Genomic DNA, 43685 nt, shown 5'->3' on the forward strand with positions numbered 1-43685 from the left:
ACCCGTGCGACCTTCGAGCGCTATGTCGCCCTGATGAGCCGCCTGCCGGGTTTCAGCGTGCAGGCGCGGTTGTCGCCAGCCGATGCCAGCAATGGTGCCAGCCGCCTGATCATCGAGGCCACGCGCCGGCCGTTCAGCGGTACCCTGATCGTCACCGATGGCAGCCGCGATGACCCCCAGGCGCTACTCACCGTGAGCAGCAACGCGCAGACAGCGCTCGCCGAACAGTTCAGTGTCACCACCCTGGCGCCACGCGGGGAGGATCACGAAAGCTATTTTCGCCTGGATTACTCCCAGTACCTGGACGACCAGGGCAGCCAGCTGCACTTGTCGGCGTCGCGTTACGACAGCAACCCCAGTGCCCAGGTGCTGCTCGGCGATGGCACCCAACTCAAGGCCCATCGCGAGAATGACCGCTTCTCGGCTGGCTTGAGCCAGGTACTGCTCGCCGCGCCCGGCGAATCGCTCAACGTTGCCGCGCGCTTCTACATGGTCAACGACGATGTGCTGTACCGCGCAGTCGGCGCGCCCATGCGCCTGAGCAACCGCACCGATGTGCGCGCCCTGGGCTTTGAAGGCGAGTGGCGCAAGGCCGATGCAGACCAACTGCGGATCGTCAGTGGTGGTGCCTACCAGGGCCTTGATTATCTGGGGGCGAAAACCAACAGCGATTTCGACCTGGATTTCTTGCGCCTGCGCCTGTCCGGGTTGCAGAGCGATCGCCTGTTCGGCAACTGGCAGGGCGTGGCGTCGGCGGCCTTGTACTGGAGTGGCGACAGCCTGCCTGACAGTGAGCGGGTGGTATTCGGCGGGCAGAGCTTCGCTCGCGGCTATCCCGCCGATCAGGCTCTGGGCGACAAGGGCTGGGGCCTGGCTTATGAGGTCAACTACAGCTTCAACGGCGATGGCCACTGGCTGAAGCTGCTGCAACCTTATGCCGTGCTGGATACCGCGCGCACCTGGTTCAATGAAGTGGACCTGCGCGATGCGCACCTGTCTTCGGCAGCATTGGGGCTGCGCATCGGTGACGGGCGTTTCTACAACCTTGCGCTGGAGCTGGCCAAGCCGCTGTCGGACGTCGCCCTCGACAGCTTTGACCGCGAGCCGCGGGTCAGCTTGAGTTTCAGTGTGCAGTTATGAACGTGCATCGCCGGAACTGCGACCCTTCGGGCAGGTATACGCAGGTCTATTGTGGGAGCTGGCGTTGCCAGCGATGGGCTGCGCAGCAGACCTGAAAGGTTCACTGCACCAGTTGCATCCGCGGCTTGGGGAACAGATTGTCCAGGGTTTCCAGCAGGCGGTTGTGGTAGATCGGCTTACGGAACAGGTCCAGCACCTGCAGGCGCAGCAAGTCGCTGACGTCGTCCATGTCGGCATGCCCGGAGGTGACGATCACCGGCAGGTGTTGACGCGCGGTGTGCTCGCGCAGACGCCTGATCAGTGAAATGCCGCTTTCCTCGGGCATGCGCAGGTCGGTGATGACCAGGGCCACGTCCGGGTGGCGGGTGAGCTGTTGCAGGGCGAGTTTGACCGAGGTAGCCGTGTGACAGCAAAACCCCTCACCCTCCAGCAATTCGGCAAGCTCCAGCAAGGCGTCCTCTTCGTCATCCACCAGGAGCAATTGTTGACGGGGGGAAGAGGTCGGCATGAGGTAGTCCTATGGCAGCGTGATTGAACAAGAGACCCAAACAGTACAGCAGTGATGCTGGCCTACTCTGAAGGCGTCGTGCCTTGAGCCTTGGTCATCGCCCCCTGAACCTTGGTCATGACCGAAGACACACTACCGGAAATAGGGGTGATGAACGCTGTCAGCACCACCGCCACCATCGCCGCGGCAATCGCATACTCGATGCCGGAGGCACCCTCCTTGCGGTAGAAGAATTCTTTGCAGCTTTTGAGGACACGGGAAAGACGCATGGCATTTCTCCTTGCGCCGCAGGCGCAGGTGGCTGGGGTATTGGATGATTCCCCTTTGCCATCACAGCATTGTCAACGGGTCATACTTCGGCAAATGTAAGAAGGTATTAACACTAAAGTCATAACCCAATGCCGGCGCCAATAAGCTGTTGTTTTATGGTGCTGCCGGTTTTGCGACGGAAAAAAATCTGACGGGTAATGGCATTTTGTCCTAGCTACGCTACCGTCAAATAGCGAAATAGTTGTTTCCGACTGCAGTGCTGTGGGCCATTTCACATAAAGGGCCGAAAGAACGCTGAGGGGAAGGAGGATCGGCATGAGCAGTCGCATTACCATCATCCTCGCAGGCTTCTTTCTGCTCGGTGCGTTGCTGGCCGGTTACTGGGGCCTGGCCCTTAGCCGCCCACCCAGTGAACCGCTTGCCGCATCTGTCGCTGCACCTGTACCGACGCCCGTTGAGCACGTGGCAAAAGACGCCGCTGACGAACTGCGCAAGCCGGTGGTGGTGTTGCGTCGCGATGTTGCCGCGTATGTGCCGCTGACGGCAGACGACCTGGTGGTAGAACGCTTGCAGGTGGCTCCGCCCGGCAGTTTCCAGACCCTTGAGCAAGTGCTCGGGCGCAGCAGTTGGCGCGCGTTGAGTGCTGGAACCTGGCTGGAGCAGGGCAGCTTCGAAGCCGGTGGCCCGCTGGCACGGATGATCCACCCCCATGAGCGCGCGCTGGCGGTAGCGGTGGATGAGGTGGTGGGTGTCGCCGGGCAGTTGAGTCCGGGCGACTATGTCGATGTCTTGCTGTTTCTGCGCGAAGAGACCCGCAACCCGCAAGCGTCGGCTCAGGTGGTACTCCCCGCACTGCGTCTGCTCAGTGTCGGCGAACAGTTGGGCCTGACCAATGACGGCAAGCCCGCGCAGCCGCCAGTGAATGAAAAGAGCCAGCCGCAGCAACCGCCACATGCTGCGCGCACGGTAGTGCTTGCCGTTCCCGAGGCACTGGCCAGCCGCTTGCTGCTTGCCGCCCAGGCCGGCAGTTTGCGCCTGGCCGTACGCAGCGCCGAAGAGAAGCGCCTGGCCCGCTATTGGGCGGACCCCAAAGCCAGCAGCAAGGAAGTCGATAGCGCCAATCGCAAACTCTATCGCTTCAGTCAGCTTGCCCAGGTACCCGCCGCCCAGCCGGTGGCCAGCGTTGCGCCGTCGCGCGGCATAGAAATCATCCGCGGAAATCAAGCCAGACAGCCCACTCCCTGACCAAGCAAGGATGCCCTTCAATGAGCAGTCGTTCCGAGCGGGTAATCAAGCAGATGCTCTGTGCCTTGCCGTGCACTGCGCCGCAGGTGCCCATGGCGCTGGCAGCGCCCAAGGGTTGTGCAATTACGACCCGAGCCGGGGCCGCTTGTTGTTCCTCGAAAACGGCGACTTCGAACGTCGCAGCGGGTTATCCCCATGAGTGAAAGCCTGAGCCAGACCTTCCTCGCCATCACCCGCAACGATGGCGACTTGCAGTGGTTGCAAGGTGCGCTGGCGCCCCTGGGGCAGGTGGTGGGCGCCGGCAGCGGCAGCCTTGACGAGTTGCTGGCGCTGGTCGATGTCACCTTTGCCAGTTTGGTGTTCGTGGGGCTGGATCGTGAGCAGGTGGTCAATCAGTGCGCACTGATCGAGGGAGTGCTGGAAGCCAAGCCGATGCTGGCAATCGTTGCCCTGGGCGATGGCATGGACAACCAGTTGGTGCTCAATGCCATGCGTGCCGGGGCGCGGGACTTTGTCGCCTATGGCTCACGCTCTAGTGAAGTCGCAGGGTTGGTGCGGCGCTTGAGCAAACGCCTGCCGCCAGTCACCAGCAACCCCAGCCTTGGGGGGCTGACGGTACTCTATGGCGCCCAGTGCACCGCTGATGGCGCCTTGCTGACCACCCATATGGCGCGGGTGGTGCAAACCAGCGGTCAGCAAACGTTGCTGCTGGACCTTGGCGTGCCTCGTGGTGACAGCCTGGCGTTGCTCGGCCTGGAAGCCTCGTTTCATTTCGGCGATGCCCTGCGCCACCTGCGTCGGCTCGACAATACCCTGATCGACAGCGCCTTCACGCGTGAAAGCTCGGGCCTGCGCCTGCTGGCCTACGCCGAGACCGACGAACCGCTGGAACGCACCAGCGCGGCGGAGCTGTACATGCTGCTCAGCGCCTTGCGCCAGCATTTCCAGCACATCGTCGTGAACCTGACCGGGCAGGCTGACAGCGAAGCCCTGCGCACCTTCGTCAGCCATTGCGACAAGCTGATCTGGTACACCGACCAGAACGTCCTCGATTGCCGGCGCAACCTGGAGGTACTGACCCAATGGCGCGAGAAGGGCATGAAGCTCGAACACGCCAGCCTGCTGGTCGACCGCTACCTGCGCGGCGTCGCACCGGACTCCGAAGCCCTGGGCAAGCGCTATGGCTTGCCGGTTCTGCGGGTTTTGCCCTACAGCCCAGAGGTGCGCCTGAATGCCAAGAACCAGGGCCTGACCTTGTTCGAACTGGCGCCGCGCGAGCAGCTCACCCAACATTTGAAAGCGCTCGGTGAACGGCTGGCGCGCCGCTCCGAGAGCAACCCTGCGGTCAGCGCCAGCTGGCTCAATCGGTTATGGGGGCATAAATGAGCGGTGACGAACTGTTTGGCGGCCCGCGGCACAACCTGGGGGCCGACCCGCAAGGGCTCAAGCGTGCCTTGCATCGTTACATCATCGACGCCATCGAGGACAGCGGGCGCAACCTGCTCGAAGGCTCGCGCCCGGCCCTGGCGCAATTCGTGGTGGAGCAGGTCGGCGACTATATCGCCCGATTGCACCTGGCCCTGTCGCGCTACGAGATGGAGCGCCTGGCCGAGGAAATCGTCGACGAACTGACCGGCTTCGGTCCGCTTGAAGTGCTGTTGCGCGATGCCAGCGTCACCGAAATCCTGGTCAACGGCCCGCACCGGGTGTTCATCGAGCGGGCCGGCCTGCTGCAGCAGACGGATCTGCGCTTTATCGATGCCCACCATGTCGAGCGGGTCATGCAAAGGATTCTCGCGCCCTTGGGCAGGCGCCTGGATGAATCGTCACCCATGGTCGATGCGCGCATGCCCGACGGCAGCCGGGTCAACGCGATCATTCCGCCGGTGGCGCTGGACGGCCCGTGCCTGTCGATCCGCAAGTTTCGCAAGGACATGCTCAAGAGCGCTGACCTGCTGGCCACCCGGACCATCGACCAGGGCATTCTTGACTTCATCCAGCTGGCGGTGGCGCGGCGCTGCAACATTCTGGTCAGTGGCGGCACCGGCACCGGCAAGACCACCATGCTGAATATCCTCAGCCAGTTGATCACGCCCCATGAGCGCCTGGTGACCATCGAGGACGTGGCTGAGCTGCAGCTCGATCACCCTCACGTGGTGCGCCTGGAAACCCGCCCGCCGAATGCCGAGGGGCATGGCGAGATCAAGGCCAGCGAGTTGATCCGCAACGCCTTGAGGATGCGCCCCGACCGCATTCTGCTCGGCGAGATCCGTGGCGTCGAAGTGCTCGATGTGCTCACCGCGATGAACACCGGTCACGACGGCTCAATGAGTACCGTACATGCCAACACTGCCCAGGACGCCTTGCTGCGTCTGGAAACCCTGGTCGGCCTGACCGGCCGCCAGGTGGCCGAGAAAACCCTGCGGCAGATGATCTGTGCGGCACTGGATGTGGTCATTCAATTGACCCGTCTGGCCGATGGCCGCCGCTGTGTCAGTGAGGTGTTGGAGGTAGTCGGGGTGCGCGATGATGTGTACGTCACCAATACCCTGTTCCGTCTCGATCGGCACAACGGCGAGGGCTTCTTGCGGGAGGCGCCGAACCCTGCCGGCGACAAGCTGCGTCGCGACTATTCGGAACTGCAGCCGTGATTGCCGCGGTACTTGGCTTGATCTGCCTGGCCTTGCTGGGGGTATCGGTGCACTTGTTCTACAGCGGCATGCGCAAGTCGGGTGAGGAGCGGATCCTGCAGCGTCTTGGCCAGGTTCAGGTGACCTCGGCGCTGACGCCCAGTAACCGTGACTGGCTGGACCGCCTGTTGCAGCGTGCCGGTATCGAGCGGCGCAATGACCGGCTGCTGATATGGCTGGTGCTCGGCCTGCTGACAGCGCTGCTGTGTGGCCGGATCCTGGGGTGGGCAGCAGGCGTCGGGCTGGTGCTGCTTGCACCGTTGCTGATCTGGTTGTCCCTGGGCTGGCGCTATCGCCGACGGGTGCAGCGGATGATCGAACAGTTGCCGGTGTTGCTCGATCACAGTGTGCGCAGCCTCAAGGCCGGGCGAACCTTGAACGATGCCGTGCTGGGGGCCATCGATGCGTCGCGTGACCCTTTGCATGGCGCTCTACAGCGGGTGCGGCGCAATGTGCAGATGGGCGTCAGCCTGGACGATGCCATGAGCGACCTGGCCGAACTGTATGAGCAGGATGAGCTGCGCCTGTTCGCGTTGGGCCTGCGTATCAATCATCGCTACGGCGGCAACGCCAGCGAGCTGCTGGAGAACCTGATCAAGCTGATTCGCGAGCGCGAGCAGGGTAGCCGTCAACTGCGCGCCATGACCGGTGAAACCCGCATGACCGCGACTGTCCTGGGCCTGTTGCCGGTGGGGATGGCCGGCTATTTCCTGATCAGCAACCCCAACTATTTGCTGGCTATGTGGCAGGACGGCAACGGTCAGTTCCTGCTGCTCGGCGCCTTTATCCTGCAAGTGGTGGGCTGCCTGGTGTTGTGGCGCATGTTACGGAGTATCTGAAATGGCCTGGTTGCTCTGTGCCCTGATGTTCTTCGCCGCATTTGTCTTGCTGGCAGGCCAGTTGCTGCACCAGCGTCGTCGTCAGCGCCTGGTTGCTCGGCGTCTGCAGGGCCAGCTTGGCAGCGAGAACCGCTTGGGCAACTGGCTGCAACAGATCGGTAGCAGCCGGCTGGGCCAGCGTTCGCTGAATCTGGATAGCGAGACCCGTCTGCTGCTTGACCGCATGGGCTGGCGGCGGAGCCGGCAGCGGGCGCTGTTTGCCGCTTGCCAGGTTGGCGTGCCGTTCCTGGCCCTGGGGTTGGGCGTAGCGCTGCAGGAGACCCTGTATCGCGACAGCCAGGTACCGTGGCTGGTAGTACCGTTTTGCGCCATGGGTGCGGGCTATCTGCTGCCCAAGCGCCTGCTGGCGTGGGCCGCTGTGCGTCGCCAGCAACAGATCGCCGGTGAAGTTTCGACCTTCATACCCTTGCTGAGGATTCTCTTCGAGTCGGGCCTGGCGGTGGAGCAAACCTTGCGTGTGCTGAGTCAGGAGTCGCGACAACTGTTGCCAGTGTTGAGCGAGGAGTTGCGGGCGATTCTGCTGCGGGTCGACTCCGGTTTGGCCTTGGCTGCGGAGCTTGAGAAAACCGCGCAGTTGCTCAGCGTCGACGAGTTCAGCGACACCTGCGTGATTCTCCAGCAATTGCTGAGCCAGGGCGGTGGCGCAATGAAGTCGCTGTTGGCGCTCAAGCAACTGCTCGATGACCGTCGGCTGACACGCATGCAGGAACGGATTTCGAAAATGTCCGGGAAGATGTCGATGGTGATGATGGTGTTTCTGTTTCCGGCCTTGCTGATCGTATTGGCCGGCCCCGGCCTTAGCGCCTTGGGCAGGGCATTGGGTTCATGAGCGGGAGCAAGGCGCGAAGGCAGCGACGACAACCTCCTGGCGCAGGTCAACTTGGTGAGCCGCCTGCGCCTCACACCGGCGCTGCACTCAGTGCGCCGTGACACGTTGATGAAGGGGCGAGGAGCTGGGCGACAGCGCCAGCGCCAGTTGGGTGCGGTTGTGCATGTGGGTCAGGCGCAGCACCTGGGACACGTAGAGCTTGACGGTGTTTTCGGTAATGCCCAGCTCGCAGGCGATCTGGTAGTTGGTCTTGCCCTTGCTGACCAGCCGCGCCACATCCAGCTGGCGCGGTGACAGCTTGTTGAACAGGGTCGGCAGGTTGTCGGGTTCCACTTCGGGGTCGACGTCGGTGGCGCGGCGGTGGGCGCCGAGCCCGCGGGCCTTGTCCAGGTCCTGGTAGAGGTCATCGATCGAGTCGGCCAAAAACTGCAGCTTCTGGTTCAGGTCACCCAGGTGCTGGTAGCTTCTGCGTCGTTCCAGCACGGCAGCCTCCTGGCGTTGCACGCCTTCGAGCAGCTCGCTGAGGTCGACCGGTTTCTGGTAGTAATCGGCAAAGCCTTCGCGTAGCGCCTTGATCACGTCCTGCTTGTTGGCGCGGCCGGTGAGCATGATCGCTTCGAACAGCCGCTGCGGCCCGGCAATGGCCTTGAGCGCACGCATCAGTTCCAGGCCATCGTAGTCGGGCATGTGCAGATCACATACCACCAGCGCGATCTCCTGATCGACACTGAACTGTTCGATAGCCTGGGTACTGGAGTGGCAGGGCACGCATTGGTAACCACTGCTCTGGAGAAATTCGCACAACTCTTCGACGATCAGTGGCAGGTCGTCCACCACCAGCACCTTTAATTCACTGACTGATTTGTTCACATGCAACTCCCTGCTGTTCGCCTTTATGTTCCCTCGACCAGGCTGAGCCTGGATCCATCCGGCACACACTAGAAAGTAGTCGCACTTTTGGGCTATGTACAAGGTGGGTACATCCATTTGCACGCAGCATTCGACTAATGGATCCATACCGCAGCCAGTAAAAAACCGACCAGCAGGAACGGCGCGAAAGGCTGTTTTTTTGACGACTCTTCGCTCAGTTGCTTCAGGCGGTTCTTAACCTTCTGACTTAACAGGGACCACAGCCAGCGACGGCCAAGCAGCCAGGCAACGACGGCTACACCGGCACCGATAAACGTGCCCAGCAGGTGCATGCGATCGGTGGCCAGGGCCAGGGCACCGAGCAATTTCACGTCGCCGGCGCCCAGGCGGCCGAGCATGTAGCCGGGGAGGGTCAGGAGCATGACGATGGCCAGCGCCCAGCCACCTTCACTGGCGTCGGCGCCAATCCAGGTGTGCCCGGTCACGAACAGATAGGCCAGGGCGCAGGCGGCGGCGCCGAGGGTCAGGGTATTGGCGATCTGGCGTTCGCGCAGATCTTGTTCAGAGCACAAGGCAAGCCACAGCAGCAGAACAATGCTTTGCATTGGCGAAAGGTCATCCCTTTGTGGTGAATGATTCTATGCTGTCTTTCAGGTGTCTCTGTCAGGGTAGACGCGATCATGCAAGCAAGCCTGTGCAAGCGGCAAAAAGGCGCGGCAGCCCTCGAGTTTGTCGCGGTATTCGTGATCTTCTTCGCGGTCTTCTACGGGGTGCTCAGCTACGGACTGCCCATGCTGATGCTGCAATCGTTCAACCAGGCCAGCAGCGAAGCGGTGCGCCGCTGCGTGGCACTGGACCCCGCCAGCGCAACCTACAGCGCTGACATCAATGCTCTGGCCAAACGTGTGCTCGGTGAACAACTGGCATGGATGCCGACGTCGTTGGACTTCCAGGTCAACAGCGATGCCAGTGTCACGCTCACCCCCGGCAAGCTGCTGACAGTGAAGATCGATTACGCCAAAGCCAAGCTGACCTCGGTGTTGCCGGTGCTGGACCTGCCGGGTATCGGTGAAGTCCCGCGCTTGCCCGACAGCCTCAAGGCCGAAGCGAGCCTGCAACTGTGAGTGGCGGCCAGGGCTTGTTCGAGCGCTGGCGTGGGCGCGCGGCGCCGGCCGAGGAGCCATTGCCGCAAGCGCCCGAGGTACCAGCGGTAGGCCTGCAACTGTGGCTGGATGCATCGGCCAGGGTATTGCGCCTGGCCGGCCCGCTGCGTTCGGTGCTGGCGCTGCCGACCCAGCCCAGCGCGCGCCTGCACGACTATGTGCAGCCCTACAGCTTGCTGGTGCTTGAAGGTGAGCCGATCGACTGGCAAGGCCAGTCGCTGGAACTGGACTTCAAGGCGGCCGGTGGTCACACCCTGCACACCCGTGGCTGGTTGCTGGCCCAGAGTGGCGGCTGGTTGCTGCAGCTGTTCGATATCGGCGACCTGCTGCAGCATCGTCAGCAAGCGCTGGCTGCCGAGCGCCAGCAACACCTGACGGCGCATCTGGCTTGCGCACTGCGTGCCTGCAGCATCGAACGCCTGCAAGCGGTGGCTGAAGAACAGCTCAACTGGCTGGTGCGGCACTGGCGGGCCCTGGGGGCGAGCGTGCTGGTGCAAACCGATCAGGGCTGGCAGACCTATGCCTGCAGCGGCGATGCACGGCACTGGCCGCGAGATGAACAGATGGCGCCGGTGCTGGATCGCCAGCTGCCCGCCAGCATGATCAGCAGCACCACCGAGCCTGCGTTGCAGGCCTTGTTGCCGGGGCTGTCCACCTACCTGTTGGCTTTTGCGCAAGGCCAGGTCAATCAGGCCTGGCTGGTCTGCGTCGAGCCGCAAGAAGTGCTGCAGGCCCAGGATGCCCTGCTGGTTGCTGCGGCCTTTGTCGAACCGCTGCTCGGTCGCCTGGCTGCCCATCAGTTGCAAGCGCAGAGCGAACGCCTGGACAGCCTGCAACTGCAACTGGGCGCCGGTTGGTGGCAATGGCACCTGGCCGATCCCCAACTGCACCTGGACCCGGCGCTGGCCGAGAGCCTGGGCGTGCCTGCGGCGCTGACGGTCAATCAATGGCTCAGCCGCGTGCATCCTGCAGACCGGGAAGCGACGCAACTGGCCTTTGGCGACCTGCAGCGCGAGGGCTGTGCCTTGCAGTTGAGCCTGCGCCTGCTGGACCACGATACCCAGGCGCAGCCGCGCTGGTATCGCTTGTGCGGCCAGGTGCACGGCAGTGGCAGCAACCGCCGGGTACAAGGCTTCATACTCGACATCAGCGATATCAAGGCCCAGCAGGCGCAGGCCAGCGCAGCCCAGGCGCGCCTGGAAAACCTGATCGCCAGTTCACCGGCGGTGATCTATATCCAGCGCTACGCCGAAGGCGCGTTGCTGACCGAGTTCTGCAGTGCCAGCCTGGCGCCAATGCTCGGCTGGCAGCCCCTGGCCGGCGAGCCCCTGCAACCGGCGCAGTGGCTGCACCCCGAGGACCAGCCGTTGTGGCTGGATCGTACCCGCACGCTGCTGCGCCAAGGCCAGAGCCGCAGCCGCTATCGCCTGCGTGATCATCATGGGGGCTATCACTGGGTACTCGATGAAGCGCGCCTGCTGCGTGATGACCTGGGCCTGCCGGTGGAGGTGGTGGGCATCTGGCTGGACGTCAGCGAGGCGACCGAGGCTGCGGAAAAAGTGCGCCAGAGCGAGGAGCGTTATCGGGTGCTGGTCGAGGATTCGCCAGCGATGATCTGCCGCTACCGGCCGGACCTTAACCTGGTGTTCGGCAACCAGCCGCTGGCCGACTACCTGGAGTGTTCAGCCGCGCAACTGGCCGGCTTGAACCTCGGCCAGTGGATGTCCGCAGCGCAGCGCCAGGCCTTTGTCGAGCGTCTGGCGGGGTTGACCCCGGAGCAGCCGGTCAGCAGCGCTGAAATCTGCCTGCAATTGCCCGGGCGTGAGCATGCCTGGTGGGTGTGGTCTGACCGCGGCTTGTTCGACGAGCACGGCCAACTGCAGGAAGTCCAGGCGGTGGGCCGCGACAACACGCACGTCAGGCGCAGCCAGCAGCAACTGCTGCAAAGCGCGAAAATGGCCACCCTCGGTGAAATGGCCACCGGCCTTGCCCATGAGATCAACCAGCCGCTCAACGTCATGCGCATGGCCGTGGTCAACGCGCTCAAGCGTCTGGAAAACGGTGATGTCCAGGTCGACTACCTGCAAGACAAGCTCAAGCGTATCGATGCCCAGGTGCTGCGTGCCTCGAAGGTGGTCGATCACATGCGCGTGTTCGGCCGGCGTTCGGAGGTCGAGCAGCAACTGTTCGCGCCCTGGCAGGCGGTGGAGGGAGCCTTGTCGCTGCTGGCTGACGGCTTGCGCGGCAAGGGTGTGGAGCTGCGCGTGCAGCCCCCTGAGCACGACGTGCAGGTCAGTGGTCATCAGGATCAGTTGGAGCAGGTGCTGATCAACCTGCTGGTCAACGCCCGCGATGCCCTGCTGGCCCGGCGGGATCAGCAACGCGACCTGCAGCCGTGGATTGCCCTGGGGCTTGAGTGCGATGCGCGGCAGGTGCGGCTATGGGTCGAGGATAACGGCGGCGGCATCGAACCGCGTTTGCTCGAACGCATCTTCGAGCCGTTCTTCACCACCAAGCCGGTGGGGGTCGGCACCGGCCTCGGGCTGTCGGTGAGCTACGGCATCATTGACACCATGGGCGGCTGCCTGAGTGTCGAGAATGGTGAGCTGGGCGCGCGGTTCTGCATCGAGCTGCCACGGGCTCAGATCATCAGTTGAGCGCGACCGCTGTGGCAGCTGAGGTTGGCACCAATCACCACCTGGTTCAGGTCGATGCCCAGCAGCATCAGCAGGTTGTTGATGATTGGATCGAGCAGCGCCCCCAGCAAACCGCCGATCAAGCCTGAAACCGTATTGAGCAACAGGCTGACCAGCGCAACCTTCGGGGTCAGCTCCACGCTCTGCAGGGTATTGCGGACACTGGCCACGATGTTTGTCGAGCTGAGCAGGTGGTTGGCCGAGTCCTGTTCAAGCTCAGGTGGTTTGAGGTAGGTGAAGGTTTCGCTCTGGCTGAAGACCGGTGAGTTTGTGCCCAGCCCGATATTGATGCCCAGCACCCTCAGCAGCACCAGCGGGGCGGCATCGACCGGCTTGACCGATGAGAAAAAGTTGTTGCTGTCGATGGTGCCGATCAACACTTTTACCGCCGCGGCTTCGTTGTGCACGGTCAGGCTTTTGCTGGCAGCCGAGGCGCAGTTGTAGCCGGTGACATGGCTGCTGGCACTGGCAACTTCCAGGCCCAGGTCGAGGCTGGGGTTGGGTAGCACCTGGATGATCCCCAGGTTGATCCCGCCGAGCAGCGGGCCCAGGTCGACCTTGATCAAGATGCGCGTCTGGGCGGTGCGGACATAGATCTGCTCGGGGTCTTTGGGGTTTGTCGTGGCTTTGGCCGGATTGCCCAGGGCGGAAAATTGCGGCGGTTCGATGATCTTGACCCGGGTCGAGATATTGGCCAGGCCCAGCAGGTTGACCGGCAGGCTGACTTCGCCGCCATGGGCGCTGTTGGCCAATTGCACCATGCCCTGAACCAGTTGCAGGGCTTGCAGTTTGGCGTCCAGCCCGGCACTTGAGCCGCCATTGTGGATGTCCAGTAAATCGCCGAGGGCGATCCCCCCGGCATTCTGGGCCTGGACACTGAGCTGGGTCAGGCCGCTGACATCCACCAGCGGGTTGTTCTGTGCAGCCACCGTGGCCATGACCGCCAGCGCCTCACCGACATTAACGGTCTTGCCCAGCAGTTCGGTGTAGTTGCCCGCGCTGACCTGGGCCTTGATCGCCAGGGCATCGAGGTAGTTGAGCAGGTTGACGTCAGCCTGCAACAAGCCCTGCCATTGGACCAGGCTCAAGTTGACCTGGCTGCCAAGCAACGTGCCCATCAGTGCGTTGAGCTGCGCCGAGCGTGATGAGTCGATGTTCAACAAGGTGCTGCGGATGTTCAGGCGGGCCAGCGGCGGACCGGGCTGGGCCGCGGTTGCCTGGGCGCTGAGGCGGGTGCTGGGGTCAAAGGTGGCGGAGGCCACCAGCGAGCGGATACCGGCGGCAATACTGGTCTGCAGGGTAATGCCGGCCGTCACCCGGACTGCATCGGCCTTGCTTGCATCGGCAGTGAAAACCCGCAAGCTGGCGGCGCCGGTCTGCAGGCTGCCGCACTCCACCTGCAGGCTGCGATCGGGTCCTGGGGCATGGTCATTGCGGGTCGCCGCCTGGGTCGCCAGGGCCTGCGCGCTCGGGCCAGTGGGCAGGCACGTGCCCTTGCCATTGACGGCCTCCAGCGCCGCCATGTCGGCAACCCGCTGCAGTTTGCGCTGCTCCAGAAACAACCTGCCGGTGTCGATCACCATGAGCACGAACAGTAGGGCCATGCCCAGGGTCAGGGCTGCGATCAAACCGATAGCGCCACGTTGTCGTGCTGGAAAGCGAGAAGCCACGAGCACTCCTTTGCCGGCCGATGGCCGCGCGGGGCAGCAGTGCAAGGGAGTGTAGCCAAGATAATGGCCAGTCGCCTTTATGGCGACTGGCCTGTGAGACTCAGCGGGGCGGGTAGTTGCCCATCAGTTTGGCGACGGTGTTGTGGATCGCCGTATTGCGTTCTTCCGGGCTTGGCGGGTAGTTGTTCATGATCTGCTCGGCACTGCCGCGCCACACCAGCTTGCCGTCGCGGGCGTCGAACATGTCCACCTGGATGGTTGCCACCTTGTAGTCGACACTGCGGGTTTCGTTGTACATCGGTCCGCCCCAGTAGCCACCCCAGTAGCCGCCCCAACCGCCGCCATAGTGGGTGGTGATCTGTTGCTGGCGGTTCTCGACGATCAGGTAGGCCTGGACCTTGAGGTCGCCACGGCTATTGCCCTGGGCCGGGCGCAGGCCGCGCTGGTCAAGCTGGCCGGCCACCGCCTGGCGGATACGCTGTTCGGTGAGGTCGCTCTTGATCCGCGGATCATCCGGGCGATATTGCAACCCCGGTTCCTGCCAGACCCAGCTGCGGTAGGCGGCAAAATCGCGGCTGGCATCGAAGTCCTGGGTGACGTTGCCGCTTTGGCAGGCACCGAGCAACAACATTAACGAAACTAAAGCGAGACGGCGCAACATGGTGGTTCTCCGATTGCCTTTAACTGGGAGGATAGCTGGCCAGCGCCTTTTGCACTGATTCTCGCAGGGCATCGGCGCGCTTGCCCTGGGAGTCCTGGCTGGCGGTTTCGGCGCTGGCGCTCCACACCGGCTGGCCGTCGCGCGCGTCATACAGGTCAACGCGCACCACCATTACCTCGACTTCGTAGGTACGCACCAGCGGCACGCTGGTGTAGACCCCGTAACCATTGTGATAGCGCCCGTAACTGCCATAGCCGCCATAGGGATAGCGGTCATAGGCGGAATAATCTTCGCGAACCTGACGCAGGCGCCGTTCCAGGCGCAGGTCGGCGCTGACCAGCAGGTCGCCTTCCTGGCCATTGCGGGCCGGGCGCAGGCCGCGCTGGTCGAGGGCATTGCTGACGGCATCGGCCAGCTGGGCGGGATCGGCATAGGTGCTGCCAGCCGGCAGCTGGCCATTGCGCCAGGCCCAACTGCGGTAGCGGGCGTAGTCGCGGGGAGCTGCGGGGTAGGCGCTGGCATCGAAGGTCGTGGCTGCCTGTGCTGGGGCCGGTGGCAGCGGGCGGGAGCTGGCGACATAAGGGTTGCTGCCCTGGCAGGCGGCCAGGGCCAGGCCCAGCAGGGCCAGGGTCAAACGGTACGGCATGTCACCCTCCCGGCGGGCGCGGTTCAGCGCGGTCGACAGATCCAGTGCAGGTAGCGGCCCAACCCGGCGAAGGCCGGATGACGACGATGCGCCAGTTCCATTTCCAGCAGGTCGGACAGTTCGGCCTTGGCCTGGAAATCGCGGGGCATGTAGTCGTGGAAAACCCGCACACCACTTTCACTTTCGACCTGCCACAAGTCTTCAAGTTGCGCCTTGAGCGTACGCGGATCAAGTGGTTTTTGCGGGGTCAGGCTCTGCTTTTCGCCGGCCAGTTCATTGCTGCGCAACTTACGGAAATGCCCCTTGAGCAGGTTGCGGTACACCAGTGCGTCGCGGTTGTAGAACGCCAATGACAGCATGCCGTCTGCGCGGGTCAACTGATGCAGCACCGGCAGGATGGTCTCGGGTTCGGCCAGCCATTCCAGCACCGCGTGGCATAGCACCAGGTCATAGGGTTCGGTCAGCTGGCCGAGCAGGTCCTGCCAGGGCGCCTGGATGAAGGTGGCCTGCTGGCCGGCTTCGGCAAAGCGCTCGCGGGCGCCGTCGAGCATCGGCGCGGCGGGTTCGGCCAGGGTGACCTGATGCCCGCGCTGGGCCAGCCACAGGGCCATATGACCCAGGCCGGCACCGATATCCAGGACGCGCAAGGGGCGCTCGGGCAGGGCTTCGGCGAGGTCGGCCTGAAGCACCGCCAGGCGTATCGCGCCCTTGGCGCCGCCGTAGATTTTCTCGGCAAAACGGGTAGCCAGTTCATCGAAATGACGGTCGTTCATTTGGCAAAACGCCTTTCGCTGTCGGCCAACTTGCTGTTGACCACCTGTTCCATGTCCAGGCCCAGCTCGCTGCACAGCAGCAACAGGTAAAGGACGATGTCGCCGACTTCCTGGCCGGCGTGTTCCAGCTGCTCGGGCGGCAATTGGCGCGACTGGTCTTCAGTCAGCCACTGGAAGATTTCCACCAGTTCGGCCATCTCGACGCTGGCAGCCATGGCCAGGTTTTTCGGGCTGTGAAAGCCGCGCCAGTCGTTGGTGTCGCGAATACGGTGCAGGCGTTGGGTCAGTTCTTGCAGGTTCATCGGCGCTCTCCTCAAGCGGCATAGCTTCAGGCGGGCGCCGCTGCAACGCAAGAGGGCGCTGTCAGCGCAATGACCGCCAGGCCCCGCGCATGTGCACCAGCGCGCCAAGGCCGTCGAGTTGCAACTGGCCTTCGGCCGCCGTCGGGCTGGCGTTGAGGATCACTTCGCTGGGCAGGCGCACCGGTTTGAGAAAACCCACTTCGAGCTCATAGCCGCTGACCGGCAAGTGGCCGCGCAAGGCTGCCAGGGCCATGGCCTTGCTCCACATGCCGTGGGCAATGGCGGTGGGAAAACCGAACAGCCTGGCGCTGGCGGCGCTCAGGTGAATCGGGTTGTAGTCGCCACAGACCTTGGCGTAACGCCGGCCGATATCGCTGTCGGCGTACCAGCGGGTCAGTTCGCTCAGGGCCAGGGCTTCGGGCGCTTCGACAGCTGCCGGTTCGCCGGCGAGTTTCAGGCTACGGCAGAGCATACGGCTGGTTTGCGACCAGAGCAGGCCGAGACCGTCTTCGGCTTCGGTGATCAACTCGAAGGTGGCGCCTTTTTCGTGCGGCTGCAGGTTATCCACCGATACGCTGAAACGCAGGCGACTGATGCCGCCCAGCGGGCGCAGCACACGAATGCTGTTGTGCAGGTGCACCAGCCCCAGCAACGGGAAGGGGAAGTCCGCGGCGGTCAGCAACTGCATCTGCAAGGCGAAGGCCATGACATGGGGAAAGGTAGGCGGCAGGCGCCCGTCGTCGCCGAAGTGACAGAGTTTGCGGTAGGCCTCCAACTGCTGCGGGTCGACGCCAAGGTGGCAGCGCAAGCCGCTGGCCGGCAGGCTGTCGCCGCTGATCTTGCGTTTGCGTGCGGCGCGCAGGTATAGCCCGGAGAGCGCCGCGGTGCTGCTCAGCTCAATCCATTGACGGGTCATCTCAGGCCCCCATCACGGCTTGGCCGCAAACCCGCAACACCTGGCCATTGACCGCGCCACTGCCCGGTTGCGCCAGCCAGGCCACCGCTTCGGCGACATCCTGGGGCAAGCCGCCCTGGCCCAGCGAGCTCATGCGCCGCCCGGCCTCGCGCAGGGCGAAGGGGATGGCTGCGGTCATACGGGTTTCGATAAAGCCGGGGGCCACGGCGTTGATGCTGGCGCCGCGCTTGGCCAGCTTCGCTGCCCAGGCCTGGGCCAGGCCGATCAGCCCGGCTTTGCTGGCAGCGTAGTTGGCTTGGCCACGGTTGCCGGCGATGCCGCTGATCGAGGCCAGCAGCACGATGCGCGCGTTGTCGTGCAGGGCGCCGCTGTCGAACAACGCCTGGGTCAGCAGTTGCGGGGCCTTGAGGTTGACCGCCAGCACCGAGTCCCAGAATTCCGGGGTCATGTTGGCCAGGGTCTTGTCGCGGGTGATGCCTGCGTTGTGCACGACGATGTCGATACCGTCCGGCAAGGCTTCGAGCAACTGCGCCGGGGCATCCGCCGCGCAGATGTCCAGGGCCAGGCTGCGCCCGCCCAAACGTGCGGCGAGGGCTTCGAGGTCGGCCTTGGCGGGCGGCACGTCGAGCAGGATCACCTCGGCGCCATCGCGGGCCAGGGTTTCGGCAATCGCCGCACCGATGCCACGGGCAGCGCCAGTGACCAGCGCCTTGCGCCCGGCCAGTGGCCGGCTCCAGTCCTGCACCACGGCGCCGCAGGCTTCCAGGCGCACTACCTGGCCGGAGATAAACGCGCTTTTCGGTGAAAGGAAGAAACGCAACGCACCTTCGAGCTGGTCTTCGGCCGCTGGGTTGACATACAGCAGTTGCAGGGTGCCGCCCGCGCGCAGCTCCTTGGCCAGCGAGCGGCTGAAACCTTCGAGGGCGCGCTGGGCAACGCGCGCCAGCGGCTCATCGAGCTGTTCCGGGACGCGGCCGAGTATGACGATATGGGCGCTGGGCGCCAGGCTGCGCAGCAACGGCTGGAAGAACTCGCGCAATTGCTTGAGCTGGTCGATATCGCCCAGTTCGCTGGCATCGAATACCACTGCCTTGAGCTTGGGACCCAGCCCGGCCACCCACTCGCTGGCTTCGAGTTCGGGGCTGGCAAAGCTGTACAACTCGTCGGTCAGGCGCTTGGCGAAGGCTTCGACAGTCTTTGCCAACGGCCCGCCGCCGAGCAACAGGGCGCCTTCGATCGGCCGCAGGCGGCCGGCTTCCCAGCGCTCCAGGCGGGCCGGGCTGGGCAGGCCGACAGCTCCTACCAGGCGGCGGCCGAAGTTGGAGTTGGCGAAGTCGATATAGCGGTCGCTCATGTGCGGTTCTCCCTGAAATAGCTTCAAAGTGTGGACCATGATTGGCCATTGGTCGTTCGAATGCGCAAAAAACACCTACGCTGTAGCGGACCATTGGGGAGAAAGAGGACAGCACGCATGCGCTCACTGCGCCGGGTCGCAATCATAGGCGGCAATCGAATTCCTTTCGCCCGTTCCAACGGCCCTTATGCCACCGCCAGCAACCAGGCGATGCTCACCGCCGCGCTTGAAGGCCTGATCGAACGCTACAGCCTGCATGGCCTGCGCCTTGGGGAAGTGGCGGCGGGGGCGGTGCTCAAGCATTCGCGCGACATGAGCCTGGCCCGCGAAAGCGTGCTCAGCTCACGGCTGTCAGCGCAAACGCCGGCCTACGACCTGCAGCAGGCCTGCGGCACGGGCCTGGAAACCGCCCTGCTGGTGGCCAACAAGATCGCCCTGGGGCAAATCGACTGCGGTATCGCCGGTGGTGTTGATACCACGTCGGATGCACCGATCGCGGTAAGCGAAGGCTTGCGGCGCATCTTGCTGCAGGCCAACCGTGGCAAGAGCACCGCCGACAAGCTCAAGGCCTTCCTCAAGCTGCGCCCCGGCCACCTTAAACCCGAGCTGCCGCGCAACGGAGAGACACGCACCGGCCTGTCGATGGGCGAGCATTGCGAGCAGATGGCCAAGACCTGGCAGATCGACCGCCAGGAACAGGACGAGCTGGCTCTGCGCAGTCACCAGAACATGGCTGCCGCCTTTGCCGAAGGTTGGCATGACGACCTGCTTACGCCCTTCCTGGGCCTGACCCGCGACAACAACCTGCGCCCCGACCTGACCCTGGAAAAACTCGCCAGCCTCAAGCCGGTATTCGACCGCAGCGGCCAGGGCACCCTGACCGCCGGCAACTCCACGCCATTGACCGATGGCGCCTCGGTGGTACTGCTGGGCAGTGAAGACTGGGCCCGCGAACGCGGTTTACCGGTGCTGGCCTACCTGGTCGACGGTGAAACCGCTGCGGTGGATTTCGTCAAAGGCCAAGAAGGGCTGTTGATGGCTCCGGCTTACGCGGTGCCGCGCTTGTTGGCGCGCAATGGCCTGACCCTGCAGGATTTTGACTACTACGAAATCCATGAAGCCTTCGCCGCACAAGTGCTGTGCACCCTCAAGGCCTGGGAAGACCCCGAGTACTGCACGAGCCGCCTGGGCCTGGACGCGCCACTGGGTTCGATCGACCGCAGCAAGCTCAACGTCAAGGGCAGCTCGTTGGCCGCCGGGCATCCCTTCGCGGCCACCGGCGGGCGCATTCTGGCGAACATGGCCAAGTTGCTGGCCAGTGCCGGCAAGGGCCGTGGCCTGATCTCGATCTGCGCTGCTGGCGGTCAGGGCGTGACGGCGATCATCGAGCGTTGACCCGTGCCGGCTGACTCACCACCGGGGCCGGGCGACTGGCGTTCCACCTCGGCCTACATCGGCGCGCTCAAGGGCCTGTTCGGCTTCACCCCGGGCGAGCTGCGCCTGTAGTCGTCAGGTACGAAAGCGCCGTACCAGCGCATCCAGTTCGTTGGACAAACCGGCCAGGCTCTGCGAGTCCTGGCGCGCCGAGTTGGCCAGCTCCGCCACCAACTGCGCATCGCCGTGGATCTGGCTGATATGGCGGTTGATGTCTTCGGCCACCTGGTGCTGTTCTTCAGCGGCGGTGGCGATCTGGGTGTTCATATCGCGGATGATGTCCACCGACTCGCGGATCTGCCCGAAGCTGCTGCGCGCCAGGCTAATGCGGCTGACTGACTGCTGCGATACTTCGAGGCTGGCGTGCATCTGCTGGGCCACTTCACTGGTGCGCTTGGCCAGGTTGCCGAGCAGGTTGTCGATCTCGGCGGTGGAGTCGGCAGTGCGCTTGGCCAGCGCCCGTACCTCGTCGGCAACCACGGCAAAGCCACGGCCTTGCTCACCGGCGCGGGCGGCCTCAATGGCGGCGTTGAGGGCCAGCAGGTTGGTCTGCTCGGCAATCGAGCGGATGGTGCCGAGGATCGACTGAATGGCGTTGCTGTCGCGTTCGAGCTGCTGCATCGACTGCGCCGACTGTTCGATCTCCTGGCTCAGGCGATCGACGCTCTGCACCGCCGCATCGATCTGCTGTTGGCCTTCGCGGGCCTGTTGCTGGCCACTGTCGGCCGAGTCGGCGGCCTGGCTGCAGGAGCGTGCGACTTCGTTGGCGGTGGCAACCATTTCGTGGAAGGCGGTTGACACCATGTCCACCGCTTCACGCTGGCGCCCGGCGGCTTCGGCCATGTCGTGGGACACCTGGGTCGAGCTGCTGGAGGTGGCGAGGATCTTGTTCGCCGCCTGGCCGATGCTCTGGATCAGGTTGCGGATCGCGGCCAGGAACTGGTTGAACCAGTTGGCCAGTTGCGCGGTTTCGTCGCGGCCGCGCACGTCCAGGCTGCGGGTCAGGTCGCCTTCACCTTGGGCGATACCTTCCAGGCCGCTGGTGACGCTGTGGATCGGGCGCACGATGAGCTTGGCGAAAGTGGCCCCGACCAGGGCAAACACCGCCGCCAGCACGATGGCGATGGCGGCCACCAGCCAGGTCAGCTGGGTCGCGGTGTGCATCACTTCGTCGTGGCGGATCAGGCCGATGAAGTTCCAGCCCAGTTGCTCCGAGGGCCAGACGTTGGCCATGTAGCGCTCGCCATCGAGCTCGACTTCGACCAGGCCCTTGCCGGCCTTGGCCAGTTGCGCATAACCCTCGCCGAGGCTGCCCAGCGGCTTGAAGTTGTGCGCCGGATCGCGCGGGTCGACCAGCACGTTGCCGTTGTCTTCGAGCAGCATCAGGTAGCCGCTTTCGCCGAGCTTGATCTGCTTGACGATCTCGGTCAGTTGCTTGAGCGAGACGTCGATACTGACCACGCCGCCGGGGTTGCCGAGCGGGTTGGGCACTGCCCGCACGGTGCTGACCAGCACCGCATCGTCACCGGCCCAGTAGTAGGCGTCGGTGCGCAGGGTTTTGCCCGGGGAGGCCATGGCCGCCTGGTACCAGGGGCGCTGGCGTGGGTCGTAGTTGGCCATTTTCGCGTCGCCCGGCCACATGGCGTAACCGCCGTCGCTCAGTCCGTAGGACAAATATGAGTAGGCGGGATGACTGGCGGCGAGGCTGGCGAAGAAGTCGTGGAGTTTCTTGTCAGGTTCGCCCAGGGCGATCTGTGCGGCATCTGCGCTCATGTACTTTTTCAGCTCGTTGCCGGTGGCGCTGACCAGTGGCTGGGCAGCCAGGTAGTCGACGTTCTGGCTGATGCCTTCGAAGAACAGTTGCATGGCGTTGGCCACCTGGCGGACCTCGCGGCTGCTGCCGTCGACGAAGCCTTCGCGGGCTTCACTGCGCAGGTTGAGGACCACCAGGGTAGCGACCAGGATTACTGGCAAGCCGGCGATCACGGCAAAAGCCCAGGTCAGTTTTTGTTTTATGTTCATCCGCGCTCCAGAATTTTTCTTGTAAACGTACGAGGCTGCTGCAGACTACATCGGCCGTGGACTCTGGAAATAAAGTGTTACTCGGGAAGAATCCCCCGTATTTATTGATGATTGGCGATTTTTGTGACCGATTGGTCGCCATCGGGCAGAAAAAGAATGGCAAGTCAGGCGGATTGCCGTTACAACGCAGTGCGGTCTTGCTTCAGCGGCAAGCAGGTTCCAGGACCTGTGACCTATAACAATCACGTGTTTGGCCAGACAGGACCCCCGACAGAAACCGATGAAGACTCCAAAACGCATTGAACCGCTGGTTGAAGATGGACTGGTCGACGAAGTACTACGACCACTGATGAGTGGCAAGGAGGCTGCGGTGTATGTGGTCCGCTGCGGTCGGGAGCTACGGTGCGCCAAGGTCTACAAAGAAGCCAACAAGCGCAGTTTCCGCCAGGCCGCCGAGTACCAGGAAGGCCGCAAGGTGCGCAACAGCCGTCAGGCCCGGGCCATGGCCAAGGGCTCCAAGTTCGGCCGCAAGGAGGCCGAGGACGCCTGGCAGAACGCCGAAGTGGCGGCGTTGTTCCGCCTGGCCAATGCCGGTGTGCGGGTGCCCAAGCCTTATGATTTTCTCGATGGTGTGCTGCTCATGGAGCTGGTGGCCGACGAGTACGGTGATGCCGCACCACGCCTGAACGACGTGCACCTGGAGCCTGAACAGGCGCGGGAGTACCACACCTTCGTGATCCGCCAGATCGTGCTGATGCTCTGCACCGGCCTGGTCCATGGCGACCTCTCGGAGTTCAACGTACTGCTCGGGCCCGACGGCCCGGTGATCATCGACCTGCCGCAAGCGGTCGATGCCGCTGGCAACAACCATGCGTTCAGCATGCTTGAGCGCGATGTCGGCAACATGGCCGCCTACTTCGGGCGCTTTGCCCCGGAGCTCAAGCAGACGCGTTACGCCCGCGAGATGTGGGCGCTGTACCAGGCCGGCAACTTGCTCCCGGAAAGCCCGCTGACCGGGGTATTCGCCGATGATGAGCACAGCGCCGACGTTGATGGGGTGATGCGCGAGATCGACGCGGCACGCATCGATGAAGCCCGTCGGCGTGCGGCCAAGGCCGACGCCGAACGGGGTATGGTCAAGGACGAAGAACCGGCGCCGCCCTGGCTCCAGTAAGCGCCGTCAGTGACAGCAACTGCCGCCGGTTGCCAGGTCCTTGAGGATCGGGCAGTCCGGGCGGTCGTCGCCCTGGCAGTGGGCAACCAGCTCGCTCAAGGTGTCACGCAAGCTCACCAACTCCTCGATGCGCCGGTTGAGGTCATCGATATGCTGGCTGGCCAAGGCCTTGACGTCGGCGCTGGCGCGCTGCCGGTCCTGCCACAAGGTCAGCAGGCGGGCGACTTCTTCCAGGGAAAACCCCAGGTCCCGCGAGCGCTTGATGAATGCCAGCTGGTGCAGGTCTTCCTGCTGGTACAGGCGATAGCCGCTGTCGCTGCGCAAGGCCGGCTTGAGCAGGCCGATCGACTCGTAGTAGCGGATCATCTTCGCGCTCAGGCCCGAGCGGCGGGCGGCTTGGCCGATATTCATTGGGCATCGTCCTCAGGCGGGGTGGCCGGTTTCCAGGTTTTCAGCAATAGCGCGTTGCTGACCACGCTGACACTCGACAGGGCCATGGCGGCGCCGGCCAGCACCGGGTTGAGCATGCCGAAGGCGGCCAGGGGAATGCCGATCAGGTTGTAGATAAACGCCCAGAACAGGTTCTGGCGAATCTTGGCGTAGGTCTTGCGGCTGATCTCCAGGGCTGCCGGCACCAGGCGCGGATCGCCGCGCATCAGGGTGATTCCGGCTGCCTGCATGGCCACGTCGGTGCCGCCGCCCATGGCGATGCCGATGTCCGCAGCGGCCAGTGCCGGGGCATCGTTGATCCCGTCGCCGACCATCGCCACTACGCCGGACTGCTTGAGCGCGGCAACGGTGGCGGCCTTGTCGGCGGGCAGTACCTCGGCATACACGTCGGTGATGCCTAAGGCTTCACCCACCACCTTGGCGCTGCCGCGGTTGTCGCCGGTCAGCAGGTGGCTGCTGATGCCTTGCCCGGCCAGTTGCCGGACCGCTTGCCCGGCGCCAGGTTTGAGGCTGTCACCAAATGCGAACAGGCCCAGCACCCGCGCCTGCGGGCTGCGTTCGATCAACCACGACAGGGTGCGGCCTTCGGCTTCCCAAGCCTGGGCGCTGGCGGCCAGCTCGCCGGGTTGCAGGCCGCTTTCATCCAGCAGGCGACGGTTGCCCAGGGCCAGTTCGCGGCCATCGAGGCTGCCGGCGATACCGCGGCCGGTCAGTGACTGGCTGTTGCTGATAGCGGCCACAGGCAGGCCTTGTTCTTCACAGGCATCCAGCACCGCCTTGGCCAGCGGATGTTCGCTGCCGCGCTGCAGGGCGCCGGCCAGTTGCAGCAGATGCGCCTGCTCGCCCACCAGTGCCTGGCTGTGGACGATGCGCGGGCTGCCGGAAGTGAGGGTGCCGGTTTTGTCGAATACCACGCGGTTGACCGCATAGGCACGTTCCAGGGCTTCGGCATCCTTGATCAGGATGCCATGGCGGGCGGCGACACCGGTGCCGGCCATGATCGCCGTCGGTGTGGCCAGGCCCAAGGCGCATGGGCAGGCGATCACCAGCACGGCAACGGCGTTGATCAGTGCGTACTCCATCGGCGCGCCATCGAGCAGCCAACCAACCAGGGTGATCAGCGCCAGTACCAGTACGGCCGGTACGAACACCTGGCTGACCCGGTCTACCAGTTTCTGGATCGGCGCCTTGGCAGCCTGGGCGTCTTCGACCAGACGGATGATACGCGCCAGCACGGTTTCTGTGCCCAGGGCCAGGGTGCGGACCAGCAGGCGGCCTTCACCGTTGATCGCGCCGCCGGTGACCTTGTCGCCCGGCTGTTTCGGTACCGGCAGGCTTTCGCCGCTGATCAGTGCTTCGTCGGCGTGGCTCAGGCCTTCGATCACTTCACCGTCGACCGGGAAGCGTTCGCCAGGCTTGACCAGCACCAGGTCATGCAGGCGCAGTTCGCTGATGGCGACATCGCGCTCCTGGCCGTCGACCAGCAACAGCGCGCGTTCCGGGCGCAAGGCTTCCAGCGCGCGGATGGCGCTGGCGGTTTGCCGTTTGGCGCGGCTTTCCAGGTACTTGCCGAGCAGGATCAGGGCAATCACCACGGCCGAGGCCTCGAAGTACAGGTGCGGAATAATGCCGTCCCTGGTCGTGACCCATTGGTAGATACTCAGGCCGTAGCCGGCGCTGGTGCCGATTGCGACCAGCAGGTCCATGTTGCCGGCGCCGGCGCGCACGGCTTTCCACGCGGCGACATAAAAACGCGCACCGAGAATGAACTGCACCGGCGTGGCCAGGACGAACTGCGCCCAGGACGGCAGCATCCAGTGGATGCCAAAGGGCTGCACAAGCATCGGCAGCACCAGTGGCAAGGCCAGCAACACCGCCAGGGCCACCGACCAACGCTCTTTGCGCAGTCGCTGTTCGGCCTCGGCCTGGTTGACCTTGGCGCTCTGCGGCAAACTGGCGGTGTAACCGGCCTGGCTGACGGCGTCGATCAGCACGCTGCTGTCGATCTGGCCAAACAGCTGCAAGTGCGCGCGTTCGTTGGCCAGGTTGACGGTCACCTGCTGCACGCCCGGAACCTTGGCCAGGGCACGCTCGACGCGGCCGGCGCAGGAGGCGCAAGTCATGCCGCCGATCTGCAGTTCGAGGGTCTGGGATGGCACGCTGTAGCCGGCTTGCTCAACAGCTTCGAGCAGCGCTGGCAGGCTATCGGCCGGGGCCTGGACCCGGGCCTGCTCGGTGGCCAGGTTGACACTGACCTGTTCGGCACCGACGACCTTGCGCAGGGCGCGCTCGACCCGGCCAGCACAGCTGGCGCAGGTCATGCCGGCAATCGGCAGGTCGAACGTGGTAGATGCGGACATGGGGCACTCCTCCTTGGACAGGTCTCCAGCATCAACCTTGCCATGCGGGGAAGGTCAATAGCCCAGGCCGGCCCTGATCAGCTTGAGGCCATTCTGATCCACGGCAATGCGGTATTTATTGATCTCACCGGCCCTCAATGTCAGTTGCTGGCTGCGCTGATTCTCCAGGCCGTTCTGGCAGCCCGGCATTTGCGCCGGCAACAGGCGCAGGCGCACCGCGACCTGGCCCGGCGGCAGGTTGAACGAGGTCGACTGCTCCTGAAACAGCCGCGCCGAAAGCTGGTCATCGAGGTACACGCCAATCTCGCACGAAGTCGCCACTTCCAGGCGCTCGCGGGAAATGGTCAGAATGCTGTAGTCGGCATTGCCCTCGGCACTGGCCGGGGGAATCAGGCTCAATGCTCCCATCAGGCCGAAAAGGCCCAAAGCTGCCCTGCGCATGAATTCAAACTCCTGCAAATCGATTCTAAGGCTTGCAGCTTGGCGGAGCGGCGCGCCGATTTCCAGCCCGGCAGGCAATCCTCGTACTTGACCTTGCCCCGGTGGCAAGCTTGAGACTGCGCTCAAACCCCACAGGAGGCTGTTGCAATGCAAGTATTCACTGTTCAAGGAATGACCTGCGGCCATTGCGTCAAGGCTGTCACTCGCGCGGTTCAGGCCCAGGATGCAGACGCCAGGGTTGAGGTCGATCTGGGTCAGAAGCAGGTAAAAGTGCAGAGCGAGTTGCCGGCCGAGGAAATTCTCTCGGCGATTCGCGAAGAGGGCTACACGGCCGAAGCCGTCTGACCTCTGACGCCCGCGCGGTGGATAAAAGATTCATCGCGCAGGCGTAACTCGGTCAGCGAAACCCCGGCAGGGCGGTTAGACTAGCGGACTTGCTTAGCCTGCTACGGATTTCCGATGAACCTGCGAACCATCCTGATTCTCGGCGCCTTGAGTGCGTTCGGGCCCCTGGCGATCGACTTCTACCTGCCCGGTTTTCCGGCCATGGCGCTGGCTTTTGGCACCGACGAGAAGCATATCCAGACCACCCTCGCGGCGTACTTTCTCGGCCTGTCGATTGGCCAGCTGGCCTATGGACCAGTGGCCGACCGCTTTGGCCGGCGCATTCCGCTGCTGGTCGGGGTGACGCTATTTACCGTGGCGTCGCTGGCCTGTGCCTTTGCCCCGAGCCTCGACACGTTGATCGTGGCGCGCTTCGTCCAGGCTCTTGGTGGTTGCGCCGGGATGGTGCTGTCGCGAGCGATTGTCAGCGACAAGTGCGATGCGGTGGGGTCGGCCAAGGTCTTTTCGCAACTGATGCTGGTCATGGGCCTGGCGCCGATCCTGGCACCGATGCTCGGTGGCCTGATGGTCAACCTGTACGGTTGGCAGTCGATCTTTATCGCCCTGACCCTGTTCAGTGCCCTGTGCACCCTGGCCGTGGCGCTCGGCCTGCCGGAAAGCCTGCCGGCCAACCAGCCGCGCCAGCCGTTGTCCGGTGCCTTGCGCCAGTACGGGCGGCTGTTCAAGGAGCGCATCTTCCTCGGCCACGCCTTGACCGGTGGCATCGCCATTGCCGGGATGTTTGCCTATATCGCCGGTTCGCCGTTCGTCTTCATCAAACTCTACGGTGTGCCGGCCGAGCACTATGGCTGGCTGTTCGGCAGTAATGCCGCAGGGTTCATCCTGGTGGCGCAGGTCAACGCGCGGCTGCTGGCCAAGCGTGGCCCGGCCTTCTTGCTGGTGCGTGCGGTATGGGTTTACCTGGCGGCGGGGCTGACCCTGCTGGGGATCAGTGCATTGCACCCGACGGCGTTGTGGCCGTTGTTGATTCCGCTGTTCATTTGTATTGCCAGCCTGGGCTGCATCATCCCCAACGCCTCGGCCTGTGCCATGAGCGGGCAGGGCGCCCGGGCCGGCAGCGCTTCAGCACTGCTGGGTTGCCTGCAGTTCAGCGTGGCCGCCGGTGCCGCGGCGCTGGTGGGGGTGCTGCACGATGGCACGGCGGTGCCGATGGCCATCGTCATCAGCGTGTGCGGCCTGGCGGTGGTGAGCGTGGCGATGCTGACCCGGCGCTTGACTCTCAGCCGCTGCGTTTGAGCGGGTGCGGGGCCTGGAGCCGGGCTTGCAGGGTGTTGACGAAGGCGCGGGCCTCGGCCTCGCTGCGAAAGCTCACCACATGCTGGTCGAGCTGAACCTGCCATGGGCAGCCGGGCTTTTTTGCTGATGCACTGACCTGGATATTCATATCTGCATACCTGAGGTTGGCGTTGGCTGATGCATTGTAGCGCTGGCCACGGGGAGCGGAATGACCTGGGTCAGTTGTCGGACTGACGGTCGCGTGCGCCGCGAAAACGCGGCGCACGCGGTGTTTCAGAAACCTTCGAGAACGATCTTGCCCTTGGCTGCGCCGCTTTCCAGCAGGGCATGGGCGCGGCGCAGGTTGGCGGCATTGATGGTGCCGAAGTGCTCGCCCAGGGTGGTCTTGAGGGTGCCGTTGTCGATCAGTTCGGCAACCCGCTCGAGCAGGTTGTGCTGCTCGATCATGTCGGCGGTTTCGAACAGCGAGCGGGTGTACATGAACTCCCAGTGCAGCGACAGGCTCTTGCGCTTGAGCTTGGTGACGTCCAACTGCTTGGGGTCATCGATCAGTGCCAGTTTGCCTTGTGGCGCCAGGGCTTCGACCAGTTGATCGAGGTGCTGGTCAGTCTGGGTCAGGCTGGCGACATGGGTGACCTGCTCGATGCCCTGGGCCTTGAGCGCGGCAGCCAGCGGCTGGCTGTGATCGACCACCTGATCGGCGCCCAGCTTGCGCACCCAGTCCTGGGTTTGTGGGCGCGAGGCGCTGCCGATCACGGTGAGACCGGTCAGCGTGCTCGCCAGTTGAGTGAGGATCGAGCCGACACCGCCGGCGGCGCCGACGATCAGCAGGCTCTGGCCCTGGTCCTGCTGGCCTTCGGCGATTTGCAGGCGTTCGAACAACAGCTCCCAGGCCGTGATAGCCGTCAAAGGCAGCGCCGCAGCCTCGGCAAAGCCCAGGGTTTTCGGCATGTGCCCGACGATCCGTTCATCCACCACGTGCAGTTCACTGTTGCCGCCAGCACGGGCGATGGAGCCTGCGTAGTAAACCTTGTCGCCCGGCTGGAACAGGCTGACCTCGCGCCCCACCGCCTTGACCACCCCGGCCACGTCCCAGCCCAGCACCTTGGCGGCGCCGCCTTCTGGCGACACGTTCTGGCGAACCTTGGTATCGACCGGGTTCACCGAGATCGCCCGCACCGCCACCAGCAGGTCGCGTGGGCCTGGCTCGGGGGCTGGCAGTTCGATGTCCTGCAGGGCTGCCGGGTCGGTGATGGGCAGGGAGTGATAGTAGGCAATGGCTTTCATGGGGTGGTCCTTGGCGAATAGGGAATGAACCCATGATTGGCGCTTTCACTTGTCGTTAAAAGCCGATAAAACTACAGAATCTTTCAATATTTTTTTGATAATGGCGAGTGTCTCGGATGCGTATCGATGATCTGCAGTTGTTCGTTCGTGCCGCCGAGCTGGGCAGCCTGTCTGCTGCCGCGCGCTTGCTTGACCTGTCACCGGCAGTGGCCAGTGCTTCGCTCAAACGTCTGGAGCAGCAGTTGGGCGTGCGCTTGCTGGCGCGCTCGACCCGCAATCTGCGCCTGACCGCCGAGGGTGAAGGTTACTTGCAGCATGCCCGTTCCGCCCTGGCGAGCCTGGAGGAGGGGCAGCGAGTCCTGGCCCATGGGCAGGATCAGGTCAGCGGTACCCTGCTGTTGTCGGCGCCCTCGGATTTTGGTCGTAACGTACTCTTGCCCTGGCTCGACGAGCTGCAGGATGAACACCCGCAGCTTAACGTGCGCTTGCTGCTTGGCGATCGCAACGCCGACCTGTTTCGCCAGGCGGCGGACATCGCCCTGCGCTATGGCGCCCCGGAAGACTCCAGCCTGGTGGCCTTGCCGTTGTGCCCGGATAACCGTCGGGTGCTGTGTGCGTCACCTGTCTACCTGGCCCGCCACGGTGAGCCGGCCGAAGTGGCGCAACTGGCCGAGCACAATTGCCTGCTGTATCAGTTGGGCAGCCGTGTGCATGACCATTGGCGCTTTGGCGAGGGCGCCAGTGAGGTCGGTGTGAGCGTCAACGGTGATCGTTTTTGTGATGATGCCGATGTGGTCCGGCGCTGGGCGCTGGCCGGTGTCGGTATTGCTTACAAGTCCTGGCTGGATGTGGCCAACGATGTGCAGGCCGGGCGCCTCAAGTTGCTAATGCCGCAACTGCGTGGTGAAGCGGCGCCCCTGAACCTGATGTGCACCCACCGGGCGCAGTTGGGCAAACCCGTGCAGTTATTGCGAAATATGCTTCGAGCGCGTTGTCAGATAATGCTCGAGAAACTGCTGGGTTAAACTGCCCAAGAAGTTGCTATTACGTGATGCTCCTACATGGTTGGCATGCAATTCTTGTGAGTTTCAGCATAATTTGTTGTAGGTTTTATCGGGCGATTTGAACTTGATAATAATCCGTCAATTGCTAGCAAGATATGTAACATGGGGGTTGGGGTGTTCATGTCCAAACGTATCTTCAGTCTTGTGCCTGGCGGCCATTGCTGAGGTTGCCAATACCTTGGAAATCGACCGGATTACGTTAGCGCAACGCGGCTTATAATGGATCCAGCAGTCATTTCCAGCGAGAGATACTTCCATGTCCAGGTCGGCAAGTATTACCTCTCACTCAGACATCGCCTGGCCCTGGCCCGGGCTGACTGCCGGTGAGGTGCTTGACCGCAAGTAGCCTGAATAACTTTTGTATGTTCGTGTTGCAGGAGGAACACGATGACTTGATAACTTCCACTTCCTGCCGTTCTGGCATCGGACACCTCGCAGTAAATGCTGCCGACATGGTTAATCAATCGATATCAGACATGATCTCGCAGGGAGTTGAGATATGAAACCAGTAACGAGTATCAGCCAGATCGCCAGCTTGTTGGCAGACCCGAAACGCAGTGCGATGCTCTGGGCCTTGATCGATGGCATGGCGCGACCTTCCGATGAGCTCGCCAGCATGGCAGGGCTGACGCCTTCTTCGGCCTGCGCTCACCTGGCCAGGTTGTCGGCCAGTGGCTTGCTGACGCTGGAGCCGCGGGGGCGCAAACGTTATTTCAGGTTAGCCGCGCCGGAGGTTGGGGCGGCTGTCGAGGCGCTGGCCAGTGTCCAGGTCAAAACACCCGAAGACAGTCGCGAGCAGGAGGTGGGTGGCATTCCGTTGTCCATGCGCCGGGCACGGCTGTGTGGCGATCACCTAGGCGGCGAGCTGGCGGCCGATCTCTATCAGCGCCTGTTCGATGCCGGCTGGCTGGAGGGCAGCGAGCAGCACATCGATGTCACCCCGCATGGCCGTGCACAGTTCGCCGCTTACGGGATTTTCACCGAGGCCCTGGCCCAGCATCAACGTCGAAGCTTCAGCAGTTGCCGGTGCTGCAGCGAATGGAGCGACCACCGGCCACATCTGGGAGGCGCGCTGGGCAGCAGTCTGCTCAAGCTGTTTCTGCAGTCCGGCTGGATACGTGAGAGTGAAACATCGCGCATGTTGCAGATCAGCGCGACGGGTTTGGCACACATCAACCGCATAGCCCAGGTCCCAGTGTTGAAGACTGCCGGCTGAACCGAGGAGAGGCGCCTGCCTGGCAGGCGTCGTTGCGGCATTTGGCGAGGTCGCTGCTGACAATTCGCCAGAAGGCAGATGCCGTGACACTGGCGTTTGGACAACTTGCGGGGGATACCGGCATGGCAGCTCAGGACTACAGTGCAGCGCAGCGTCTGGAGCGCTTGCCGATCAGTGGTTACCACCGTCTGATTTTCATCATCATCGCCCTGGCGTTCTTCTTCGACTCCATGGACCTGGCGATGATGACCTTCCTGCTCGGCTCGATCAAAGCCGAGTTCGGCTTGAGTACGGCCCAGGCCGGGTTACTGGCCAGTTCGAGCTTCTTCGGCATGGTGCTGGGCGCATCGCTGTCCGGAATGCTCGGTGACCGTTACGGGCGCAAGCCGGTGTTCCAGTGGAGCATCGTGCTCTGGGGCCTGGCCAGTTACCTGTGCTCGACCGCGCAGTCGGTCGAAACCCTGACGTTGTATCGAGTACTGCTGGGGATCGGCATGGGCATGGAGTTTCCGATTGCCCAGTCGATGCTTTCGGAGCTGATTCCAGCCAAACGCCGCGGCCGCTACATTGCCCTGATGGATGGTTTCTGGCCCCTGGGTTTCGTTGCCGCCGGGGTGCTGTCCTATTTTCTACTGCCGCTGATTGGCTGGCGCGACATCTTCCTGGTGCTCGCAGTACCTGCGGTGTTTGTGTTGGCCATTCGCTTTTTCCTGCCCGAATCGCCGCGCTGGCTCGAGCAATCCGGTCGTCTGCTGGAGGCTGATACGGTGTTGCGTGGCATCGAGGCAAAGGTGATGAATTCGCTGGGCCTGCAGCAATTACCCGTACCGGTGCCATTGGCGCGAACGGCGCCGCAGGCACCGGGCTTTTTCTCGGCGTTCGTTGAGCTCTGGTCGACGCAGTACCGTCGCCGCACCCTGATGATCTGGAGTGTCTGGTTCTTTGCCTTGCTGGGCTTCTACGGCCTGACCTCGTGGCTCAGCGCGTTGCTGCAGCAGTCAGGTTTCGCTGTTACCCAGTCGGTGTACTACACCGTGCTGATTTCCCTGGGCGGGATTCCCGGTTTTCTCGTCGCGGCCTGGCTGGTGGAGGTGTGGGGGCGCAAGCCGACCTGCGTGATGACCTTGCTGGGTGGTGGTGTCATGGCCTACCTGTATGGGCAAAGTGCGGTGTTTGGCGGGCAGGTGGAGCTGTTGATCGGCACGGGGCTGCTGATGCAGTTTTTTCTGTTCGGTATGTGGGCAGTGCTCTACACCTACACTCCCGAGCTCTATCCCACTTCGGCGCGGGCTACCGGTTCGGGGTTTGCCTCGGCGGTCGGGCGTATCGGTTCGCTGCTCGGGCCGATGGTCACCGGCTTGCTGTTCCCGCTGGCCGGGCAGGGCGGGGTGTTCGCCCTGGGGGCACTGTGCTTTGCCGTGGCGGCGCTGGTGGTCGGGGTGTTCGGGGTCGAGACCCGCGGCAAGACCCTGGAGGAGCTGAGCGAGATTCAGGATTAACCTGTAGGAGCGGGCTTGACCCGCGATCGAGCGCTACCCGATGTGCAGGCTGCACTGGCCTCATCGCGGGTCAAGCCCGCTCCTACAGGTCCAGCTCCAATGTCAGGGTTTGACCAGCCGCGCATCCAGGCTGTTCTGCGCCAGGCGCCGCGCCTGGTCCTGGGTCATGCCCAGGTGCTCATGCAAGGCCTGGAAGTTCTCGGTGACGTAACCGCCGAAGTACGCCGGGTCATCGGAGTTGACCGTAACCTTCACGCCACGCTCGAGCATGTCGAGGATGTTGTGCTGGCTCATGTGCTCGAACACGCACAGCTTGGTGTTGGACAGCGGGCAGACGGTCAGCGGGATCTGCTCGTCGATGATCCGCTGCATCAGGCGCTCGTCTTCGATGGCGCGTACGCCATGGTCGATACGCTGGATCTTCAGCAGGTCGATGGCCTCCCAGATGTATTCGGGCGGGCCTTCTTCGCCGGCGTGGGCAACGGTCAGGAAGCCTTCGCTGCGGGCCCGGTCGAACACCCGCTGGAACTTGCTCGGCGGGTGGCCCATCTCCGAGCTGTCGAGGCCGACGGCAATGAAGGCATCACGAAACGGCATGGCCTGGTCGAGGGTCTTGTGGGCTTGCTCTTCACTGAGGTGGCGCAGGAAACTGAGGATCAGGCCGCTGCTGATGCCCAGTTGCTGCTGGCCATCCTTGAGTGCTGCTCTGATGCCATTGACCACAACCTCGAAAGGGATGCCGCGATCGGTGTGGGTCTGCGGGTCGAAGAACGGCTCAGTGTGAATCACGTTCTGCGCCTTGCAACGCTGCAGGTAGGCCCAGGTCAGGTCGTAGAAGTCCTGCTCGGTGCGCAGCACATCGGCGCCCTGGTAGTAGAGGTCGAGAAACTCTTGCAGGTTGTTGAACGCATAGGCGCTGCGCAGGGCTTCGACATCGTTCCAGGGCAGGGCAATCTTGTTGCGCTCGGCCAGGGCGAACAGCAACTCGGGCTCCAGCGATCCTTCCAGGTGCAGGTGCAATTCTGCCTTGGGCAGAGCGTTAAGCCAGTCGTACATAGTGGTGGAATCTCATCAGGTGCGGTTGCCGCCATTCTACAGAGGTTGCGCTGTCTACGCGGAGAAAGCTGACCAGGCGGTTCCCCCGGGCAACCTTCAACGATGGCGAAACCAACGCGATCGAGGGCATGACCCTCTTCGTGCGCTTCGCCACCGTCATCATGTTGGCATTGCTCGGCCGTTGAGCTTTCAGCCCGCGATCAGTTGTGCGGCGGCCTGACGGTGATCGGCGATCAGCGCCTGGACATCCAGCCCCTCGATCTGGCCATCGACAACCCGCCACTGGCCGCCGACCATGACCCGGTCGGCGCGGTCGGCGCCGCACAGCAGTAGGGCCGAGAGCGGGTCGTGGCTGCCGGAGAAGCGCAGCTCGTCGAGTTTGAACAGGGCCAGATCGGCCTGTTTGCCCACCGCCAGTTCGCCGATGTCGGTACGCCCGAGCAACTGCGCCGAGCCGCGGGTGGCCCAGCCCAAAACCAGTTCCGGCGTAATCGCCTCGGCGCCGTAGCGCAGCCGTTGCAGGTACAGGGCCTGGCGCGCTTCGAGGATCATGTTGGAGGCATCGTTGGAGGCCGAACCGTCCACGCCCAGGCCCACCGGCGCCCCGGCCCGGGTCAGTTCCAGGGTTGGGCAGATGCCCGAGGCCAGGCGCATGTTCGAGCTTGGGCAATGGCAGATGCCGGTGCCGGCAGCGCCCAGGCGGGCGATCTCGTCCGGATTGAAATGGATGCCATGAGCCAGCCAGGTGCGCGGGCCGAGCCAGCCGACGCTGTCGAGGTAATCGACCGTGCGCAGGCCGAAGCGCTGCAGGCAGAAGTCCTCTTCGTCGAGGGTTTCGGCCAGGTGAGTGTGCAGGCGCACGTCCAGCGCTTCGGCCAGATCGGCGCTGGCGCGCATGATTTGGGGCGTGACCGAGAACGGCGAGCAGGGCGCCAGGGCGATCTGGACCTGCGCACCTTCGCCACGCTCATGGTAGCTGTGGATAAGTCGCTGGCTGTCCGCCAGGATCACTTCGCCCTGTTGCACCGTCTGTTGCGGCGGCAGGCCGCCGTCGGCTTCGCCCAGGCTCATGGAGCCGCGGGTGAGCATGGCGCGCATGCCCAGTTTGCGTACCGCTTCGACTTGTACGTCGATGGCGTTTTCCAGGCCATCGGGGAACAGGTAATGGTGGTCGGCAGCGGTGGTGCAGCCCGACAGCAACAGCTCGGCCAGGGCCACGCGGGTCGCCAGTTCAAGCTTGGCCGGGGTCAGCCGGGCCCAGACCGGGTACAGGGTTTTCAGCCAGGGGAACAGCGGCTGGTTGACCACCGGCGCCCAGGCGCGGGTCAGGGTCTGGTAGAAGTGGTGGTGGGTGTTGATAAGTCCTGGCAACACCACGTGTTCACGGGCATCGAAGACTTGTCCACAGGGGCTGCCGGGGCTTTGCCCCAGGCCAAGTACTTGCTGGATACGGCCGTCTTCAATCACCAGGCCGCCACGGGCGTCGAGGCTGTTGGCTGTGAAGATGGCGAGGGGGTTTTTCAACCAGATGCGGGTCGCAGGCATGGTGCCGGCTCCTCTGAAAGTGGGTTCAGGTTAGCCAGCTCAGTGTTGCCCTGTCTGCTGATCCAGGTCCGCCGCGGTGGGCGAGGTGTCGAGTCTACACCCACCGCGCGGGGTTTCACCAGATCAGGCTTTCGCCCTTGTAATTGATGAATTGCAGGCCGCCTTTGCCACTGTGGGCGTGAACCTGATCGACCATGCCGCGGGTGCTGGTTGGCACATCGATGTCGGCGCCTTCACCGCCCATGTCGGTCTTGACCCAGCCCGGGTGCATGGCCAGCACGGTCAGTTGCGGTTCGCCGAGTTGCACCACGAAGCTGTTGATCATCGAGTTCAGTGCGGCCTTGCTGGCCTTGTACAGGCACAGTTCCGGCGCATCGGGAATGCTCACGCTGCCCAGTACCGAACTCATGAAAGCGATCACTCCGGTGTCTTTGCGCAGTTGCGGGGCGAAACGCTGGGCCACGCGAATCGGCGCCACGCTGTTGGTCATGAACAATTCGCCGACGTCAGCGAGCCTGGCCTGTTCCGGGTTCTGCTCCTCCGGGCCCTTGACCCCGGCGTTGACGAACAGCAGGTCGAAGGTGTGTGCAGCGAGGCGTTCCTGCAGTGCATCGAGCTGGCGGGCGTTGTTCATCTCAAGGGTTTGCACCTGCACCCGGGGCAGGGTGCTCAGGGCTTCGGCCTTGGCCAGGTCGCGGACAGTGGCAACCACATTCCAGCCATCTTCCACCAGGCGCTGCACCAGGCCAAGGCCCAGGCCGCGCGAGGCGCCGATGATCAGGGCGGTCTTGTTCGTGGACATAGGGAACTCCTTTCAAGGGGGCATCAATCGTTGATCAAAGAATAACCAGTCTAGCCAAGCCGTGGCCCAGCAAGCCGTTGGCGCAGGGGTGCACGGCTTATCCACAGTTTGCTCCACAGTATTTGTGTGCAAGCGTGAACGCTGGACACAAGCCTGTCAGGGCCGCTGTGCCATGGCAATAACTGGGGATAACTCGCTGATTTTTCGACAGTTGAAGCACTGTCATCAGATCTTGATCAAAATATGATCGTTCTTCTGCAGGCCCCGTGGTTAAAGGCTCACAGCCGAATGCTCAGAGCTTATCCACAGCCGGGCCCACAGTGAATGTGGGCAAATGTTCAGGCGTGTTCCAGCAGGATTCGGCCACGGCTGAGGTCGGCCAGCTGGCGCTGCAGCACTTCGATCTGTTCTTCGCCAAGGGCCAGGCGCAGGTCGACGCCATTGGCGGTGAACTGTTCGTCCAGTACTAGGCCATCGGCCTCGGCCACGCGCAGCTTGAGCAGCGCCAGTTCGCTGAAACTGCAGCTGCAGGTCAGTTCGCTGCGGCTGACCAGCAAGCGTTTTTCTGCTTGCTGCAGGCACTTATTGGCGCCACCGCCGTAGGCTCGAGCCAGGCCGCCGGTGCCCAGTTGGATACCGCCGTACCAGCGGATCACCAGCACCACCACCTGGTCGCAGTCCTGCGCCTCGATTGCTGCCAGGATCGGCCGCCCAGCGGTGCCGCCGGGTTCGCCGTCGTCGCTGCTGCGGTATTGCCCGCCAAGCTTCCAGGCCCAGCAGTTGTGGGTGGCGGCGAGGTCGCTATGGCTTTCGATGAAGTTCATGGCTTCGGCTGGGCTGCTGATCGGCGCAGCCAGGGTGATGAAGCGGCTCTTGCGAATCTCTTCGCGTAACTCGCAGGTGTCGAGCAGGGTAAAAGGCATAAGGCAGGTTCAGTCGCGAGGTGTCAGGCCACAGCCTTTGAGAATGATGTGGATAAGATTGTTGCTGGCATCTTCCATGTCCTGCTTGGTCAGGCGGCTGCGGCCGGTGACCTGGCAGATCTGGGTGGCGAAGTCGGCATAGTGCTGGGTACTGCCCCACAGCAGGAAGATCAGGTGCACCGGGTCGACCGGGTCCATCTTGCCGGCGTCGATCCAGGCCTGGAACACCGCGGCACGGCCCTTGAACCAGGCGCGGTAATCTTCGCTGAAATAGTCGCTCAGGCACTGCCCGCCGCTGATGATCTCCATGGCGAAGATCCGTGAAGCCTGCGGGTTGCGCCGGGAGAATTCCATCTTGGTGCGGATGTAGCTGCTCAATGCCTGGGCCGGATCATCGTCGACGGTCAAGGCGTTGAAGGTGCTGTCCCACAGCTCGATGATGTTGCTCAATACCGCCACATACAGGCCGAGCTTGTTGGTGAAGTAATAGTGCAGGTTGGCCTTGGGCAACCCGGCCTTGAGGGCGATGGTGTTCATGCTGGTGCCCTTGAAGCCGTGGCGGGCGAATTCGTCCTCGGCGGCCTGGATGATGGCCTGCTCGTTCTTCTGGCGAATGCGGCCGGCGGGCTTGCCCGAGACTTGGAGGCTATGCGCAGGGACTTCAAAGGTCATGAACGATTCCAGACAAGGCAATGGGTATCTCTTATGACTGGCTAACCTACCAGCATTAGCTCTCAGCGAGTAGCCGCCAGGCTTTCAAGGAAGCTTTCCAGTACCAGGTGCGGGCGCCGGCCTTTGCGCGTTACCCAGCACAGGCTCAGGTCGTAGAAGCGCTCGGCGGGCTTGAGCGCGCGCAAGCGGCCTTGCTGCACCCAGAACGTCGCGTAGTGGTCCGGCAGGTAGCCGATGTAGCGCCCGGTCAGAATCAGGAAGGCCATGCCTTCGCGGTCCGAAGCGCTGGCGGTGCAGTTCAGTGCCTGGTAATGGGCCTGGATATCGGCGGGCAGGCGGAAGGTCGGGGCGATGGCGTCCTGGCTGTTGAGACGCTCGTCGTCCAGTTGCCGATCGTCGGCATAGAACAGCGGATGGCCGACCGCGCAGTAGAGCAGCGAGCGTTCGCTGTACAGCGGCTGGTACTCAAGGCCCGACAGCGGGCTGGTCTGCGGCACCACGCCAACATGCAGGCTGCCATCGAGCACGCCCTGTTCGACCTGGCTGGGGGCGATCATGCGAATCTGGATGCGCACGTCCGGGCCGCGATCCTTGAGCTGGGCCAGGGCATGGGTAATGCGCATGTGCGGTAGGGTCACCAGGTTGTCGGTCAGGCCGATGTTCAGTTCGCCGCGCAAATGCTGGTGCAGGCCGTTGACTTCGGTGCGAAAGCTCTCCAGGGCGCTGAGCAACTGCAGCGCCGACTGATACACCTCGCGGCCTTCTTCGGTCAGCGAGAAACCGGCGCGCCCGCGCTGGCACAGGCGCAGGCCCAAGCGCTGCTCAAGGTCGCTCATCTGCTGGCTGATGGCCGAACGGCCGATGCCCAGCACGTTCTCGGCAGCCGAAAAACCGCCGCACTCCACCACGCTGCGGTAGATTTTCAACAGGCGGATATCGAAATCGCTGACCTGGGCCAGGGGTTGTGGACGTTTCACGCGATGCCTCTGCGTTCAGGGACATGAAAGGCACACAACATACGCTGATCAGACATTCTCGCGCCAGCGACGGGCCTGAACGATCAGGGCCGGGGCGAAGTGCAACAGCAGCATTCGCACCAGGTGATGAGACAGCACGAACACCACATTCAGCCCGCCGCTGAAGGCGACGATGGCGATGGTTTCGATGGCACCGGGCATGTAGGCCAGCCACAGGGTGAAGGGGTCGCTGCCCAGGACCTTGGCCGCCACCCCGGCAAAGGCTGCGGCGACCAGCAGCATCAGGCCCACGGACATCAGCCCGGCACTGCCGTGATGGATGAGCTCCTTGAGGCTGATTTCCCTGAACCTGGCGCCGATCAGCACACCGAGGATCAGCGCGGCGAAGTCCACGCTCCAGCCGGGCATGTGAAAAGCCTGCAGCAAGCCAAGCTTTACATAGGCCGCCGTGGCGATGATCGCCGTGAGCATGAAGGGTGCAGGAACACCAAGCTTGAGCAGCAGGCGCCCCAGCAGGATGCACAGGGCAAGCAGCGATGCCAGGGGCAGCAACAGGCTCGGGGTGAGCGAGGCGCTCGCGGCTGCAGGTGCATCGCTACCTGCGCGAATGCACAGGCTGACCAGCAGGGTGATCGACACCAGGCGCATCAGGTGCACGACGATCACCTTGCTGGAAGCCCGTTCCGACTCCAGCAAGTCGAACACCGCAGCCAGGGCGCCGGGGTAAACCGCCAGCAGCGAATCCTTGAGGCTCCAGCCGCAGCCCTTGAACAGCCACAGGCCGGCAATGCTGATCTGCGCACTCAGGCACAACAGCAGAAAACCCAGGCTCGGCAGGATGCTGGCCACTGTGGCGCTATCCCAGGCCTCGAACATCAGCCCGGTGGCGATACCCATGACCAGTTGCACATATTCCAGGCCAAAGCGCAGGTTGGGAGTAAAGCGCAGCCGGCTGACCAGCGTGGCACTGGCGACGATGGCGCCCAGCAGCAGTCCGTGAGGCACACCGGCAAACTGTACGGCGGCGCCAACCAGGGCGCAGGTCATTAAACACAGGATGGTTTTCATGGTGGGCGTGCTTGCGCGTCCTGCGCCAAGTCTCCTGAAGGGGGCCGCCGGCATCATGCGCCTTGCCGGGATGCATGGAAACACTTCGTAACATCCTTGCGACTGCAAGTTTTGAATGAATGTTTAACTAAAGTTGATCTGAAGATTAGAAAAGCCAGGTTTTCCAAACCTTATGCTCATGCCAATTTAGCTGCAACAACACTTGTCGCTGCCCAATTGCCTTGCGAGGACTTGTCCGATGAATCTGCCTGATAACGCTCCTGTCGGTCTGGCCAGCCAGCTCAAGCTGGACGCCCACTGGATGCCCTACACCGCCAACCGCAATTTTCAGCGCGATCCCCGGCTGATCGTCGCCGCCGAAGGCAGCTACCTGACTGACGACAAGGGCCGCAAGATCTATGACGCGCTGTCCGGCCTGTGGACCTGCGGCGCCGGTCACACCCGCAAGCAGATCCAGGAGGCGGTCTCGCGCCAGTTGGGCGTGCTCGATTATTCGCCGGCCTTCCAGTTCGGTCACCCGCTGTCGTTCCAGCTGGCCGAGAAGATCACCGAGCTGACCCCGGGCAACCTTAATCACGTCTTCTATACCAACTCCGGTTCCGAGTGCGCCGACACCGCGGTGAAGATGGTCCGTGCCTACTGGCGCCTGAAAGGCCAGGCCACCAAGACCAAGCTGATCGGCCGTGCCCGTGGCTATCACGGGGTGAACATCGCCGGTACCAGCCTGGGTGGCGTCAACGGCAACCGCAAGCTGTTCGGCCAGTTGCTCGACGTCGATCACCTTCCGCACACCCTGCTGCCGGGCAATGCCTTCACCAAGGGCATGCCGGAAGAGGGCGGTATCGCCCTGGCCGATGAAATGCTCAAGCTGATCGAGTTGCACGATGCCTCGAACATCGCCGCGCTGATCGTCGAACCGCTGGCCGGTTCCGCCGGCGTGCTGCCGCCACCCAAGGGTTATCTGAAACGCCTGCGGGAAATCTGCGACCAGCACAACATCCTGCTGATCTTCGACGAAGTGATTACCGGCTTCGGCCGCATGGGGTCGATGTTCGGTGCCGATGCCTTCGGCGTTACCCCGGATTTGATGTGTATCGCCAAGCAGGTCACCAACGGTGCCATCCCGATGGGCGCGGTGATCGCCAGCAGCGAGATCTACCAGACCTTCATGAACCAGCCGATCCCGGAATACGCGGTGGAATTCCCCCACGGCTACACCTACTCGGCGCACCCGGTGGCCTGCGCCGCCGGTATCGCCGCGCTGGACCTGCTGGAGAAGGAAAACCTGGTGCAGGCTGCCGCCGAACTGTCGCCGCACTTCGAGAAGGTGCTGCACGGGGTCAAGGGCGCGAAGAACATCATCGACATTCGTAACTACGGCCTGGCCGGGGCGATCCAGATTGCCGCCCGTGACGGCGATGCCATCGTGCGTCCGTACGAGATTGCCATGAAGCTGTGGAAAGCCGGCTTCTATGTGCGCTTCGGCGGCGACACCCTGCAGTTCGGCCCAACCTTCAACAGCCAGGCACAGGAACTGGATCGTCTGTTCGATGCGGTGGGTGAGGCCATCAATCAGGTCGATTGATCGTTCCTCTCTATATATAAGAAGCGGGCGCGAGTGATCTCGCGCCCAGGCATACCCCCTTTCTGGAGTTCTGCATGAGCACTGTTCAACACCTGATCAATGGCGAACTGGTTGCTGCCGACGCGCGCACCGCCGATGTCTTCAACCCGTCCACTGGCCAGGCTATCCACAAGGTCGCCCTGGCCAGCAAGCAAACCGTGCAGCAAGCCATCGATTCGGCCAAGGCCGCGTTCCCGGCCTGGCGCAACACGCCGCCGGCCAAGCGCGCCCAGGTGATGTTCCGCTTCAAGCAATTGCTGGAGCAGAACGAAGCGCGGATCTCCCAACTGATCAGCGAAGAGCACGGCAAGACCCTGGAGGACGCCGCCGGTGAACTCAAGCGCGGCATCGAGAACGTCGAGTTCGCCTGCGCTGCCCCGGAAGTGCTCAAGGGCGAGTACAGCCGCAACGTCGGCCCGAACATCGATGCCTGGTCCGATTTCCAGCCGCTGGGCGTGGTGGCCGGTATCACCCCGTTCAACTTCCCGGCCATGGTGCCGCTGTGGATGTACCCACTGGCGATTGCCTGCGGTAACTGCTTCATCCTCAAACCGTCGGAGCGTGACCCGAGCTCGACTCTGCTGATAGCCCAGTTGCTGCACGAAGCCGGCCTGCCGAAAGGCGTGCTCAACGTGGTGCATGGTGACAAGGAAGCGGTTGATGCGCTGATCGAGGCGCCAGAGGTCAAGGCCCTGAGTTTCGTCGGTTCAACGCCGATTGCCGAATACATCTATGCCGAAGGCACCAAGCGCGGCAAACGCGTCCAGGCCCTGGGCGGGGCGAAGAACCACGCGGTGCTGATGCCTGATGCCGACCTGGACAATGCCGTCAGCGCGCTGATGGGCGCAGCGTACGGTTCTTGCGGTGAGCGTTGCATGGCAATCTCCGTGGCCGTATGCGTTGGCGATCAGGTGGCTGATGCACTGATCGCCAAGCTTGAGCCGCAGATCAAGGCGCTGAAGATTGGTGCCGGCACTTCCTGCGGCCTGGACATGGGCCCGCTGGTTACCGCGGCGGCCCGTGACAAGGTGGTTGGCTACATCGACCAAGGTGTGGCTGCTGGTGCGCAGTTGGTGGTCGACGGCCGTGGCTACCGGGTTGCCGGTAACGAAGACGGCTACTTTGTCGGCGGCACTCTGTTCGATCGCGTAACCCCCGAGATGAGCATCTATAAAGAAGAGATCTTCGGGCCGGTACTCTGCGTCGTGCGTGTGGACAGCCTGGAAGAGGCGATGCGCCTGATCAACGAACACGAGTATGGTAACGGCACCTGCATCTTTACCCGTGACGGTGAAGCCGCGCGCCTGTTCTGCGACGAGATCGAAGTGGGTATGGTCGGCGTCAACGTCCCGCTGCCGGTACCGGTGGCTTACCACAGCTTCGGTGGCTGGAAGCGTTCGCTGTTTGGCGACCTGCATGCTTATGGCCCGGATGGCGTGCGTTTCTACACGCGCCGCAAAGCCATTACCCAGCGCTGGCCACAACGTGCCAGCCATGAAGCGTCGCAGTTTGCCTTCCCGAGCCTTTAAGCTCGGATAAAAAGGGGGAGGCCGTCAGGCCTCCCCCTTTGTTTTCGGGCTTTTTGACCTTTGCGACAGTTTTATTGCAATAAGCGCTTGACGCCCGATTTAATCTCTCTATAATTCGCCCCACTTCCGGCGCAGTCGGAACTGAAAACTTCTTGAGTTTCAAAGAGTTAGCGGTTCCAGGGTCATCCGGAGGGGCTTCGATCGAAAGATCGGCAGCGGTGAAAAAGGCAGTTGACAGCGGTTTGAAACGCTGTAGAATTCGCCTCCCG

Annotated in this window: 42 protein-coding genes (1 of these 42 running past the window's edge); 18 read left to right on the forward strand and 24 right to left on the reverse strand. The window is 63.3% G+C overall.

Annotation, left to right across the window (positions count from 1 at the left end):
- Positions 1 to 1140 carry the 3' portion of a ShlB/FhaC/HecB family hemolysin secretion/activation protein gene (locus tag NLX68_RS11255; RefSeq protein ID WP_254284032.1) on the forward strand. It extends 528 nt beyond the left edge of the window, so 1140 of the gene's 1668 nt are visible here — the last part of the coding sequence; its start codon lies off the left edge, out of view; the stop codon is at positions 1138 to 1140.
- Positions 1141 to 1240: 100 nt separating this feature from the next.
- Here the strand turns inward: NLX68_RS11255 and NLX68_RS11260 are convergent, their stop codons facing one another.
- A complete protein-coding gene (locus NLX68_RS11260; RefSeq protein ID WP_010221712.1) occupies positions 1241 to 1648 on the reverse strand; it encodes a response regulator in 408 nt (135 codons plus the stop codon).
- Between the two features lie 62 nt (positions 1649 to 1710).
- On the reverse strand, positions 1711 to 1917 hold the full coding sequence (locus tag NLX68_RS11265) for a Flp family type IVb pilin (RefSeq protein ID WP_254284033.1): 207 nt from the start codon (positions 1915 to 1917) through the stop codon (positions 1711 to 1713).
- Between the two features lie 316 nt (positions 1918 to 2233).
- Between NLX68_RS11265 and cpaB the strand changes: the two genes are divergently transcribed.
- From cpaB to NLX68_RS11295, 6 genes are read left to right on the forward strand one after another with little or no spacing between them, the layout of a single operon-like run.
- Positions 2234 to 3163 (forward strand): Flp pilus assembly protein CpaB, encoded by a 930-nt coding sequence (cpaB, locus tag NLX68_RS11270; RefSeq protein ID WP_254284034.1) that lies wholly within the window; start codon positions 2234 to 2236, stop codon positions 3161 to 3163.
- Positions 3164 to 3183: 20 nt separating this feature from the next.
- Positions 3184 to 3366 carry a hypothetical protein gene (locus NLX68_RS11275; protein WP_254284035.1) on the forward strand — a complete coding sequence of 61 codons (183 nt, stop codon included), beginning with the start codon at positions 3184 to 3186 and terminating at the stop codon, positions 3364 to 3366.
- On the forward strand, positions 3359 to 4549 hold the full coding sequence (locus tag NLX68_RS11280; RefSeq protein ID WP_254284036.1) for a pilus assembly protein: 1191 nt from the start codon (positions 3359 to 3361) through the stop codon (positions 4547 to 4549). The genes NLX68_RS11275 and NLX68_RS11280 overlap by 8 nt, the downstream gene beginning before the upstream one ends.
- On the forward strand, positions 4546 to 5814 hold the full coding sequence (locus tag NLX68_RS11285; protein ID WP_100782926.1) for a CpaF family protein: 1269 nt from the start codon (positions 4546 to 4548) through the stop codon (positions 5812 to 5814). The genes NLX68_RS11280 and NLX68_RS11285 overlap by 4 nt, the downstream gene beginning before the upstream one ends.
- A complete protein-coding gene (locus tag NLX68_RS11290; protein ID WP_254284037.1) occupies positions 5811 to 6692 on the forward strand; it encodes a type II secretion system F family protein in 882 nt (293 codons plus the stop codon). The genes NLX68_RS11285 and NLX68_RS11290 overlap by 4 nt, the downstream gene beginning before the upstream one ends.
- 1 nt (position 6693) lies before the next feature.
- Positions 6694 to 7581, forward strand: coding sequence for a type II secretion system F family protein (locus tag NLX68_RS11295; protein ID WP_254284038.1), 888 nt, complete (start codon positions 6694 to 6696; stop codon positions 7579 to 7581).
- Between the two features lie 87 nt (positions 7582 to 7668).
- Here NLX68_RS11295 and NLX68_RS11300 read toward each other — a convergent pair whose 3' ends face one another.
- On the reverse strand, positions 7669 to 8457 hold the full coding sequence (locus tag NLX68_RS11300) for a response regulator transcription factor (RefSeq protein WP_302056144.1): 789 nt from the start codon (positions 8455 to 8457) through the stop codon (positions 7669 to 7671).
- 128 nt (positions 8458 to 8585) lie between these two features.
- Positions 8586 to 9056, reverse strand: coding sequence for a prepilin peptidase (locus NLX68_RS11305; RefSeq protein ID WP_254284040.1), 471 nt, complete (start codon positions 9054 to 9056; stop codon positions 8586 to 8588).
- 75 nt (positions 9057 to 9131) lie between these two features.
- Here NLX68_RS11305 and NLX68_RS11310 point away from each other — a divergent pair, with 75 nt between their 5' ends.
- Together NLX68_RS11310 and NLX68_RS11315 are read left to right on the forward strand one after the other, a co-directional pair.
- The gene (locus NLX68_RS11310) at positions 9132 to 9575 is read left to right on the forward strand and encodes a TadE/TadG family type IV pilus assembly protein (RefSeq protein WP_254284041.1); all 444 of its coding nucleotides are present in this window, start codon (positions 9132 to 9134) and stop codon (positions 9573 to 9575) included.
- Complete coding sequence (locus NLX68_RS11315; protein WP_254284042.1) at positions 9572 to 12271, forward strand: ATP-binding protein; 2700 nt, start codon at positions 9572 to 9574, stop codon at positions 12269 to 12271. Before NLX68_RS11310 ends, NLX68_RS11315 begins: the two co-directional genes overlap by 4 nt.
- Here the strand turns inward: NLX68_RS11315 and NLX68_RS11320 are convergent.
- The 7 genes from NLX68_RS11320 to NLX68_RS11350 form a co-directional block, all read right to left on the reverse strand.
- Positions 12256 to 13980, reverse strand: coding sequence for a pilus assembly protein TadG-related protein (locus tag NLX68_RS11320; protein ID WP_254284043.1), 1725 nt, complete (start codon positions 13978 to 13980; stop codon positions 12256 to 12258). The two genes, NLX68_RS11315 and NLX68_RS11320, sit on opposite strands and share 16 nt — an antisense overlap.
- Before the next feature lie 100 nt (positions 13981 to 14080).
- Entirely contained in the window at positions 14081 to 14641 is a 561-nt protein-coding gene (locus tag NLX68_RS11325) for a DUF4136 domain-containing protein (RefSeq protein WP_254284044.1), read from the reverse strand.
- Between the two features lie 19 nt (positions 14642 to 14660).
- Complete coding sequence (locus NLX68_RS11330; RefSeq protein ID WP_036995569.1) at positions 14661 to 15287, reverse strand: DUF4136 domain-containing protein; 627 nt, start codon at positions 15285 to 15287, stop codon at positions 14661 to 14663.
- 23 nt (positions 15288 to 15310) lie between these two features.
- A complete protein-coding gene (locus NLX68_RS11335) occupies positions 15311 to 16060 on the reverse strand; it encodes a methyltransferase domain-containing protein (protein WP_254284045.1) in 750 nt (249 codons plus the stop codon).
- Positions 16057 to 16362 (reverse strand): MazG-like family protein, encoded by a 306-nt coding sequence (locus NLX68_RS11340; protein WP_254284046.1) that lies wholly within the window; start codon positions 16360 to 16362, stop codon positions 16057 to 16059. The genes NLX68_RS11335 and NLX68_RS11340 overlap by 4 nt, the downstream gene beginning before the upstream one ends.
- Positions 16363 to 16423: 61 nt before the next feature.
- Positions 16424 to 17278 (reverse strand): MaoC/PaaZ C-terminal domain-containing protein, encoded by an 855-nt coding sequence (locus NLX68_RS11345; RefSeq protein ID WP_254284047.1) that lies wholly within the window; start codon positions 17276 to 17278, stop codon positions 16424 to 16426.
- Between the two features lies 1 nt (position 17279).
- The gene (locus NLX68_RS11350; RefSeq protein WP_254284048.1) at positions 17280 to 18632 is read right to left on the reverse strand and encodes a 3-oxoacyl-ACP reductase; all 1353 of its coding nucleotides are present in this window, start codon (positions 18630 to 18632) and stop codon (positions 17280 to 17282) included.
- Positions 18633 to 18749: 117 nt separating this feature from the next.
- On the opposite strand from NLX68_RS11350, the gene NLX68_RS11355 reads away from it, so the two are divergent.
- The gene (locus tag NLX68_RS11355) at positions 18750 to 20027 is read left to right on the forward strand and encodes an acetyl-CoA C-acetyltransferase (protein ID WP_254284049.1); all 1278 of its coding nucleotides are present in this window, start codon (positions 18750 to 18752) and stop codon (positions 20025 to 20027) included.
- 114 nt (positions 20028 to 20141) lie between these two features.
- Here the strand turns inward: NLX68_RS11355 and NLX68_RS11360 are convergent, their stop codons facing one another.
- The gene (locus tag NLX68_RS11360; protein WP_254284050.1) at positions 20142 to 22088 is read right to left on the reverse strand and encodes a methyl-accepting chemotaxis protein; all 1947 of its coding nucleotides are present in this window, start codon (positions 22086 to 22088) and stop codon (positions 20142 to 20144) included.
- Positions 22089 to 22368: 280 nt separating this feature from the next.
- On the opposite strand from NLX68_RS11360, the gene NLX68_RS11365 reads away from it, so the two are divergent.
- Positions 22369 to 23262 carry a PA4780 family RIO1-like protein kinase gene (locus NLX68_RS11365; RefSeq protein WP_036995573.1) on the forward strand — a complete coding sequence of 298 codons (894 nt, stop codon included), beginning with the start codon at positions 22369 to 22371 and terminating at the stop codon, positions 23260 to 23262.
- Positions 23263 to 23268: 6 nt separating this feature from the next.
- Here the strand turns inward: NLX68_RS11365 and cueR are convergent, their stop codons facing one another.
- From cueR to NLX68_RS11380, 3 genes are read right to left on the reverse strand one after another with little or no spacing between them, the layout of a single operon-like run.
- Positions 23269 to 23673, reverse strand: coding sequence for a Cu(I)-responsive transcriptional regulator (cueR, locus tag NLX68_RS11370; protein ID WP_254284051.1), 405 nt, complete (start codon positions 23671 to 23673; stop codon positions 23269 to 23271).
- Positions 23670 to 26072, reverse strand: a complete 2403-nt coding sequence (locus tag NLX68_RS11375; protein WP_254284052.1) for a heavy metal translocating P-type ATPase — start codon at positions 26070 to 26072, stop codon at positions 23670 to 23672. Before NLX68_RS11375 ends, cueR begins: the two co-directional genes overlap by 4 nt.
- Before the next feature lie 54 nt (positions 26073 to 26126).
- Positions 26127 to 26513 (reverse strand): hypothetical protein, encoded by a 387-nt coding sequence (locus tag NLX68_RS11380; protein WP_254284053.1) that lies wholly within the window; start codon positions 26511 to 26513, stop codon positions 26127 to 26129.
- A gap of 147 nt (positions 26514 to 26660) precedes the next feature.
- On the opposite strand from NLX68_RS11380, the gene NLX68_RS11385 reads away from it, so the two are divergent.
- Both NLX68_RS11385 and NLX68_RS11390 read left to right on the forward strand, forming a co-directional pair.
- On the forward strand, positions 26661 to 26858 hold the full coding sequence (locus NLX68_RS11385) for a heavy-metal-associated domain-containing protein (RefSeq protein ID WP_010221741.1): 198 nt from the start codon (positions 26661 to 26663) through the stop codon (positions 26856 to 26858).
- A gap of 114 nt (positions 26859 to 26972) precedes the next feature.
- Positions 26973 to 28154 (forward strand): multidrug effflux MFS transporter, encoded by a 1182-nt coding sequence (locus NLX68_RS11390; protein ID WP_254284054.1) that lies wholly within the window; start codon positions 26973 to 26975, stop codon positions 28152 to 28154.
- Here NLX68_RS11390 and NLX68_RS11395 read toward each other — a convergent pair.
- Both NLX68_RS11395 and NLX68_RS11400 read right to left on the reverse strand, forming a co-directional pair.
- Positions 28138 to 28302, reverse strand: a complete 165-nt coding sequence (locus NLX68_RS11395) for a hypothetical protein (RefSeq protein WP_010221743.1) — start codon at positions 28300 to 28302, stop codon at positions 28138 to 28140. The genes NLX68_RS11390 and NLX68_RS11395 overlap by 17 nt on opposite strands.
- A gap of 125 nt (positions 28303 to 28427) precedes the next feature.
- Positions 28428 to 29441, reverse strand: coding sequence for a zinc-binding alcohol dehydrogenase family protein (locus NLX68_RS11400; RefSeq protein WP_010221744.1), 1014 nt, complete (start codon positions 29439 to 29441; stop codon positions 28428 to 28430).
- Positions 29442 to 29557: 116 nt separating this feature from the next.
- Between NLX68_RS11400 and NLX68_RS11405 the strand changes: the two genes are divergently transcribed.
- The 3 genes from NLX68_RS11405 (at position 29558) to NLX68_RS11415 (ending at position 33220) form a co-directional block, all read left to right on the forward strand.
- The gene (locus NLX68_RS11405) at positions 29558 to 30466 is read left to right on the forward strand and encodes a LysR family transcriptional regulator (RefSeq protein WP_254284055.1); all 909 of its coding nucleotides are present in this window, start codon (positions 29558 to 29560) and stop codon (positions 30464 to 30466) included.
- Positions 30467 to 31004: 538 nt separating this feature from the next.
- Positions 31005 to 31721 carry a helix-turn-helix transcriptional regulator gene (locus NLX68_RS11410; protein WP_254284056.1) on the forward strand — a complete coding sequence of 239 codons (717 nt, stop codon included), beginning with the start codon at positions 31005 to 31007 and terminating at the stop codon, positions 31719 to 31721.
- 122 nt (positions 31722 to 31843) lie between these two features.
- Entirely contained in the window at positions 31844 to 33220 is a 1377-nt protein-coding gene (locus NLX68_RS11415; protein WP_254284057.1) for an MFS transporter, read from the forward strand.
- Positions 33221 to 33322: 102 nt separating this feature from the next.
- On the opposite strand, the gene NLX68_RS11420 is transcribed toward NLX68_RS11415, so the two are convergent.
- The 7 genes from NLX68_RS11420 to NLX68_RS11450 all read right to left on the reverse strand — a co-directional run bounded on the left by NLX68_RS11420 (position 33323) and on the right by NLX68_RS11450 (position 40263).
- Positions 33323 to 34276 carry an adenosine deaminase gene (locus NLX68_RS11420; protein ID WP_010221748.1) on the reverse strand — a complete coding sequence of 318 codons (954 nt, stop codon included), beginning with the start codon at positions 34274 to 34276 and terminating at the stop codon, positions 33323 to 33325.
- Positions 34277 to 34465: 189 nt separating this feature from the next.
- A complete protein-coding gene (locus tag NLX68_RS11425; RefSeq protein ID WP_254284058.1) occupies positions 34466 to 35821 on the reverse strand; it encodes an 8-oxoguanine deaminase in 1356 nt (451 codons plus the stop codon).
- A gap of 115 nt (positions 35822 to 35936) precedes the next feature.
- On the reverse strand, positions 35937 to 36623 hold the full coding sequence (locus NLX68_RS11430) for an SDR family oxidoreductase (RefSeq protein WP_010221750.1): 687 nt from the start codon (positions 36621 to 36623) through the stop codon (positions 35937 to 35939).
- Positions 36624 to 36961: 338 nt separating this feature from the next.
- Positions 36962 to 37546, reverse strand: coding sequence for a YigZ family protein (locus NLX68_RS11435; protein ID WP_254284059.1), 585 nt, complete (start codon positions 37544 to 37546; stop codon positions 36962 to 36964).
- Positions 37547 to 37555: 9 nt separating this feature from the next.
- A complete protein-coding gene (locus NLX68_RS11440) occupies positions 37556 to 38218 on the reverse strand; it encodes a TetR/AcrR family transcriptional regulator (RefSeq protein WP_254284060.1) in 663 nt (220 codons plus the stop codon).
- A gap of 62 nt (positions 38219 to 38280) precedes the next feature.
- Positions 38281 to 39195, reverse strand: coding sequence for a LysR family transcriptional regulator (locus NLX68_RS11445; protein WP_254284061.1), 915 nt, complete (start codon positions 39193 to 39195; stop codon positions 38281 to 38283).
- Between the two features lie 48 nt (positions 39196 to 39243).
- Positions 39244 to 40263, reverse strand: coding sequence for an AbrB family transcriptional regulator (locus NLX68_RS11450; RefSeq protein WP_254284062.1), 1020 nt, complete (start codon positions 40261 to 40263; stop codon positions 39244 to 39246).
- A gap of 238 nt (positions 40264 to 40501) precedes the next feature.
- Here NLX68_RS11450 and NLX68_RS11455 point away from each other — a divergent pair, with 238 nt between their 5' ends.
- Positions 40502 to 41848: an aspartate aminotransferase family protein gene (locus tag NLX68_RS11455; protein WP_254284063.1), complete on the forward strand. Its 1347-nt coding sequence runs from the start codon at positions 40502 to 40504 to the stop codon at positions 41846 to 41848.
- Positions 41849 to 41922: 74 nt separating this feature from the next.
- The gene (locus tag NLX68_RS11460) at positions 41923 to 43416 is read left to right on the forward strand and encodes a CoA-acylating methylmalonate-semialdehyde dehydrogenase (RefSeq protein WP_036995578.1); all 1494 of its coding nucleotides are present in this window, start codon (positions 41923 to 41925) and stop codon (positions 43414 to 43416) included.
- The last annotated feature ends 269 nt before the right edge of the window (positions 43417 to 43685 follow it).

This window comes from Pseudomonas sp. SBB6 (assembly GCF_024213215.1).
GTDB classification, from domain to species: Bacteria; Pseudomonadota; Gammaproteobacteria; order Pseudomonadales; family Pseudomonadaceae; genus Aquipseudomonas; species Aquipseudomonas donghuensis.

Coding starts and splice junctions, on each gene's coding strand:
- NLX68_RS11310 (WP_254284041.1), top strand. CDS start 9,132: ATGCAAGCAAGCCTGTGCAAGCGGCAAAAAGGCGCGGCAGCCCTCGAG.
- NLX68_RS11350 (WP_254284048.1), bottom strand. CDS start 18,632: ATGAGCGACCGCTATATCGACTTCGCCAACTCCAACTTCGGCCGCCGC.
- NLX68_RS11415 (WP_254284057.1), top strand. CDS start 31,844: ATGGCAGCTCAGGACTACAGTGCAGCGCAGCGTCTGGAGCGCTTGCCG.
- NLX68_RS11430 (WP_010221750.1), bottom strand. CDS start 36,623: ATGTCCACGAACAAGACCGCCCTGATCATCGGCGCCTCGCGCGGCCTG.
- NLX68_RS11330 (WP_036995569.1), bottom strand. CDS start 15,287: ATGCCGTACCGTTTGACCCTGGCCCTGCTGGGCCTGGCCCTGGCCGCC.
- NLX68_RS11295 (WP_254284038.1), top strand. CDS start 6,694: ATGGCCTGGTTGCTCTGTGCCCTGATGTTCTTCGCCGCATTTGTCTTG.
- NLX68_RS11355 (WP_254284049.1), top strand. CDS start 18,750: ATGCGCTCACTGCGCCGGGTCGCAATCATAGGCGGCAATCGAATTCCT.
- NLX68_RS11455 (WP_254284063.1), top strand. CDS start 40,502: ATGAATCTGCCTGATAACGCTCCTGTCGGTCTGGCCAGCCAGCTCAAG.
- NLX68_RS11265 (WP_254284033.1), bottom strand. CDS start 1,917: ATGCGTCTTTCCCGTGTCCTCAAAAGCTGCAAAGAATTCTTCTACCGC.
- NLX68_RS11405 (WP_254284055.1), top strand. CDS start 29,558: ATGCGTATCGATGATCTGCAGTTGTTCGTTCGTGCCGCCGAGCTGGGC.
- NLX68_RS11325 (WP_254284044.1), bottom strand. CDS start 14,641: ATGTTGCGCCGTCTCGCTTTAGTTTCGTTAATGTTGTTGCTCGGTGCC.
- cueR (WP_254284051.1), bottom strand. CDS start 23,673: ATGAATATCGGCCAAGCCGCCCGCCGCTCGGGCCTGAGCGCGAAGATG.
- NLX68_RS11380 (WP_254284053.1), bottom strand. CDS start 26,513: ATGCGCAGGGCAGCTTTGGGCCTTTTCGGCCTGATGGGAGCATTGAGC.
- NLX68_RS11280 (WP_254284036.1), top strand. CDS start 3,359: ATGAGTGAAAGCCTGAGCCAGACCTTCCTCGCCATCACCCGCAACGAT.
- NLX68_RS11375 (WP_254284052.1), bottom strand. CDS start 26,072: ATGTCCGCATCTACCACGTTCGACCTGCCGATTGCCGGCATGACCTGC.
- NLX68_RS11425 (WP_254284058.1), bottom strand. CDS start 35,821: ATGCCTGCGACCCGCATCTGGTTGAAAAACCCCCTCGCCATCTTCACA.
- NLX68_RS11420 (WP_010221748.1), bottom strand. CDS start 34,276: ATGTACGACTGGCTTAACGCTCTGCCCAAGGCAGAATTGCACCTGCAC.
- cpaB (WP_254284034.1), top strand. CDS start 2,234: ATGAGCAGTCGCATTACCATCATCCTCGCAGGCTTCTTTCTGCTCGGT.
- NLX68_RS11395 (WP_010221743.1), bottom strand. CDS start 28,302: ATGAATATCCAGGTCAGTGCATCAGCAAAAAAGCCCGGCTGCCCATGG.
- NLX68_RS11260 (WP_010221712.1), bottom strand. CDS start 1,648: ATGCCGACCTCTTCCCCCCGTCAACAATTGCTCCTGGTGGATGACGAA.
- NLX68_RS11385 (WP_010221741.1), top strand. CDS start 26,661: ATGCAAGTATTCACTGTTCAAGGAATGACCTGCGGCCATTGCGTCAAG.
- NLX68_RS11410 (WP_254284056.1), top strand. CDS start 31,005: ATGAAACCAGTAACGAGTATCAGCCAGATCGCCAGCTTGTTGGCAGAC.
- NLX68_RS11390 (WP_254284054.1), top strand. CDS start 26,973: ATGAACCTGCGAACCATCCTGATTCTCGGCGCCTTGAGTGCGTTCGGG.
- NLX68_RS11340 (WP_254284046.1), bottom strand. CDS start 16,362: ATGAACCTGCAAGAACTGACCCAACGCCTGCACCGTATTCGCGACACC.
- NLX68_RS11305 (WP_254284040.1), bottom strand. CDS start 9,056: ATGCAAAGCATTGTTCTGCTGCTGTGGCTTGCCTTGTGCTCTGAACAA.
- NLX68_RS11400 (WP_010221744.1), bottom strand. CDS start 29,441: ATGAAAGCCATTGCCTACTATCACTCCCTGCCCATCACCGACCCGGCA.
- NLX68_RS11275 (WP_254284035.1), top strand. CDS start 3,184: ATGAGCAGTCGTTCCGAGCGGGTAATCAAGCAGATGCTCTGTGCCTTG.
- NLX68_RS11360 (WP_254284050.1), bottom strand. CDS start 22,088: ATGAACATAAAACAAAAACTGACCTGGGCTTTTGCCGTGATCGCCGGC.
- NLX68_RS11440 (WP_254284060.1), bottom strand. CDS start 38,218: ATGACCTTTGAAGTCCCTGCGCATAGCCTCCAAGTCTCGGGCAAGCCC.
- NLX68_RS11335 (WP_254284045.1), bottom strand. CDS start 16,060: ATGAACGACCGTCATTTCGATGAACTGGCTACCCGTTTTGCCGAGAAA.
- NLX68_RS11345 (WP_254284047.1), bottom strand. CDS start 17,278: ATGACCCGTCAATGGATTGAGCTGAGCAGCACCGCGGCGCTCTCCGGG.
- NLX68_RS11285 (WP_100782926.1), top strand. CDS start 4,546: ATGAGCGGTGACGAACTGTTTGGCGGCCCGCGGCACAACCTGGGGGCC.
- NLX68_RS11435 (WP_254284059.1), bottom strand. CDS start 37,546: ATGCCTTTTACCCTGCTCGACACCTGCGAGTTACGCGAAGAGATTCGC.
- NLX68_RS11365 (WP_036995573.1), top strand. CDS start 22,369: ATGAAGACTCCAAAACGCATTGAACCGCTGGTTGAAGATGGACTGGTC.
- NLX68_RS11450 (WP_254284062.1), bottom strand. CDS start 40,263: ATGAAAACCATCCTGTGTTTAATGACCTGCGCCCTGGTTGGCGCCGCC.
- NLX68_RS11460 (WP_036995578.1), top strand. CDS start 41,923: ATGAGCACTGTTCAACACCTGATCAATGGCGAACTGGTTGCTGCCGAC.